Origin of the sequence: Collinsella aerofaciens (genome assembly GCF_009876115.1) — a bacterium.
Taxonomy (GTDB): domain Bacteria; phylum Actinomycetota; class Coriobacteriia; order Coriobacteriales; family Coriobacteriaceae; genus Collinsella; species Collinsella aerofaciens_N.
This window is the reverse complement of sequence record NZ_WWSY01000006.1, coordinates 57,672-115,342: the sequence shown is the minus strand read 5'-3', so window position 1 is coordinate 115,342 and position 57,671 is coordinate 57,672. Positions and strand designations below refer to the sequence as shown.

Genomic DNA, 57,671 nt, shown 5'->3' with positions numbered 1-57,671 from the left:
GAAAGTACTTGCTTGTAGGCGGACTTGCGCGACATTGCGGCTCCTGGATGGACGGTTGGGAATCTACCAGTCTAGCAGGAGCCGGCAGGGGCCGTTCTGTCGAACAAATACTCAAGATTTGGGATAGACGCTACTGATTCATTTGCCTCATATGGAGCTGCGGTGGTTGTGTATGTGGGGCTATTTTGCGTTTCCCTAGATAAAACCCGCCAAAATAAACCTGTCCCTTTTTGGCAGGTTAATCGGGGGACTATTTCACCGCAACTTAGGGCACGGTTAGGGAGTGTGCACCTTAAAGAGTGGTGCCCTTGATTAGAGAGGTCGCGCTCGTCTCTCTAAATGTCTCTCCAAAGAGAAAGCCAGTTAAAGAGATAACATTGGGTAATCTAACAGCGAATTCGATACATCTCTCTAAATGTCTCTCTAAAATAAGGTGCTTATCTCTCTAAAGTTAGAGAGATATACTATACTTTAGAGAGATAAATCTATCGTTTTAGAGAGACGGAATGCCAATGCTGCTGGATGAACCTCTTGGCCTTATCGTCGAGCGCCTTCGCAGGCGAGGGACCGATGACGCATCGGTAGAAGTTAAAGCCTGCACGAATAAATTGAGTGCAGACGTATGGGAGACAGTGAGCGCTTTTGCGAACACTGCGGGTGGGCTCATCATTTTGGGCCTGAACGAAGCCGAAGGATTTGTTCCTTCGGCTAACTTTGCTATCGATAGGGTGCGCGATCAGTTTGTTTCGGGTATCGGAGACGGAGGCTCAGCGGCGGTGGTGACCCATGCGCCGCGGTACGAGCTTGATCGAGGTGAGGTCGACGGGCTCCAGGTGCTTCTGGTGCGCATCTTTGAACTTGAGCTTAAAGCGAAGCCTTGCTATATCGGCGCGCGCGGCGTGCAGAACGGTAGCTACAAGCGCGTGGACGATAAGGATATCAAGATGTCACCCGCTGAGCTATATGAGCTACAGAGTGCGTTGCTTCCGAGCGATGCAGACGGCACGGTGGTTTCGGAGGCAACGGTCGAGGATTTGGATCCAGATGTCGTGCGGTCTATTATCGCAAATCGCCGGCTGCAGACCCCGCGCGTTTTGCGCGGGGCCGATACGCTGGAAAAGCAGCTGGTCAGACTCAATATCACTACAAAGGATGGTGCCGTGAAGCTCGCGGGGCTTCTTTCGGCGGGAATTTACCCCCAGCAGTTCTATCCCAAACTCATGATCGATGTCGCCGTTCATTCCGATGTGGAAAAATCTGCACCCGGGCAGCCCCGGTTTATTGACCGCCAGTTGTGCGATGGCCCGATTCCGGCTTGCATCGAAGATGCCCTCGCCGCGATTGGACGAAACTTGCGCAAAGCGGCGATAGTGCAAGGCACTGGCAGAAGGGATGATTGGGAAGTTCCCCAGGAGGTTTTGCGCGAGGCCTTGGCAAATGCCTGCATCCATCGAGAATATTCACCCATGTTTGTGGGGCAGGCCGTGAGTGTCGATATCTATCCAGACAGAATAGAGATCAAAAACCCCGGCGGGCTTTGGGGCGGAAAGACGGTGGACAATCTTGCGGACGGGGAATCGCGCTGCCGAAACCCAAAGCTCATGAGCCTAATGGGGGCGACGCCGTTAGAGCATGCCGAGGGGGCCGTTGCGGAAAGCCAAGGATCTGGTATCCCGGCTATGATTCGCGAGATGGAGTCTCGTTCGCTTGGCAGGCCGAAATTTATCGTTAAGGCCGATTCGTTTACGGTGCTGCTTTCCCGGCACGGGGCGGAGCTAGCTGAAAACCGCACGTGGATTCAGAGCCATGTGGGCACCGAGCTGACGGATCGCGAGGAAACACTGCTCATGTTTATGCGGGAGCATGGGTGCGTATGCGATGTTCAAAAAATACGAGAGGCCCTAAAGTGGGATTCGGATGACATTCGCCTGATCTGCGGGGACCTTGTGGATAAACATGTCCTGTCAAAATGCGGCAAAGACACGTTTGAAATTATCGATTTGAACAGAGGATCGTCAGCTTCGACGGCGGATAGGATCCTGGAGGCTCTCAGCGCCGAAGTGGATATGACGGCGCGAGAAATAGCGGTTGCATCGGGGGTCAGAATTTCGTCTGTCCGTTACCATCTGCCAAAAATGGCAGATAAAGGACTCATTGAGGTAATGGGTTCATCGACGAGTCGTAACCGCCGATATCGGAAGAAGTAGATGCAGCCGAGTCGCCTCTCTAGTGCCTCTCGAAGTTAGATGGGTGCTAGAGGGGCGACTGCCTCGCGACGTTTCCCCAGATAAAACCTGCCAAAATAAACCTGTCCCTTTTTGGAAGGTCTGCGGGTCCATGCCCGCCAAACGGAGTTGCGGTGGAATAGTTCCTGTTTGGGCCCGATAGGCCGCAAAACAGGAACTATTCCACCGCAACTTATCGGGATACGCTACTGGTTCATGTTGCCGTGGATGTAGGGGGTGACCTCGGGGGAGATGTGGGCGCAGCCCAGCTCGCGCAGCGCGGGCTCGATGGCGGCGGGCAACGGGGTCTTGCCCTCGCCGTCGACGGCGGCACCGCCGAGAGCGGCAATCTTGGCGACATCTGCGGGCGCGGCTTCGATATGCATGCAGCCGCCGACCAAGCGCGCGCGTACCTGCGCCAGGTCGAGATCGTGCAGGTAATCCTCGCAGGCGCGAATCAGGGAGACCTTCTCGCGCGTAAGCTCCTCGCCCGTGGGGACGCGCGTGGCAAGACAGGCTCCCGCCGGCAGGTTCCAAACGGGATAGCCCCATGCGCGCAACAGCTCGCGCTCTTCGTCCTTGGTAAAGCCGACCTCCATAAGAGGGGAGCGTACGCCGAGCTCTTCTGCGGCGCGCATGCCAGGACGGTAGTCACCGCGATCGCTTGCATTGCTGCCATCGATGACGGTGGAAAAGCCGAGCGACTTGGCGTGGTTGACGATGGCGGTAAGGCCGGCCTGCTTACAGTGGTAGCAGCGATTGGCATCGTTGCAGGCTACTTGGGGGAGCTGCAACTGATCGACCGAAAGATTGAGCACAGGGAGCTTAAAATGCGGCTCCTCATTGGCTTGCCCGTCAACGGACCGCTCAAACGAAGCCTGTTCAGGCGTGCCGATGAGCGGCGTGGTGAGGTGAACGAGAAGCGTGCTAGCCGGCATGATGCGGGCGCAGACCGCGGCTAAAAAGCTGCTGTCGACGCCACCGGAAAAGCCGATGGCGACGCGTCCGTATGCCAAAAGCAGCTGTTCGAGCGCTGCGAGTTTGTCCTGAAGCTCCTCTGCAGGTGCGGTGGTGTCTGAAAGCATGAAACGTTCCTTACCAATATGTACTCGGTCGAAAACTATAATCCTACCGAGCTGCTTGTCATAAGATTTCTACCTATGTAATGAAAGCGCAATATGGTATATACGTTATATACAAGTTGCCAAATGCGGTAGAGTTGCGGCAATGCGACAGCGAGAGTCGATGGGGGACCGATATGATCAAGGCTGTTATTTTTGACATGGATGGAACGCTGGTCGATACCGAGCGTCTGGGCATCAAGGCATGGAAAGCGCCCGCTGCTGAGCTGGGGCTCGCGATTGATGACACGCTGATCCATCAGTTTATCGGTCGCACGCTGCCCGATGTCATGGACATCCTTGAGGCGCATTACGGCAGCAGAGAAACCGCTGAGGCGATCTATCGTCGCCACAAGGAGATTCGCGACGAGATGGTCAAGACCGAACTGGAACTTAAGGCCGGTGCCGCCGAGTGCCTGGACGAGCTGCTGGCCGCGGGCTATCACGTGGGCCTTGCGACGTCATCGCGTCATGCCACGGCCGAGCACAACCTTAAGATGGTCGGTCTCTTTGACAAGTTTGAAACGGTGACCTGTGGCGAGGACGTCGTGCACGGCAAGCCCGACCCCGAGATGTATCTGCTCGCCTGCGAGCGCGCGGGCTTTGTCCCCGAGGAATGCGCCGTGGTCGAGGATTCGCGCAACGGCTGCGTCTCGGGCATCACGGCCGGCTGCCACGTCTTTGCCGTCCCCGATATCGTGCCGTTGCCGCAGGACGTGGTGGATGGCTGCGAGGCCGTGCTCGATACGCTGTTCGATCTGACGGCGGCGGTCAAGGCCGTGCGCTAGACTCTGCACCTGAGCCATTTCAATAGCATTTTAAAGATGCGGCCAACCGCTTAGCTGGGTGTCCGCATCTATATCCAAGATCCCGATTGCGCCCGTGGGCGTTGTCTGCCGCTAGCGGTGACGACAGCGGCGCCCGCGCGGAAGCGCTGATACGGCCAGCCCCTCTTATCGGCCAAGACTGCAGTTTTGGCCGATAAGAGGGGCTTTGTGCTTTAAATAATCGAGGCAGCCGCCTTGGCAAGAGGTTGGCGGGGCTTTGGACGTTACGAGTTATTCTGAGTATTTGCTCGCTTGAGCACTGTTGAATATCGCGAAACAGCACCGCCGATATCGCGCTTGGGCACCGGGGCCGACACTGGCCCCGGTGCTTTTTTATTGCTACCGGTCTATCCGCGGCGCTGCCGCATGTTGGCCTCGCCCATGTCGACCCAGACCGCGTTGTGCACGATCCTGTCCATGATGGCGTCGGCATGCACCCCGCCGCCGAGCCTCGGGTGCCAGTCCTTCTTCTTGAACTGGGTGCAGAATACGGTCGAGGCCGTGCCGTACCTCAGCTCCATCAGCTCCAGCAGCATCGACCTGAACTCGGTGTCCGGCCTGTCGAGCAGCCACTCGTCTATCACGAGCAGGCCGAACGCCCCGTACTTGCGGACGAGCTTGCGCTCGCCGCCGGGCCGGTCACGGCTCTCGCGCCAGAGGTCCTCGAGGTCGGGCTGGCGGACGTAGCACGACCTCACCCTCCTGGCGCAGGCGGCCTTCGCGAGCGCGCAGGCCAGGTAGGTCTTGCCCGTGCCGGTGAGGCCCTGGAGAACCACGTTCTCGCCGCGCCCGACGAACCCGCAGGTCGCGAGCTCGGCCACCGCCACCCTGTCGAGGCCGCGGCCCTCGAAGAAGTCGACCGAGCGGACGTCGGCCTCGGAGTACCTGAGGCCGGCCCTCCTCGTCAGGTTGCGGACCTTCTGCGTGATGAAGTCGGAGTGCGCCTCGTCCACCGCCATCTGGACGCGCTCGGCGAACGCCATCCCGGCGCACACGGCCTCGTCCTGGGCGGAGAGGGCGGCGAGCAGCTCGGCCGCCCCCATCTCCCTGAGCTTGCGGGCGGTCTCCGCGTTGACGTCCATGCTCACTCCTCCCCGTAGAAGCCGGCGCCGCGCACGTAGCCGCAGTCCCCGGACGCCTCGCCGGCCGGCGCCCTGTCCTGCCCCGACCTCAGCACGGGCTCGACGTCGCGGTAGCGCGGCGACCTCTTCCCGGTCGCGAGCGCCATCCCGCACGCCCGCTCGAGCCTCGCCGGGGTGTAGCGCCTGGACAGCCTGAGCACGGCGAGCGCGGCGTTGAAGCCCTGCTCGTCGAACTCGTAGCAGGCGAACACCCTGTCCACCAGCTCGGAGCAGGAGGGCCCGACCCTCGAGGCCCAGGCGCGGATGCGCGGCGCGTCCCAGTCCGACCACGCCCTGCCCTCGGGCATGTCCGAGCCGCGCGTGGAGTAGCGGTTCCTCGCGTAGGACGGGAACCTGGGGTGCGTGGCCACGCGCTCGCCGCCGGAGAAGACCTCCACCTTGCCCTCGGTGACGCGCAGGTCGACCGTCGAGCCGACGAGCAGGTGGCTCACCGAGTAGTAGTTGCGGGCGTACGCGACATGGCAGTTGGCCTGGACCTTGCGGCCGTAGACCCACTCGCACACCTCGAAGGGCTCGGCCGGCAGGGGCCTCAGCAGCGGGCGCTCGACCTCCTCGAACACCTCGCGCCTCGAGCCCTCGCGCTTGGCGAACGGCGCGTCGTTGTGCTCCGCGACCCTCCGGGCGACGGCGGCGCGGAGGGCCGCCATGTCGGTGAACACCTCGTCGCGAAGCGCCGCTATCACGTAGGTCGCGGCGGCCCAGACCTCGTTCTCGGCGCTCGGCTTGTCGCGGGGCCTCCTGACCCTCGCCGGGATCACGGCGGAGCCGTAGTGCGCGGCGAGCTCCTCGTAGGCCGCGTTCAGGACCGGCTCCCCGGCCCTGGGGTGGGCGGTGACGCCGGTCCTCAGGTTGTCGGGGACGATGCAGGGCGTCGCGCCTCCCAGGAAGGAGAAGGCGTGCACGTGGCACAGCAGCCATGTATCCTGCTTCATGTCGAGCGTCGGCTCGACGTAGCTGTACCGGCTGAACGGGAGGCAGGCCACGAACAGGTACACCTTCCTGACCTCGCCGGTCGCGGGGTCCACGAGCCGCATCGTGGGCCCCGACCAGTCGACCTCCATGTTCCTGCCCGCCTTGTGCCCGACGCGGCTCACCACGTTGCGCGACACCGTGTACTGGCGGTAGCGCTTGCAGAACCTGTCGTAGGACATCGACGGCGCGCCGGCCTCCGCGCACCCGTCGGCATACTCCGCGTGCAGGAGCTTGAGCGTGACGCCGGTCCTCGCGAGCTCGCGGTGGACGCGTGCCCAGTCGGGGTCGGCGTGCACCGGCCCGGCGTCGCCCCTGCCGGGGAACAGCAGCGCGTAGGCGGCCTCCTCGGACATCCCCTCGACGTCCTCCCAGGAGACGCCCCGCTCCCTCGCGGCCTCCAGCACGTCCTGGACGCTGTGCTTCGAGACGTGGGCGGTGCGGGCGATCGCGTTCTGCGAAAGCCCGTTCACCGACCTCAGCCTCAGGACCTCCCTGGCCCTGATCCTTCTCGCCATGTGGAACCTCCTCGTTCTCTGGACTGCATGGCAGCCCGAGCGTAACGGGGATGCGCGGGAAGGCATTTAATGGCGGTGCCGAACGGCAATATTCGGTCGGGTGGGCGGCGGTGCTGATTCGCAATATAGGTGGTGTCGAAAGGGCCTAGGACTCAAGTTATTCCAAGAGCCAGTCGATTACGTTGCGCTTGCGAACTCCTTCGTAGTTTGCGTCAGCAAATAGCGTGTCGAGCGTAAGAAGCGTCTTGGGATAGTTGTCTCGGGCTTTCTTAAAGGGGGCCAACTCGCGGTTGAGGGTGGTTTCGTCGAGCGTAGTGGCTGAAACCTGAAAATAGGCCGTCTCGTCTGAGCCTAGGGCAACAAAATCGATCTCCCCATCATCGATATCGCCCACGTAGACGTCGTATCCGCGGCGTAGAAGCTCGAGATAGACGACATTTTCGAGAATATGACCGATGTCGCTGCTCTGAGTTTTGACGAGAGCGCCTCTAAGTCCAAGGTCAACGGCGTAGTATTTTCCGTTTGTTGTTAGAAGCTGTCGACCGCGTACGTTGTAGCGCGGCGCTGAATACAGTACGAGACTGTCTGTTAAGCCTTTGAGGTACTTGGCGACGGTCTTCTGATCGGTTTTGTTGCCGTTGGACGAGAGCGTGTCGGAGATTTTTTTAACCGAGGTTCGGCTTCCGATGTTATGGAGTAGGAACTTGGTGATATCGCGCAGGGTCGAGACGTCCGAGACCTTCAAGCGTTCGATAACGTCGCGTATGACTATGGTGTCGTAGAGACTCATAAGGTAATCACGCGCCTGGGGGCCCTGGATACCCGTTTCGGCGATAAAGGGAAAGGAGCCCCGGGTGATGTACTCGTCAAACAGCTGGGTAGGAGCCTTTCCGCCATTGGTTTTTGCCGAGCAAAACTCTTTAAAGGAGAGAGGCAGCATCTTGAGCTCTACGTAGCGACCGGATAGTAAGGTTGCCAGCTCGCTCGAGAGCAGATAGGCGTTGGAACCGGTTATGTAGAGATCGACATTATCCCTGATAAATAGGCTGTCGACGGCTTTTTCGAAGTGCTCGACATGCTGTATCTCGTCCAGAAAAACGTAGTTCATCTTATCGGGGACGAGTCTGGCGGAAACGTAGTCGTAGAGTTCTCTATACGACGTAAGAGACTCGAATTCCAGATCTTCAAAGTTGAGGGATATAACCTGGGCATCTGTGGTTCCATGGTCGCGCAAATGACCACGGTAAATCTCGAATAGCTTCGATTTGCCAGACCTACGCACGCCCGAAACGACCTTGATAACATGCGAGTCTTTCCACGAAATGAGCCAGTCGAGGTACTGTTTGCGGTCAATCAAATCCATAAAGCCTCTCCCTGGGTCTGAAAATATTGGAACAAAATCAATATTTATATAAAATTACAAAAAATATGGAACCGAATCCATTTTATCAAATTAATTCATGAAAATATAGATTGTATTCCATAAATATCCGTAGCTGTAGCCCTGGCTAATGGGTGTGGGGCCGGAAAAAGCGCCGCAGCGGGGCTGATTCCGCTGCGGCGCTTTTTGCTACAGGTAAGCGCCGAGGTTGATGGCGGTGGCTTCGGCGTGGTTGCTCGCCTGGGTGCTGGCGCGTTCGAGGAGGAACGGCCGCACGAGTTCTTGGCGGTTGATGTCCTCGGTGGCCGTGACCGCGGTGACGGGGCGCGCGGCAGAGCCGATGCGGATATGTTTGGTCTTTGTCGGGACCTTGTTCTCGATTTGCTCCATCAGCAGTTGGACACCCTTGCGGCCAATTTCGTAGCCCGGAGGCGCTACCGTGGTCAGTGGGACCGACCCACTCCATGCAAGCGGATTGCCGTCGCATCCGGCCACGCGAATCTGCTCGGGGACGGAGATGCCTTTGTCGACCAATGCCGAGATAACACCCGAGGCCAACACGTCGGTCAGGCCGACGACAAAATCGGGACGTTCGTCGGCAGGGCGCCCGGCAATCTGAGCGCCAATGCTGTAGCCGTCGGCAGCGGTATTCCATTCGCCGGCGTCGATGACTTCGATTTTGATATCGGGGTGCAGGGCAAGGGCCTTGTGAATGCCAAGCACGCGCAGGGTGAGCTGCATGAATGCCGCTCTGCCCACAACGGTGATATGGCGTGCGCCGCGGGCGATGGCGAGCTCGGCGATAATGCGCCCCTGCGCCTCGTTGTCGGCGGCCACGTAGTAACCGGGCTCGGAACAGTGGATGTCCAGATGGACGATCGGCACGGGCATCTTGGTCATGGCGGGGTGCCAGTCGGGGGACGCCATGGGCTGAACCATGACGCCGGACATCTGCGTGCCCATAAAATAGCGCAGGTAATGGTCCTCGAGAATATCGTCGTTATCGGCATTGGCGATGAGCAAGTCATAGCCGTGCTTGCGTGCCTCGTTATGGGCGCCGCTGGCAATTTGGAGCGAGAAGCCGTGGTCGAGACGGGGGAGAACCAGGCCAAAGGACTTGGTGGTGCCGCCCGCGAGCTGACGGGCGCTTTGGTTGGGCAGATAGCCAAGGCGACCGATGGTCTCGTTGATGAGCTTGAGGGTCTCGGGGCGCAGCTTTTCGGGGTGGTTGAGTGCGTTGGAAACCGTGCCCAGCGAAACCCCTGCCTCGCGCGCGACATCGCTGATTTTTACCTTTGCCATAGCGGCCCCTTTGATGCGTTTCAAGTACAAGCCAGATTGTAGCATCGCCCGCCCCTAGGGTGTCAAAACCTTCCAATTAGGGACAGGTTTATTTTGGCAGGTTTTATCTGGGGAAACGCTGGAGACCAAGCCACCACAAAGGTGCCTGTCCCCCTTTGTAGTGGTTTTGATGCGGCTGGGCTGCGCGCTCAACAGTGGAGTGTCTACAATAGAAGCCGTTTTGAACGTAGATTGAAAGGCTTTGGTATGACTCGCTCTGTTTCTCGTCGTGATTTCCTGAGTTTGCTTGCCGGTACAGCAATGGTTGCGGCGAGCGGTTGCGCTGGCAATGGCGCTGACAAGGGCTCTGCCGCTGGTTCTGCTGCGGGTGCGGGCGACGATATCAAAGGCGCCAAGCTCACCTTTGTGGGCGACGATGCCTTCGCGCCCTATCGCTATCTGGAGACGCAGTCGGACGGCAAGCAGAAGGTTGTCGGCCTGGATATTGCCATTGCCGATGAGATGGCCTCGCGCCTGGGCTTTTCTTACGACTTTGAGCCGCAGGACTTTGCCGCCACGCTTGCATCGGTGCAGAGCGATGACAAGGCCTTTACCATGGCGATGAGCTCCAACGAAGAGCGCGAGCAGACGTACGACTTCACGCGCGGCTATTATCAGCCGCTCGTAGGCGTTCTCACACTTGGCGGCGATCCTGTCAAGCGCGTCGAGGACCTTGCTGGCAAGTCCATCGCCTGCACCACCGGCACCGTGCAGAACAAGTTCATCGCCAAGGTTATGCCCGATGCCGATATTCACACGTACGACGGCGGCGACCAGTGCCTGCAAGAGGTGCTCGCCGGGCGCATCGATGCCTACCTGTGCGACGGCGCCGAGGGCCAGTCCATGCGCGATGCGAACGAGGGCCTGGTGCTGGGCCTGCTCGATCGTTCCGAGACGAGTGGTCATGTGGGCGTGTACCGTCTGATGGCCAAGAAGGGTGCCGGCTTTGTCGCGGCGCTTGACGAGTGCATCGGCGAGATGCTCGAGGATGGCACCATCGACGGCTATATCAAGCAGTATGTGGGCGCCGACTTTATGTGGAACGGCGACTATTCCGCTTCCGGCACGTCGACGGTTGCCGGAAAATAGCGATCCGGTGAGGCGCACGCCGAGGGCATGCTGATGAAGTTTGAACTGCTAGAACCATATATACCGATGTTTATGAGCGGCCTGGTCGTGACCTGTCAGGTGACGGCCGCCGCTCTGGTTATAGCGCTTGCCCTGGGCTTTCTCATTGCCGTGCTCAAGGTTTTACCCTGTCGCCCATTGCGTGCGGTGCTCAGCTTCTACACCTCTATCTTTCGCGGCGTTCCGCTTATCGTGCTGCTCTTTTTGGCGTACTTTGCGACGCCGCAGCTCACGGGTTTTAAAATATCGATGTTTGCCGCCGGTGCCATTACGCTGGGGCTTAACGGCTCAGCGACGGTGTCCGAGGCGGTACGCGGTGGTATCGAGGGCGTTGACCGGGGTCAGTACGATGCCGCTCGGGCCATCGGGCTTCGCTATGTTCCCATGATGCGCAAGATCGTTGTTCCGCAGGCGATGCGTTCGATTGCCCCCGCCCTGGTCAACGAAGTGATCACGGTCCTCAAGAGCTCCTCGCTGGTGGCAACCATCGGCCTGATGGACATGATGCGTGCCGCCCAGAGCGTGCAAGCGCTCACCTATCGAGCCTTTGAACCGTTTTTGGTGGTGGCTGTGGTCTACTACGTCATTGTCATGGCGCTCACTGCCCTGGGTAATCGGCTCGAGCGTCATCTGCGCCTCTAGAACCGGTCAAGCCGCCGCAAAGGCGCCTGTCCCCATCGTGATGATTTGGGCATGTGTGCATCGGGTGGTATCTAAGTTGAGATACCACTTCTGGTATATCAGCTTGCGCTTGCGTGAGTACAATACTCGAACGTTATACGTCTCAGCGCCCCCCGTGCGTGGACGTCTTGCAGTCACGCGAACGAAGGGATTTATCCTATGTGCGGAATCGTCGGCTACACCGGATCTGATATTGCAAAGAACATCCTGGTCACAGGCCTTAAGCGCATGGAGTATCGCGGCTATGACTCCTCGGGCGTCGCGCTCGAGGTGGGCGAGGGTGCCGCGGCGCACCTCGACGTCATCCGCCGCGTGGGTAAGGTTGCGGGTCTGGAGAGCGAGCTTTCCAATATCGATAGCGACGCAACCTGCGGTATCGGTCACACCCGTTGGGCCACCCACGGCAAGCCTTCCGTCGTTAATGCTCATCCCCACACCAGCTGCGACGGTCGCGTCGCCATCGTCCACAACGGCATTATCGAGAACTTCGCCGAGCTGCGCGAGGAGCTGGAGGGCCGCGGCCATCACTTTAAGAGCGAGACCGATACGGAGGTCTTCGCGCATCTGATCGAAGAAGCCTATGCCGAGACGCACGACCTGATGGCCTCCGTGCGCGAGGCTTGCACCCACGTGGTAGGCGCCTATGGCTTGGCCGCCGTGTGCACCGACGAGCCCGGCGTGATCGCCGTGGCCCGCAAGGACTCTCCGATTGTGGTCGGCGTGGGCGAGACCGGCTCCTACGTTGCCTCCGACGTGATCGCGCTTATCGATGCCACCCGCGATGTCGTGGTGCTCGAGGACGGTCAGTTTGCCAAGCTCACGCCTGCAGGCGTCGAGTACACCGACGAGGCCGGCAACGTCATCGAGCCCAAGGTCACCCACATCGACTGGGACCTGGACATGGCAGAAAAGGGCGGTTATCCCGACTTTATGCTCAAGGAGATTCACGAGCAGCCTCGCGTCGTGCGCGATACCCTGGTTGGCCGCATGACCCCCGCCGGTGAGCTCGATATCGACGAGCTGGGTCTTTCGCTCGAGGAGCTCAACGACATCGACCGTGTCTACGTGATCGCCTGCGGCACCAGCTATCACGCCGGACTCATCGCCAAGAACCTTATTGAGGGCTGGGCTCGCATTCCCACCGAGGTTGAGGCTGCCAGCGAGTTTCGCTATCGCAACCCCATCATCACGCCGACGACGCTCGTCGTTGCCGTGTCCCAGTCGGGCGAGACGGCCGATACCCTCGCCGCCATTCGCGACGCGCGCATCAAGGGTGCCAAGGTCTTTGGCATCACCAACGTGGTGGGCAGCCCGGTGGCGCGCGAGAGCGACGGCGTCATCTATACCAAGGCCAACAAGGAGATTGCCGTCGCTTCGACCAAGAGCTTCATCGGCCAGGTTGTGAGCCTGACGCTGCTGGCTCTGCTGCTGGCGCAGGTCAAGTACCGTCTGACCACCAAGCAGACGCGTATGATGTTCCGCGAGCTTTCCGATACGGCCGAGCAGATCCAGTGGATTTTGGACACGCAGACCGAGGCCGTGCACGAGGCCGCTCTGCTGTGTAGGGACGCGCAGTCGGCACTGTTCGTGGGCCGCGGTATGGGTGCTGCCATCTCCTACGAGGGCGCACTCAAGCTCAAGGAAGTCAGCTACCTGCACGCCGAGGCGTATGCTGCCGGCGAGATGAAGCACGGCCCCATCGCGCTGATCGATCCGGGCTTCCCCGTCATCGCCGTGGCCACCAAGAGCGCCACCTACGACAAGACCGTGTCGAACCTCATGGAGTGCAAGGCGCGCGGCGCCAAGGTCATCGTCGTTGCTACCGAGGGCGACGAGGAAATCAACAAGATTGCCGACTGCATCATTCGCGTGCCGGCCGTCCGCGACGTGTTCAGCCCCATCACGGCGAGCGTCCCGCTGCAGCTGCTCGCCCGCGAGGTTGCCATCCTGCGCGGCTGCGACGTCGACCAGCCCCGCAACCTGGCAAAGAGCGTTACCGTGGAGTAGTTGGTTCCGCCATTCTGGCGACCAAGGCCCGGCTCCGTTGCAGCGGAGCCGGGCCTTGTTTCATTCAAGACTTTAGTCCGCTGGCCGCGCAGCGGCCAGCTTTAAACCACCCGCTACGCGGGTGGAGACAAACGGCTTTACAAAGCCACCCCTCCGACCGATATTGACGATTGTTCAGGCCGTCAAGAATTCGAGTCGAAGGGGTGGTCGCCATGGCCCAGAAGGCCTACAGCCTTTCCCACACGAAGTGGATGTGCAAGTACCACATCGTGTTCACGCCGAAGTATAGGCGCAAAGTGATCTACAACCAAATCAGGAGCGACATAGGGGAGATCCTCAGGAAGCTGTGCGAGTACAAGGGGATCGAGATAATCGAGGGGCACCTGATGCCCGACCACGTGCACGTGCTGCTGGCGATCCCGCCGAAGTACAGCGTCGCGAGCGTCATGGGCTACCTGAAGGGGAAGAGCTCGCTGATGATATTCGACAGGCACGCCAACCTCAAGTACAAGTTCGGCAACAGGAAGTTCTGGGCGGAGGGCTACTACGTGTCCACCGTCGGCCTGAACGAGGCGACGATCGCCAAGTACATCAGGGAGCAGGAGTCCCACGACATCGCGCTGGACAAGCTGAGCGTGAAGGAGTACGAGGACCCCTTCAAGAGGGGGTGATCCCGCCGGTTCGACCGGCGCGCCACGGGTCAAGATGCACTAGGCCTGGACGAAGTCCGGGCCCGCGCCTTTAGACGCGAGCCCGGGGCCCGTGGGTTATACCCTAAGAGCAAACCACCCTTTTTAAGGGTGGTTCTGATTTGCCCAGATAAAACCTGCCAAAATGAACCTGTCCCTATTTGGCAGGTTAGCGGAGCTTGCTGGTCTCGAAGTACTCGGGGAACTGGTCCAGAACCTCGGTCTGGTTGCGGAACATCATATGCAGGTGCTTGCTGACCAAAAAGCTCGCTTCGATGGGGTCGCGACCGGCGATAGCGCGGCGAATCTGCTTGTGCTCGTTCACGATGTCCTGATTGTCGAGAACCTGCGTGGCGGCGCGCAGCCAGCGGAAGCGCTCCAGGTCGGCATTGGTCTCTTCGAGCCACGACCACACGGTGCTGCGACATGCGATGCTAAAAATCATGTGATGCATGAGGTTGTCGCTCAAAAAGAAGCCGATGCGATCCTCTTCGGCCATGGCCTTTTCCTGCAGCACGATGGCGCGGTCGAGCTGCTCGATGCCGGCCGACGTGGCGCGCGCACAGCACTCCACAATCACCTGCTTTTCCAGATGCTCGCGGATGTAACAGGCACTCTCGGCAAGGGTGAGGTTGATGGGCGAGACGTAGGTACCGCTCTGGGGCACGGTGCGCACCAGGCCTTCCTGCGCCAAACGAACCAAAGCCTCGCGCACAGGGGTGCGCCCCATATCTAGGTCGTCGCAAAGTTGCTTGACGCCCAGCTTTTCGCCCGGCTTGTAGTCCAGGTAGACGATTTTGCGTCGAATGGTGTGGTAGGACTGGTCCTGTAGGCTCGTTTCCTGCTCGCCGACGTGCATCGATTCTTCCATAGCGCCTCGCAACTGTTCTATCAAACTCATATGTCAGTTGTTAATTATGCCGCGAATCAGCTCTCCGCGGTGGGCAATTCGGCTGTTGCCTGAGAACTATTGCGGCATCTTAGTCTGTGTTTGCGCAAGGCTGTGCTCAATGTTGCCGTATCATAAGCCGTCGCAAACGTGAAATAGAAAGAAGGAATCCCATATGCAACTGGCAAATATCGTTCGCGAGCGCTGGAAAGGCGTCTTGTTCTGCCTGATCATTGCCATTCCCGCGACGTTGCTCGGCAAACAAATTGAGGTGGTCGGCGGTCCGGTATTTGCCATCCTCTTTGGCATGGTCCTGGCGCTCGTCTTTCCCAGGAAGCGTCGCGAACAGCTCGCCGCCGGCGTCACCTATACGTCCAAAAAAGTCTTGCAGTACGCGGTTATCCTGCTTGGCTTTGGCATGAACCTCTCCCAGATTCTGTCCAAGGGCGCCCAGTCGCTGCCGATTATCGTGGCGACGATCTCGACCTCGCTTGTCATCGCCTTTGTGCTCTGCCGCGTCATGAACGTACCGGGTAAGATCGCGACGCTTGTGGGTGTGGGTTCGTCGATTTGCGGCGGTTCGGCCATCGCTGCGACCGCGCCCGTCATCGATGCCGACGATCGCGAGATTGCCCAGGCCATTTCGGTCATCTTCCTGTTTAACGTTATCGCGGCGCTCGTGTTTCCGACGCTCGGCGGCATGCTCGGGCTGACCAACGAGGGCTTTGGCCTGTTTGCCGGCACCGCCATCAACGACACCTCGTCGGTAACGGCTGCGGCGAGCGCCTGGGACAGCATGCATCCCGGCGCCAATGTGCTCGAGAGCGCCACAGTGGTCAAGCTCACCAGGACGCTGGCCATTATTCCCATCACGCTGGTCCTCGCATGCTGGCAGATGCATCTGGCACGCAAGGCCGGCGGTGACGCCAAAAGCACGTTCTCGCTTAAACGTGCGTTTCCCATGTTTGTGCTGTTCTTTGTGCTGGCGAGCGTGATCACCACGGTGCTTCAGCTTCCCGCGTCCATCACGGCGCCCATCAAGGAGCTGTCGAAGTTCTTTATTGTGATGGCCATGGCGGCTATTGGTTTTAATACCGATATCGTCGAGCTGGTCAAAAAGGGCGGCAAGCCCATCGCGTTGGGCTTTTGCTGCTGGATTGGCATTGCGTGCATGAGTTTGGGAATGCAGCACGTGCTGGGAATCTGGTAGAGAAGTAGCTTATTCGCGTGCTGGCTGCCGGTGAGCGCAAGCCTTCGGTGGAGCGATAGGAGCTCTTGCGGGTATGGCTTGTCCGCAGGTTTATAAGTCCCGAAGAGCTCTTATCGCCCCGCCAGGATGGCGATGCGGGGCAACACCTATACTCGCAGGACGGCGCTTTCTGCCCTATAGTGTTTGGTGAGCAATATCGTTCAATTTTGAAACACTCGGTCGTGCGACCGTCGGCGGTTGCACGTCGCCGCGGACAGGGGCAAATCATGGATAGCAATGCTAAGCTGAACATCTTGACCGATGCCCTAGCTGCTGCCGGGGCCTCGGCATTGGCAATCGATGCGCGTGGGGACGTCGCGATCTCGACCATGAATGACGCGGCGCTTGAGCGGGATGTGGCGGCTTTTGTCGCTGAGCGTCTCGACCGTATAGGAGACGGCGCGCGTCTGGTTATGGGGCGTGAGGGTACGCGCCTGAGCCTGACCGTTCGCCCCACCGACAAAGAGGGCGGGAGGCTTTGGGTCGTTGTGGTCCGCGAGGTGCGCGGTGCCGCGGCGCATGCGGGCATCGAGTGGCTCAACGCCGACGAAGTTGAGGTCCGCTATGAATCGAGCGCGTACGGCATCGTTGAGGGGGCGGCCTCGGTGGCTGTACCGGTTACCGAGAGCTATGCGCGCGGCGTGCCCCTTATGCTCGAGGGCGAGCTGGGAGCGGGTCAGGTCGAGATTGCCAAGCGCCTCTATCTGGATGGCCCTTTTGTCGATCAGCCCTTTGTTTCCGTCGCGCTCGATGAACTCACCGATCGCGGTTGGCGCCATGTGCTCAAAAGCTCCGAATCGCCGCTGTTCCAAACGGGGCTGACCCTTTGCATTGAGGGCTGGAATGCGGTTGGCCCCCAGCGCCTCCGCGAGCTGGTCTCCACGATGACCGACACCGCGTTGGCGACGCGCTGCCATGTGGTGCTGACGGCGAATGACATGCCGGGCGGCGGCGAAAGTGATCAAGCCGCCTTTGTGACCGAGCGCTTCGCCTGTGCGGTGAGCGTCGCGCCGGCAATCGCCGAGCAGGGAGCCGCGTCGACGAAGGTCGCGCGCTATTTGGAATATCTCGCTGATGCATTTGGGACGGCAGCGCCCACGCTGTCTGCCGCGGCGACGAAGACGCTCGATGCTTACCGCTGGCCGCGCAACTATCTGCAGCTCCGCGAGGTCTCGGAACGACTGTATATATTGGTGGGGACGGGCACGGTGGACCGCGCTGTGGCGGAGGAAGTGTTCGCCCAAGAGGACGTGATTAAGACCGCAACCTTTGGCGCCCCGACGCTTGAAAGTGACCTGTATATCCTGCGACCGCTGGCCGATACCGAGCGAGATATCGCGCATCTGGTTGTAGACCATCTCCACGGCAACCGAACCCGTGCGGCGGAGGTGCTGGGCATAAGCCGTACAACGCTGTGGCGCTTGCTGAAGGACGATGACCGTTGAGCGAGGCGCCCGTGACCGCACGCGACGCGTGTGCTACAGTCCAAAGCGTTATTGTTTCGATTTGGTTACGGCGTGCGAGGGCATATGGCTGAGACTTCAAAACCGAGCCGCAGAAGGCGGAGTGCCGCGCCGGTCAACCGACGCACAACATCGGTGACGTGGGGCAAACACGCCTCGGGGTTTGATGGCTCGTTCAAGCGCACTAAATACGGCTATCCTTCGGCAAGCGCCCGCTTGGCAATGCAGGCAGAGTCCTCGCTGTGGGGCCGCAAACGCGTGGTGGGCTCAAAGCTCAAGCACGACGGAACGCTCGGCTACATCAGCCGCGGGGCGGCTCGCCGCAGCGGGCTCAATCCCGCCGGCTGGCATCGCTACGTGCCGATCGTGGCCGCCGTTGCAGTGATCGTCATCGCGCTCGCTGCGCTCGGATATGCCGGCGGTGGCGCCAACTTGGACGCAATGTTTAAATCGCCCGAGCTCGCGCATGTAGGTACAGAAGTTGTCGAGGGCGCTCAGGCCCAGACGAGCGTCGCGCCCCAGCGCGGTATCGTTGCGGCGGCCTCCACCATCGCCGATGTGCAAAAGGACGAAGACAAGCAAGGCGACGACGTCGATGCGAATCAGACGAGCGAAACGGCAATAACTCCATCGGCGGGATAAGTTGCGAGTGGGGCAGCTAATTTGGGACGGGGCTTTTTTAGCTGCCCAAGACAGTGGCTCATTCGATGTCAGTCGCCAAAAGCGAGCGAGCCGCATTTGCGCCAAGGTGACGTGAAATGAGAGGGCGCTGACCTTCTGGTCGCGCCCTCGAAATTGAACGTCAGATTGGCGTGAATGCGGCCCGCGCAGCGTCAACGAGCCCGCCGTTCGGTAGAATGGCGGAACTAATTACCTTACGTAGACCACGTTGTCGCGGCGGGGTTTGGGCTCGGGCAGCGTGTCCTCGGCATAGCCCAGAATGCAGTGACCGACACCGCGCAGGCTGCCGTCGGCGGGTAGACCCCAACTGGCCAGTAGCTCCAGGCCCTCGGGCGAATCGAAAACCTCGTGGGCGCGATGAATCCAGCACGAATCAACGCCCAGCGCATAGGCAGCGTTGAGCAGGTTGCCCATGGCGAGCGAGCCGTCTTCCAGATGTGTGGGCACGCTGCGGTCAACCAGCACCACCACAACGGTCTTGGCGCCATAGAAGGGGTCGCTGTTGCTGCCCATGACTTGCGCGTTGAGCTGCGAGAGACGCTCGACGGTCGCGGGGTCGGTGACGGCGACAAACGTCACCGGCTGGCGGCCCATGCCGCTCGGTGCATATTGGCCGGCTTCGATAATACGTGCAAGCTTTTCGGCCTCGACGGGACGATCGCTGTAGTTGCGGCAGCTGCGGCGGTGAATGAGTGCTTCGATAGTCTCCATGGTGTCTCCTTGCGGTGGCGTTGCAGATGCCCCGTTCATACCCGTCGGGCTCAAACGATAGACGGTCAATTGCCCGGCCAAAAGGATAGATTCCAATTGGGAAAGTAGGTTTGCATAAAAGTACCTTCAGAATGTGACAAACAAATGGGATGGTTAAACGTTTTATCCCGTCTACCCTGCGGTTTTTTACCACTTGCCTAAATGACGAACGCATAACCTCTGATAAGGGTTTTACTAAAGGAGTACCAACGTTTATCAATGCGCCGTGGTGGCGCCGGGCCAGGAGGTAACATCATGTTCCAGGCTGGAGATGTCGTCGAGACCGATTTCGAAGGATTTCTGAAGCTGCTGCGTTCCAAGACGCGCGCTTTCGTGTCGATCAACGATCACGAGTACTACATCACGCACACCGATGGCTATTGGCGTGTTCAGGATTGCGAGGCCCTCAACGACAAGGGCCACTTTACTGACTGTTCTGAGTTGGTCAACACGGTCTGCGAGGTCGTCGAGCTGCCGTGGATTGCCGGCAAGAGCCTGCATGACAGCTTCTCGGGCGCTACGGTCTATGAGGCCGTCGCCGCTTAACAGGCAATAAAACCCGATTTTCACGTGACCGCTGGCGCCGCCCCCGCGCCGGCGGTCTTTTTCTGCCGATAGGCCATAAAAATGCACGCATTTGCGGAGAGCCTGTTGACGATAGTCAAAACTCGGACTAATCTAGAGACACATAATTGGTCAAAAATCGGACAATTGAATGGTGGGATAGATGAATAGTGCGGTTACGCTGGTCGACTTCGATCGGTTGCTCAATGGACTCGACCATATCTATTCGGAGTTCTCGCGCGCCTGCGGCCTTTCGGACTGCGCCTACTGGATGCTCGTCGACACGAGTGCAGCGGGCGGAAGCGTTGCCGTGAGTCGGCTGACGAGTGAATGGTTCTACAGCAAACAGACCATCAATTCGGCGATTAAAACGCTTAGGGCGCGAGGGCTTGCGACGTTGGAGTTTGCCGAGGGCAGTCGTAAAAACAAGGTTGTACGACTGACCGAAGAAGGCGTGCGGTTTGCCAAGCGCTACGCGTTGCCGGCGCAAAAAGCCGAGCAACAGGCATTCGAGGCGCTCGAGCCGTGGGAACAGTGCGAGATCATGCGCTTGGTCGGTAAGTTCTCCCATGTTCTTAACGAAGAGTGCGAGGCATTTAAACGGCAAGTGGCCGCCGAGAACGAGACTGACGATAAGGGCGAGGGGGACGCATGCGACTCTTAATGAGGTTTATGAGGCCGTACCGCGGTCTGATTGCGGTGACGCTGTTTGCGGTGCTGATAGATAACGTCGGTACGCTGTTGGTTCCCACGATGCTGGCGAACATGGTCAACACCGGTATTACCACGGGTGATGTCGACTATATATTACGCAACGGCCTGTACATGCTTATCGCGACCGGCATGGCCAGCGGCGGCACGGTGCTGGGCTGCTATCTTTCGGCGCGCCTGGCCGCCAACGTGGCCTGCGATATCCGCAATGCCGTGTACGACAAGTCGCTCGAGCTGTCCGCCAGCGACTTTGAGCGCTTTGGCACGGGTTCGATGATCACGCGCTCGCTCAACGACATCAACGTGATTCAGCAAGCTGTCCTTCAGACGATTCAGCTGGTGCTGCCGGTGCCGTTCTTGGCCGTGGCAGGCATCATTTTTGCTTGGTTCATCGATCCCGCCATGGGTACGCTGCTGGGCGTGGTGGTTGCGATCGTGCTGGTGGCGGCGGTCTTTACCGTTGCCAACGCCGCGCCGATCTTTATGCGCCTGCAGAGCTTTATCGACCGCATGAACGTGGTGCTGCGCGAGAACATCGTGGGCGTGCGCGTCATCCGCGCATTTAACAAGGAGCGCCACGAGGAGCAGCGCCTGGACGAGGTGTTTAGCGATTACGCGGCCAATGCCATCAAGGTCAACCACCTGTTTGTGGGTCTCGACAGCTCCAGCTTCTTTTTGATGAATATCGCCGAGGTGGCGGTGCTGTGGGTGGGCGGCAACCGCGTGGGCGTCCACGCCATGCAAATCGGTAGCATCTCGGCCGTGCTGGAGTACGCGATCCTGATCCTGTTCTTTGTGATGACGGCGCAGATGGTGATTCTGACGCTCCCACGCGCCGCCGCATGCCTGAACCGTGCGCAGCAGGTGTTGGAGATTGAGCCGAGCATCGTGGACGGCAAGCGCACGCTGGACACGTGCGCGGCGGAGTCTGTTGACGGTGCCGACGCGGTGGCCGTGTTCGACCACATGTCGTTCCGTTTTGACGATGCCGACGAGGATACCCTGTGCGACCTGAGCTTTGCCTGTCGCCGTAGCCAGACCACGGCGATTGTAGGCTCGACGGGTTCGGGCAAGTCGACGGTGGCCAAGCTCTTGCTTCGCTTCCACGATGCCACGAAGGGCGCCATTCGCCTGAATGGCATCGATCTGCGCGACCTTTCGCAAGACGACATCCGCGGGCGTATCGCCTATGTGCCGCAGAAGGCATGGCTGTTCTCGGGTACGGTGGCGAGCAACCTGCGCTTTGGCAACGAAGACGCGACTGAGGCTGACATGCTCCATGCGCTGGAGGTTGCCCAGAGCACCTTTGTGCTCGACCAGCCCCAGGGGCTCGATACGCCGGTGGCCCAGGGCGGCACGAACTTCTCGGGGGGTCAGCGCCAGCGCCTGGCGATTGCCCGCGCACTCATGAAGCATGCCGATCTATATATCTTCGACGACAGTTTTTCGGCCCTGGACTTTAAGACCGATGCGGCACTGCGCCATGCGCTGCAGGACGAGACGTGCGATGCCGCGGTGCTCATCATCGCCCAGCGCATCTCGACTATTTTGCATGCCGATCAGATCGTGGTGCTCAAAGACGGCGAGATCGTGGGCCTAGGCACGCACGACGAGCTCATGGAAACCTGCGAGGTGTACCGCGCAATCGCGGAATCGCAGATGAAGGGAGGTGAGTAGCATGACCGAGGAGCTCAAGAAGCAGGGCATCGTCGATGGCGCTGCGGTTGTAGAGACAGTCGAGGAGACGGGCGTCGCGCCCGACCTGGACGAAGCCGCCAAGGCGGCGGAGCGCGAGGCTCGCCGCCAAGCGCTCTACGAGGAAAACGAACGTGCCGAGGACGAGCGCGCCCGCGCCGAGGCAGAGCGTATGCGCGACGTGGACGACGAAGACGAGGACGAGACGCCTCGGGATACCTGGGCGACGGTGCGCCGCCTGTGGAGTGAGGCTGCCGGCGACCATTGGCGCTTCTATATCGTGTTCGCGAGCATTGTGTTCTATGTCATCTTTAACACCGCCGCGCCGGCATATAGCGCCCGCGTGATCGATGAGCTGTGGGGCCACATTCAGGTGGCGTTTGCCAACGACACCACTTTCAGCATCACCTGGGAGAACTGCGGCAAGACCATTTTCGTCTACTTTATGATCTGGACTGCCGCTGCCTCGTTCTATGCGCTCCAGAGCTTTTTGATGTCGAGCGTCGCTGAGCGTCTCAATCTGCGCCTGCGCAACCGCATCGCGCAAAAGCTCAACCGTCTGCCGCTCGCCTATTTTGACGCGCATCGTCCCGGCGAGGTCGTCAGCCGCGCGACCAACGACCTGGACAAGATGTCCGAGAGCATGCAGCGCGGATTGCTGCAGCTGCTCGTGTCGATCGGCACGGTTGTTGGTGCTGTGAGCGTGATGTTCGTGTTCAGCGTGCAGCTTACGCTCGTCTTTCTGTTCTTTACGGCACTGTCGCTGCTGGTGACGAAGGTCGTCTCGCGCCGCACACACGATGTGACGGGCGAGCGCCAGGAGTGGGTGTCCAAGATTACGAGTGCGGTCGAGGAAGGCTATTCGGGCCGTCTGGTGATCCGCGCGTTTAACCGCGAACGCCAAAGTTCTGCCGAGGTGCACCAGGCCTCGGGCGAGCTGGCACGCGTGAGTGCCAAGGCCGACTTTATGATCAATGCCGTCGGCCCTGCGGTGCGCTTTATCGGCCGTTTGGCGCAGATCGTGATCGCGCTGGTGGGCTGCAGCATGCTGGTTGCCGGTCACATGACCGTCGGCGTGTTCCAGGCGTTCTTCCAGTTTATCTACGAGGCGTCCGAACCCATGACGCAGCTGTCGTTTACCTTCAACTCGCTGCAGAGCGCGTTGGCGAGTGCGGAGCGCGTGTTCGACCTGCTCGATGAGCCCGAGATGGAGGCCGATCCGCTGCCGGACGAGGCCGCCAAGCTGCCGGGTCGCGTTGAGGGTCGCGTCTCCTTTGAGCACGTGCGCTTTGGTTATTCGCCCGACAAGCCGCTTATGCACGACGTGTCGTTTACCGCCGAGCCGGGCCAGAAGATTGCCGTGGTGGGAACCACGGGCGCGGGCAAGACGACGCTCATCAACCTGCTCATGCGCTTCTACGAGATTGACGGCGGGCGTATTACGCTCGACGGCGTGGATACGAGCCGCATGGACCGCGGCGAGCTACGGCAGCAGTTTGGCATGGTGCTGCAGGACGCCTGGCTGTTCGATGGCACGATTGCCGAAAACATCGCCTACGGCTGTCCCGAGGCGACGCGTGAGGAGATCGTGGCGGCTGCGCGCGCCGCGCAGGTCGACTTCTTTGTGCGCACCATGCCGCAGGGCTATGACACGCGCGTGGCCAACGATGCCGAAAGCATCAGCCAGGGCCAGCGTCAGCTGCTGACCATCGCACGCGTGCTGCTCAATAACCCGGCGATTCTCATCCTGGACGAGGCGACCTCAAGCGTGGATACGCGTACCGAGCTTGCCATCGGTCGTGCCATGGACGCGCTCATGCGCGGGCGCACGAGCTTTGTGATCGCGCACCGCCTGTCGACGATCGTGGACGCCGACCTGATCTTGGTCATGGATCACGGCAACATTATCGAGCAGGGCACGCATAAGGAGCTGCTGGCTGCCGAGGGTGCCTACGCCGACCTCTATCTGAGCCAGTTCGCATAATGTGACAAAGGGACAGTCTCTTTGCCACATCACAAATAAGGCGCGCCGGGGATGAATTCCCTGGCGCGCCTTTGCGTTGATGCCGATGTCGTTTTGTGCCGCTTGCGTTCCTAGCGTTCGTCCACGAGCTTGGCGACGAGGGCCTTGAGCTCGGCCACCTCTCGCTCGAGTTCCTTGACGCGGCGGGCATTCTCGGTGATGCCCTGGCGGTTGAGGGCGGACTGCTCGGCGGCGTCATCGGGCATGTACTCGCGATGCTGCTTGGCGTCGAAACTCTCCTCGAACACACGGCAGCCGTTGCGCTTGATGATGCGTCCCGGCACGCCCACGACGGTGCAGTTGTCGGGGACGTCCTTAACGACGACCGAGTTGCCGCCGATCTTGACGTTGTTGCCGATGCAGATGTTGCCGAGCACCTTGGCGCCCGTGCCCACCGTGACATTGTTGCCCAGGGTGGGGTGACGCTTGCCGGTCTCGTTGCCGGTGCCGCCGAGCGTGACGCCCTGGTAGAGCACACAGTTGTCGCCCACAATGGTGGTCTCGCCGATGACGACGCCCATGGCGTGGTCGATAAAGAAGTGCTTGCCAATCTGCGCGGCAGGGTGAATCTCGACGCCGGTGATGTGGCGGGTGATTTGCGAGAGCACGCGGGCGAGCGAGCGATGACCGTGCTCCCACAGCCAGTGCTCGGGCACGTGGTTCCACTTGGCGTGCAGGCCAGGATAGGAAAGAAAGATGACCAGACCGTTTTGCGCGGCGGGGTCCTGCGCCTGGACGGTCTTGATGTCCTCGCGAATGGTATTGATAAAGCTCACCGGCCGCCCTCCCTTAGCGCCATGGCAATGCGATTCAATAAAGTATAGCGATTCGCTAGGGATTAAAAAGGACAATCTTGGCGGCTTTGCGCTACAAGTGTCAGTTATGCAAACTTGCTGGTAATGGAGTCATGCTTTTGTGGGGTTGCGCACGAGGGGGCACCGCAACCGTATACTGGTCAACTTGGACGTATCCGCGCCCACAACTGAGAGGTTTTACTTCATGGGTTTCATCAATTTTATTGCCGAGCTGCTTAAGGACCCGCGCACCGCGATCGCCAGCTGGATCGCCGCCGGCCCGCTTATGGCCTACGGCTGCGTGTTCCTGATCATCTTTATCGAGACAGGCGTGGTGTTCTTCCCGTTCCTTCCCGGTGATTCGCTGCTGTTCGCCTCGGGTTTCTTTGCCCACAACGGCGGCTTTAACATCGTGGCGCTTCTGGCCACCGCATGGGCCGCTGCCATTTTGGGCGATCAGTGCAACTTTATGATCGGTCACTTCTTTGGCCGCAAGATCATCGCTTCGGGCAAGGTCAAGGCCATGACGCCCGAGCGCATCAAAAAGTCCGAGGACTTCTTGGACAAGTGGGGTCACCTGGCCATCTTCCTGGGTCGCTTCTTCCCGTTTATCCGCACCTTTGTGCCCTTTATCGCTGGCATGGGCGGCATGCACTGGCGCAACTTTGTCGTCTTTAACGTGCTGGGCGGCATTACCTGGTCGACGGTCTTTACGCTGCTGGGCTACTTCTTTGGCGGCATTCCCTTTGTGCAAGAGCACTTTGAGCTGCTGATTATCGGCATCGTTGCCGTGTCGATCATCCCGACCGTGGTCGGTCTGGTTAAGGCCAAGCTGGGTAAATAGAACGCCTAGCTCGAGCCAGCGCGCAGACCGTACAGTTGAGGCCCGTCACCGCTTACGGTGGCGGGCCTTTTTGCTTCGGTCAAATGAAAATACTTTACTTAGTTAAAGAAAAGCGTTTTATCAGACGCGTGCGGGGAGTACAATCTCGTGCATGCGAATCGACGTGCCATCGGCTTTGATGCTGCTCGCGTGTCCCGTCCGGCTCTACGCTCCGGGCGTGCGACGTTGCGACGCGGTCGGCCTCGGTCCTTGCGTGCGGGTTCGCGAGTATGCAACTGTGTATGTAAGGAGCGACATATGACTGTCGAGAAGAAGGATATCGATTGGGGTAGCCTCGGCTTTGGCTACATGAAGACCGATTACAGCTACGAGGCTCATTGGAAGGATGGCGAGTGGGACGAGGGCGGCCTGACCACCGACCACACCCTGCATGTCTCCGAGTGCGGCGGTATCTTCCATTACTGCCAGGAGGTCTTTGAGGGCCTGAAGGCCTACACCGCCGAGGACGGCAGCATCGTCTGCTTCCGTCCCGACATGAACGCTGAGCGTATGTATAACTCTGCCCAGCGCCTCGAGATGCCCCCGTTTCCCAAGGACAAGTTCGTTGAGGCCGTCAAGCAGGTCGTTTCTGCCAACGCCGCCTGGGTTCCGCCCTTCGGTTCCGGCGCGACCCTGTACGTGCGTCCGTTTATGATCGGCTCCGGTGACGTGATCGGCGTGGCTCCCGCTCCTGAGTACACGTTCCGCATTCTCGTGACCCCGGTCGGTCCGTACTTTAAGGGCGGCCTCAAGCCCGTCAAGCTGCGCGTTTCCGAGTATGACCGTGCTGCACCGCACGGCACCGGCAACATCAAGGCCGGCCTGAACTACGCCATGTCCCTTAAGCCCACGATGGAGGCCCATCGCGAGGGCTATGCCGAGAACCTGTATCTCGACTCCGAGTCCCGCACCTATGTCGAGGAGACCGGTGGCGCCAACGTCCTGTTCGTGAAAGAGGATGGCACGCTCGTCGTTCCGCAGTCGCACACCGACTCCATCCTGCCCTCTATCACCCGTCGTTCGCTCGTTCAGGTTGCTCAGGACCTGGGCATGACCGTTGACCAGCGCCCCGTCGAGTGGGCCGAGGTCAAGGCCGGCACCTTTGTGGAGTGCGGCCTGTGCGGCACCGCTGCCGTCATCTCTCCGGTTGGCGAAATCGACAACAAGGTTTACGGCGCCGACGAGACCGTGACCTTCCCGGCTGGATACACCGAGATCGGCCCTGTGATGAAGAAGCTTCGCGAGACCCTGACTGGTATCCAGTCTGGTGCTGTCGAGGACAAGCACAACTGGGTTTACACCGTCGCGTAATTTGTCTTACCTATCCGGGCAGAGAACAAGTTCCCTCCCGGCGCGTCCTCGGACATGCAAGAAGCCCTCGCTGCGCACTTCGTGCGGCGAGGGCTTCTTGCGTCCTGCGGAGTGCGCCGGGAGGGAACTTGTTCTCTGCCCTGCGGGTTCGGCGATGTCACAACGGGCAATGATTAATCTGAATAAAGATGGTGCGCGGCCTTTTAGGCTGCGCTTTTGCTTTGCTTCGCGCCATGTGGGGGCGGTGGCGACGTGCATTTTTGCGAGTATTCTGCAGTCGAAGGTCCCTGCATACCGATCTCGGGCAAAAAATCGGGAGTTCTCGATGTTTTCTACGAATGATGGGCGGGGTTATGGGCTGGCAGCGTTTGATTTGCAGGGATATTCGCGGTCTTTGGCATTTATCGTGGCGCCCGAAGCTCTTGGTTATGTTGAATACTCCTAAAAATGCACGACGCTTAGAGGGGGACCTTCGCGAAAAAGGAAACCGCCCCGTCGAAGTATGCATTCGACGGGGCGGTTTATGCATTTGGCCGATTAAGGATGCGCTGTCAAACTACTAGAACTTGACGGTCGGGGCCTGGCGGGCTGCTTCGGCGGCCTCGAAGCCCTGGCGCTCCTTAAACTGGAAGATGCCGGCAAAGATGACAGCCGGGAACGTCTGAATGGCGTTGTTGTAGCTGAGCACGCAATCGTTGTAGCTCTGGCGTGCATAGCTAATCTTGTTCTCGGTATCCTCGAGCGATGCCTGCAGCTGCGTAAAGTTGGTGTTTGCCTTAAGATCGGGATAGGCCTCGGCTACGGCGAAGAGCTGACGCAGCGCACCGGTCAGCACGTTGTCGGCTTCCATCTTGGCTTCGGGCGTGGTGGCCTTGACGGCGGTGTTACGCGCGCTGATCACGGCGGAGAGCGTCTCCTGCTCGTGCTTGGCGTAGCCCTTGACGGTCTCGACCAGGTTGGGGATCAGGTCGTTGCGACGCTGCAGCTGCGTATCGATGTTCTGCCAGGCGTTATCGATGCGGTTACGCTTGGTGACCATGTTGTTGTAGATGCCGGCGATGGCGCAGGCAATCACAATGACAACAACGATGCCGATGATGACGGGAAGCATGATGTCTCCGTTTCGAATGGCCGCGGCGTCTTCCGCCGGCTGCCGTTGGTGTAACGCTACTAGTATACCCGCAACCTTTGGCGATACCGAACTTTCCGGTAAGCGTTATGTTTCCACCAAGGTGAGGCCATTCGCCAAGGGTGGGCGATACAGGTGTAAGATATGCGACAGATTAGTGAGCGCTGTCTTTTCCTTGAGGAGGGCGATACGTATGGACCTTCGCATCAAGAAAACCTATCGGGCCCTGTTCGAGGCCTTTACTGAGCTGCTCGAAGAGCATCGGTTTGAGGACGTGACGGTTGCCATGCTGTGCGACTGCGCTATGATTCGTCGGACGACGTTCTACAAGCACTTCCGCGACAAAAACGATTACTTTGCCTTCTATATCGATGAACTCATGTCGGGCCTGCCGCAAAAGCGGGCCGATGCGGATGGCGCTGAGGGCGCCGAGGACGTGCGAGCGCTTCGCCACGAAGTGTTCGCCGATGCCATGGATTTGATTTTGGCGCATGAGCAGCTCATGGATAACATTTTGGCGAGCAGTATGTCGGGTATGCTGACCAGCATGATTTGCGACCGCATCGCGCGCTCCATACGCGGGCGCGTGATGAGCGCGCTTGACGAGGACGCGCTCGCGCCCGTATCGCTCGAGACGACGTCTGAGTTTGTCGCCGGCGGCATTATTCGGCTCTTTACCATGTGGTGGGAATCGGGCCACGTACTAGAGCGCCGATCCGAAATCGCCGACGTGGTCGATGCGCTGTTCGAGCGGACCATGACGCCGGTGAGTCACTAAGAGTGGCGGAGAGAGGGGGATTCGAACCCCCGGAACGCTTTCGCGCTCAACGGTTTTCAAGACCGCCGCATTCAACCGCTCTGCCATCTCTCCGTGAGTCGTAATGATAGCATCGTTTTGGATTTGCAACAGGGGAGGCGAACGATGACGAGCGCCGGAATCGATGAGAAGTTCATGCGCGAGGCGCTGGCGGAGGCGCGTGCCGCCGCGGCGGTGGGCGAGGTGCCGATCGGTGCCGTGGTGGTGCGCGCGGGTGAGATTGTCGCGAGGGCGCATAATCGCCGCGAGCTCGACCAGGATCCTTCGGCGCATGCCGAGTTTTCGGCCCTATGCGCCGCCGCGCAGTCGCTCGGTCGTTGGCGCCTTTCCGATTGTACGGTCTACGTGACGCTCGAGCCCTGCTGCATGTGCGCGGGGCTTATGGTGAACGCGCGCGTGGGGCGCTGCGTGTACGGCGCGGCCGATGCTAAAGCGGGCGCTTTGGGGTCGCTATACGACCTCAATGCCGATCCACGCCTGAATCATCGGTTTAATGTGACCGCCGGCGTGCTGGCAGACGGGTGCCGCGCGGTGCTGAGCAGCTATTTTAGTGGGCTGCGTAGCGCCGATGGTGCTGGCTGCGATTGTGGGGCCGATCTTGAGGCACATGCCGCCCACGCCGAGGCGCTTGCGGGTGTTGGGGATCTTGCCGATGAGGCGCTCGACTTTGGCCCCGTGCAGCGCCGGCCCCGCCGCGTGCTGTTGGCGATCGATTCCTTTAAGGGTAGCGTTTCGAGTGCGCAGGCGGAGGCGGCCGTTGCCGAGGGCGTGCGCCGCGTGTGGCCCGATGCCCAAGTAAGCGCGCTGCCGCTGGCGGATGGTGGCGAGGGAACACTCGATGTCGTTGCCACGTGTGGCGGTGAGCTCTCGACCTGCGAGGCTGCAGGCCCCTTGGGCGACCGGGTGTCTGCCCGGATGCTGGTGGACGGCGAGCGCGAATCTGCTGTTATTGAGATGGCCGAGGCGGCGGGTATTGGGTATTCGCCTTGCACGAAATCGGCGGCGCTTGCGGCTTCGACCTATGGCGTGGGTGAGCTGATGCTCCGTGCGGTTTGTGGCGGGGCAAAGACTATCTATATTGGTTTGGGCGGCAGCGCCACCAACGACGGTGGCGCCGGTATGCTGCAGGCGCTGGGCGCGCACGTTGTCGATAAGCGTGGCTGCAATATCGCCCCCGGTCTCGCAGGCCTTGAACACGTGGCGAGTATCGATTTGGCACCAGCGCTTCGGGCGCTGAATGGCGCACGCATCGTCGTGCTGTCCGATGTCGAGAATCCGCTCGTGGGGCGTCGAGGCGCACTGGCGGTGTTTGGTGGGCAGAAGGGTTTGCTGACGGGTGATGCCGAGGCGCTGCGCGGGTACGACAGCTGGATGGTCGGCTACGGTCGCCTGCTCGATACGGCGATTGTCGAGGCACGGGCTCAGGGGTTGTTGCGCGTGCCCGAGGGTGTGCGGACATTTGGCTCGGTGCTCGGTGTGCCCGGTGCCGGCGCCGCCGGCGGCCTGGGCGCCGCGCTGCTAGCGCTCGGTGCGGAGTTGCGCTCGGGCGTGGAGACGGTGCTTGATTTGATTGGGTTTGACGAGCGCGTGCGCGATGCCGACCTGGTTATAACGGGCGAGGGCAATATGGACGAGCAATCCGCTGCCGGTAAGGCGCCGGTGGGCGTGGCCCGTCGTGCCAAGCGCTATGGCAAGCCGGTGGTCGCCGTCGTGGGCGGTCGCGCTGACAACCTGGATGCGGTGTATGGGCAGGGCGTCGACCTGGTTTTGCCGGTCTGCCGCAAGCCCATGGGCCTTGAGCTGGCGCTCGATCCCCAGGAAGCCACAACCAATCTCATCTGCGCCGGCGAAGCGGCCGCCCAAGCCTTCGACCTTGGCCGTATCTAAAAGTAGTCAAAAAGCCCCGTTCCAAATTAGCTACCTTGCCCCATCGGGCGGGAGCGGGTAAGATATATCGAGCGCCTAGCGCGTTCGATGGGTTCGGATGACGACATGTTCCGAATCTGGTCAGGTCCGGAAGGAAGCAGCCATAAGGAGCCTCTGTCGGGCATCCGAATCCATCGAGCGCACGGGCGCTTTTTGGTGCCGCGACATGGCCCGGCCGGCGACGAGGTATTTGGTGTCTCGCTGGTCCTCGGCTGCGCCTGCGGGATCGCTCGACTACCAAATACCTCGTCGCCGGCCGGGCCCCGTCGTCCAAAAATCACCCGCAAAGGCGCTTTTATCTGAACAATTCAATCCCGTGCTTAGTGGAACTCGCTGGCGTTGCCAAAACATCGGCTGCTACGTGCCTTGGGCGCTAGCGACCGTTGCCCTTACATCTGTAACGAGTTGCTTACGCATCTCCAGGGTTCTCCGTACTATCATGAATCAGATTGAATAGAGATGATGATAGGGAGCGCCTATACATGATTGAGCTGCTCAGGCGTTTTGGTGGTAAGTATCGCCGGTATATGGTGATTGGCCCTGCGTGCAAGTTGATCGAAGTGATCTTTGACCTGCTGACGCCGCTGGTGATTGCCCAGATGATCGATAAGGGCATCGGCGCACACGACGTGAACGCCGTTATCCGCTACGGCATGGTGCTCGCCGCCATGGCCGTGATCGGCATCTCGTTTACGCTCGTCTGCCAAAAGATGGCGGCGCTCACCTCGCAGGGCATGGGCACCGACATTCGCGGCGCACTCTACCAGCACATCAACAAGCTGAGCTATGCTGAGCTCGACCGCTTTGGCACGCCGTCGCTCATCACGCGCATTACCAACGACGTTAACCAGGTGCAGCTCGCCGTGGCGCTGGGCGTGCGTATGCTCATCCGCTGGCCTTTCCTGGCGGTGGGCTCCATGATTGCGGCCCTTGCCATCGACCTTAAGCTCGGCATGATCTTTTTGATTTGCACGCCCGCCATCGGCCTGGTGTTTTGGTTTGTCATGGCGCGCTGCATTCCGTATTACAAGCAGCTGCAGGCAAAGCTCGATCGCATCGCGCTCATTTGCCGCGAGGGGCTTTCGGGCGCCCGCGTGGTCCGGGCGTTTGTGCGCGAGGGTCACGAACGTGAGCGTTTTGCCCAGGCGGCCGATGACCAGGCGCGTGTCGCAATCGCGGTGGGCAAGCTCTCGTCGATTCTCAACCCCGTCACGTTTTTGGTGATGAACCTGGGCGTGTGCGCCATCCTGTGGGTGGGCGGCATCCAGGTCAACGTGGGTGAGCTCACGCAGGGCCAGGTCATGGCGTTCGTCAACTACATGACGCAGACCCTGACCTCCATCGTGTATGTCGCCAACCTGGTCGTGGTCTTTACCAAGGCGAGCGCCAGTGCGTCGCGCCTCAACGAGGTACTCAATTGCGAACCGAGCATCACCGACGAGGGCAACCAGCCGGTTGCGCTGCCCGAGCTGAGCGCGATGGGCAACGCTGTTCCGGTCCCCGCGCTGAGCTTGAGCCATGCGAGCTTCTCCTTTGGCGCGGGCGCCGCCAATGCCGTCAATGACGTGACCCTGGAGCTGCCGCTGGGCAAAACGCTCGGCATTATCGGCGGCACGGGCAGCGGTAAGTCGACGCTCGTCTCGCTCATCCCGCGCCTGTACGACACGGGCGCGGGCAGCGTGAGCGTAATGGGTGCCGACGTGCGCGCCTGGCAGCTCGACCAGCTGCGCCACGTGGTCGCGACCGTACCGCAGCGTGCATCGCTCGTGAGCGGCGCGATCCGCAGCAACCTAACCTGGCGCGACGAGTCAGCAACCGATGAGGAGCTGTGGGCGGCGCTCGAAATGGCGCAGGCCAGCGAGTTCGTGCGCAACAAGCCGCAGGGGCTCGACGCTCCGGTCGAGGCGGGCGGCAAAAACTTTAGCGGCGGTCAGCGCCAGCGCCTGACCATTGCACGTGCCCTGGTGGGCTCTCCGCAGGTCCTGATCATGGATGACTCCGCCTCGGCGCTCGACTTTAAGACCGACGCGGCGCTTCGCCACGCCATCCGCGAGCGCAGCGCGCGCGGTGCCGCCGCGGGCGGGCTCCCGCTGACCACGGTGATCGTGAGCCAGCGCGTCTCGACTGTGCGCGATGCCGACATGATTTGCGTGCTCGATCACGGCTCGGTCGCGGGCCTGGGTACGCACGACGAGCTGTACGCAAGCTGCCAACTCTATCGCGAGATTTGCCAGTCGCAGCTTCGTCGCGAGGAGCTTGAGGGTCAGCAGGGGAGCGCGACGCCCGCGTCTGTCCCAAGCCCCGCGTCTGTCCCGGCTGCCCCGGCATCCACTTGCGCAAAGGAGGGCTGCTAAATGAATCCGTATACTTCTTCCGGTTCGGTCGCCACGATGACGGCCAACGTGTCCGGCAACGATAACCTCAACGACTTGGGTGACGGCCCGCGCCAGCCCGGCGATCCCGAGCGCTATCCCGCCAGTGCGGTAACTCGCCGCCTGCTGGGCTACGTCCGTCCGCATCGCATTTCGTTTACGGCGTCGTTTGTGAGTGCCGCCATCTCGGTGATCTTGCAACTCTATACGCCTATCCTCATTGGCGAGGGCATCGACCTCATCGTTGCCGCCGGGCAGGTGGACTTTGACGCGCTGCTGCCGCTCGTTACCAAGCTCGCGATTGTCGTGGTGGGCGCGGCGGCCTTCCAGTGGCTGCAGGGCTACTGCGTCAACCGTCTGTCCTACGAGACGGTGCGCGACATGCGCGTGGAGGCGAGCGACAAACTCAGCCGCATGCCGCTCAGCTTTATCGACAGTCATGCCCATGGCGACCTTATGAGCCGCGTAGTCAACGACGTCGACCAAGTGGGCGACGGCCTGCTGCAGGGCTTTACGCAGCTCTTTACCGGCGTCATCACCATCGTGGGCACGCTCGCGTTTATGCTCTCCATTAACCTGGCCATGACGCTCGTGGTGGTGCTCGTCACGCCGCTTTCCATCTTTGCAGCCGGCGCCATCGCCAAGCTTTCCAACAAGAGCTTTACGGAACAGCAGCGCATCCAAGGCCAGCTTGGCGGTCATATTGAGGAGTACGTGGGCGAGCAAAAGCTCGTGGACGCCTTCGCCTACGGCCCGCACGCTCAACAGCGCTTCGATGTCCTCAACGCCGAGCTCTATACGGCGGGCGAGCGCGCGCAGTTTATGGGTTCGCTTTCTAACCCCGGCACGCGCTTTATCAATAACATCATCTACGCCGTGGTCGCCGTGATCGGCTGCGCGGGCGTGATCACGGGCGTGCCTGCGGCGCTCACGGTGGGCGGCGTGCAGATCTTCCTGTCCTACGCTAACCAGTACACTAAGCCGTTCAACGAGGTCACGAACGTCATCACGCAAATCCAGACCGCGTACGCCTCGGCGCGCCGCATGTTCGCGTTGCTCGATGCGCGCGAGCAGGAGCCCGACGCGGCGGATGCCGTGGAGCTTGCCGCCCCGCAGGGCGAGGTGACCTTTGAACACGTGGACTTTAGCTATGTGCCCGACCGCAAACTGCTGCAGGATATCTGCATCGATGCCAAGCCCGGTACGCGCTTTGCCCTCGTCGGCCCCACGGGCTGTGGCAAGACGACGCTCATCAACCTGCTGCTGCGCTTTTACGATATCGATGCTGGGCGCATCGCGGTCGATGGTCGCTCCTCGCGTGACTACACGCGTGCGAGCCTGCGCCGCGCCTTTGGCATGGTGCTGCAGGACACCTGGCTGTTCGAGGGCACGGTGGCCGAAAACATTGCCTACGGTTGCCCCGATGCCACGCGCGAGCAGATTGTCGAGGCCGCCAAGCGCGCTCATGCGCACAAGTTTATCGTGCAGCTGCCAGGCGGCTACGATACGGTGATCGGCGAGGACGGCGGCACGTTTAGCCAGGGTCAAAAACAGTTGCTGTGCATCGCGCGCGTCATGCTCACCGATCCGGCGATTCTGCTGCTGGACGAGGCAACGTCGAGCATCGATACGCGTACCGAGCTGCAGGTGCAGGCGGCATTCGACGAGCTCATGGCCGGCCGCACGAGCTTTGTCGTGGCACACCGCCTGTCGACGATTCGCAACGCCGATTGCATCCTGGTAATGCGCGATGGCGAGATTATCGAGCGCGGCACGCACGATGAACTGCTCGCGGCAGGCGGCTTCTACGCCGAGCTCTACCGCAGCCAATTCGCCCAGTGAGGAAGCCCGTGGGGCAAATCAATCAATCGACAGACGGTGGTTTACATCTGTCACGTTAGTACTAAGATATTCATCTAATAAATTGCATTAGTGGCTTTAATTTTGGGGGAAACGAGGCAACGTGACTATGACGTGCTCTTTGGTGGTTAACAGCAAGAGCGGTAATACCAGGATGGTTTCGGGCGCGATCAAGCGCGCTCTGCAGGCTGCGGGCGTTGAGTTTGTCCATGCCGCGGCGTTGAGCGACGATGCGGATGCAGATCAGGTTGCGCTCGAGGCGCAGGGCGCCTGCGCGGCCGACACGGTGCTCGTCGGTTTTTGGTGCGACAAGGGCGCGTGCACGCCTTCGGTCGCGGCGTTGCTCTCTGCCTTGCACGGCAAGCGCGTGTTCCTGTTTGGCACCTGCGGCTTTGGGGCCGACCAGAGCTATTACCAGCAGATTGTCGACCGCGTAACTTCCAATCTGGCCGAGGATGCCGAGCTTGCGGGCTGGGCGATGTGCCAGGGCAAGATGGGTCCCGCGGTTAAGCAGCGCTATGAGGCAATGCTCGAACAAGATCCCGACAACGCCCGATTTAAGATGCTGCTCGACAACTGGGTTGCCGCGAAGGACCATCCCACCAAGGAAGATATGGATAACATGGCGGCGGCGGCCAAGAAGGCCGTGCTGGGGGAGTAGCTCCCATCGCTGACGGCGGTCGGTCCATCTTTCTAAATGAAACGTCCTCCCGGGCGTCGGGGCACGAAGTTCCCTGCTCTACAGTCCTGCGCAAGACGAAGGCCACATTAAGTGGCCTTCTTTGCGTGCGGAACTCGCGATGAACTTCGTGCTCCGCCGTCCGGAAGGACGCCTCTTTATTGATGGGAGGCCTGATAGGTCGATGGTTCCGTGCCCGGATGCGTCCAAAGTGGGACGGGCTTTCCGGATGGGCAGGCTTTCGAAAAATGCGTCCCGGAATTTGCCTTTGGAATGGGACGTAGTTTCCCGTTGAGGTGCTTTGCGGAAAGTGCATCCCACAATCAGCCCTCAAAGTGGGACGCCGTTTCCCAATGAGGCTCAAGCGGAAAATGCATCCCGGAATTTGCGCTCAAAGTGGGATGCGGTTTCCGGTTGAGGGTCTAAGGGGAAAGTGCGTCCCAGAATCGACGCTTGAAATGGGATGCAGTTTCCCGATGAGGCACTCGACGGAAAATACATCCCAGAAATGGCCTTTGAGCTGGGATAAGATTTCCGCGGCATCTCGGATTCTCAAAAATGAGACACGCCGTTGGCGAAAATGAGACACGTGATATCGGGCATCGGACGTATCATTTGCAAAAGATGAGTCCACTCCACTCGAATAAAGCGAGGTCCCTCATGTACGTTCCACACCCCCGTATCCGTAGACTGTCGAAAATCCCGCTTGTTGGGACGGCGGCGCTTGCTGCGTTGATCGCCACGAGCGTCGCCTGCTTCACGGCCACGCCCCAGGTTGCCCAGGCGGCAGACGCGCCCGCAATCACCGATATGACCGAGCAGGATTATCAAGCCCTGGGTCTGGGCACGAGCGAGGACATTCCGGCCGATACCGTTGGCCCCTATTCCACTGATACCCCCACGACGTTTGCCACGCGCAGCGAGGTCTATATGGCAGCTAACGGTAGCCATGGCAATCGCTACACTCTGCGCGACAAGCTCGAGAACGTCGAGCGCGGTGACATTGGCGGCAGCAGCAAACTCACCGATGGCTATGGAAGTGTGTGGGGCGCCGCAAAGTTCTGGCAAAACGTCAACAACTTCGATACGAACAGCGATCTCTACAAGCATAGCGACTACGGTGGCGGCACCTGGTCGTACCTAAGCAACAATGAGTCCTCAACAGTACTCGCCAACGACAACAACGGTTTCTCGGGCATTCACGCCACGAGTGTTGAGTTCTGCAGCGACGCCAGCACGGGCAAAAAGAGCCGCGTTGCCGAGCTCCGTGCCTACGGCGACAGTTCCTCCACGACGATTGACGGCAAGTCATACGCCGGAAAGGTTGAGCTGGTCCTCTACTCGTTTAGCAACGGGCGTACGCGCACTCTCGACACACACCTGCCGGTGACGGTCAACACTAATATGATGTACGAAGGCCGTTTTAAGTACCTGGATGCCGGTTACCTGCAAGAGCACGACGCCGTCTTTGATGTCGAGGCGGGCGATGTCGATGGCGACGGCGTCGACGAGCTTTTTGTCTACGCGGGCTGCTATGTCGACGAGAACGGCGTGCGCAAGGCTGTAGTCGACATGTATGACTTGGAGGGCGGCAACTGGAAGCAAAGCGTCGTCAAGATCGATGCCGGTAACGCCGCGGACTACACCACGCACAACAAGGGCGGGAACGACTCCTGGACGCAGCTTCAGTCAGCTCCTGTCGTTTCGCTAGCGGCCGGCGACCTCGATCGCGATTTTTGCGATGACCTCGCCATCGTGGTCTCGGCACCCTACGGCAAGAAGAATATTGATAAGTCGACGCATTGCGAGCTGTTTTCGTGGGATGCATCCAAGGGTGCGCTCGTCCATGTCGATGCTCTGGGCGACGCGGGCGCAATCTCCCTCTCCGCGAACGGCAAGACCATGGTCGCTGCGAATGCGACGTTCGGCACGTTTGCCGCCTACGATGAAGAAGGAAAGAAGACGGGTGAAACCGTCACGGGCCTTATTCTTGCGGGCTATGACTGGCAACGCAGCGCTTTTGATTACGGCGCTTCTGACGGCAGCAAGGGGCTGTACGGCGCGCTGTACCGCTACGCGTATTTTGACTCGGAGTCTGGCGAGTTCAAGCTTTCCGATTGCAAGGAATACAGAGACGGGCTCCTCGCCTCCTATGGGCTGATGCATGTGCCCAACAGCGCATGGAAGGATAGCGCTCAGGATAAGCGCTATCCGTGCACCTTGGCGCCTATTGCCCTTGCCACTGCCAACCTTGACGGCCTGTCCGAGCAGCTGGCGGTCGACGAGGTGCTCGTGGGCGGCGATGTGTTCCGCGACTTTGCCTGCAACACGGCACAGAGCGGGGCTCAGGGCTTGGGGTCCATGGTCGGAACCATGAGCATGAGCGGTCAGCAATACAACAGCAGCAACAAGCATGACCACAAGGGTATAGAGCAGGTGTGGATCAGCGACGTCAAGGCGGGCAGCGTCTCGGGTTCGGACCGCTATAACGAGAGCTTTATCGCTGTGGTGGGCAAGCACCGCGACGAGGACCTGCGCAAGAACGATGACTACTATTGGATGACCGCCTCGCATTTTTCGCTCGACGAGAACGGAAAGGTGCGCCGCGGCGAGGAGCAGGTGATTAGCGAGAGCAACCGTCGCGGCACTACCTACGGCACATTTATCTCGCTCGCGCTGCCCGATGTCGACAACGACAGCGTCAAGATCACGTACAAGGACCGCTACAAGGTCTATACCAACCCGCGCGTGCTTGCCGTGCTGCAGGATGCGCCCTATGTTGAGGATCTGGAGCAGGCATACGGCTATCTGGTGTTGGGCGGCACGTCATACGGAGAGGAAAAGGGCACGGGGACATCCCAGGGCTATACCATTGGCGCCGAGTTGGGCGTTGCCGTCGAGGTGCAGACCGGTCCGCCCCTGGTCGCGATGAATGCTTCAGTCGATTTTGCCGCCGAGGGATGCTATGACTACCGGAGCGAGCGCACGGTCAGCGCAAGCGTAAGCTATGAGTCGCATGCCGGCGAGGGTGACAAGGCCGTGCTCTACACGATTCCGATGGTCTATTACGAGTATGAGATCGAAAATGAGGAAACTGGTGGCAAGGGCGTGATGGCGGCGCCCGTGTCGCTCGGCGCGCAGACCTCGGTCGTTAATGTCGAGGCCTATGACCGCATTGCCAAACAGCACAATATGACGCCGCTCAGCTACTTTTTGACCAACCGGTCGGGAGAACCCGGAACCTATCAAACGACGCTCAACGGCGAGACTCCCGTTGGGGATTCCTTTGGCCTGGGCAAGCCTGGCGTAACGCGCGCCTACACGCACGATGGGTTTAACGGCGCCGTCGCGCAGTCGGGGGCGAGCATTGAGCAGACCATCGAAGTCGAGGAGGGCAAGGAGCAGGAGCTCGAGCTCGGCTTGACGCTGAACGGCAGCGTTGTCATGGGCGCGAAGCTCGCAAAGCACGAGTTGTTTGGCGGCCTGTGCTTTGGTGCCAACGCAGGCTTTACTACGGGTAACTCCTCGAGTGAATCGACCGAATACGGCGGCACCGTCGACAACCTGCCCGAGGCCGCGCAGGGCAAGTACGGTTTTGTGTGGCGTCTGGGCGTCAACGCGGTGGATGTCGACAAGTTCGAGGCAGACTCGGGCGACAAGCTCGGCACCAAGGACACCGACCAGTTCTGGATCGTGGGCTATGACGTTAAGGACGTCGAGATGCCCGACGCGCCGGCCGTGACGGGCTTTACGGCAAACGCCGTCGATTCGACCAGCGTTACGTTTAGCTGGGACGATGTACTCGCAAACAAGAGTGGCTTTAGCTACGGCGTGGGCATGCTGCAGAGCAATGCGGCGGATGCGGTCGTCAATAGCTGGAAGATTGCCGACAACACGCAGACCTCGCTCAAGTGGGATGGGCTGCAGCCCAATACGGAGTATCGATTCGCCATCGCCGCCGTTAAGAATGGATCCACGACCGAAACAGGTATTCGCTCGGCAATCATCACGGTCAAGACCATGCCCGATGGCGTGACGATGACCGTGAGCGGACCTGCGGCGGATACAGCGGAGAGGTCGGCCCTCGAGTATGTCTCTTCGGTCGAGTGCGCGGAGGGAGACAAGCTGACGCTCTCGGCGATTGGCCATGTGACGCAGCGCAATGCCGACGGAAGTGAAACGGAGCTGGCACCGTCGTATACCTGGTACCGCAAGGGCCGTGGCGAGACTGAGTTCCAGCTCGTCGGTGCCGATGGCAACCTCGCGGCTGGAACGGCCTCAAAGCTCGAGATTGACCTGACCGCAGACGATGACGGTGCGCAGTATTACTGCCACGTGGGATACAACGACGTGGGCCTCGACACCGGCACGACGCTCGTGAATATCGAGGCCGAGGAGACGGCGCCCACAACGGTGAACGCCACCCCGATCCGCACGCGCCGCCTGTTCTCACAGGCAAGTGCGGGCGCCAAGAAGTTCCTGGACCATACGCTGGTAAACACCGCCGGCCCAACCGATTCCGAAGGCTCAAAGGACCCCGAGACTCCTGAGACCCCGACGAACCCGGACAAGCCCAAGTCCGACAACGGAGCTAAGACCGACACCAAGGTCAAGACTACGACCACAGCGAAGAACCTCGCAAACACCGGCGACCAAACATTCGCCCTAGTCGCCACCGCAGCAGCGGCGGGAGCGACGCTCGTAGTGATAGCCCTCATCATGCTGATCAAGCGCCGCAAGACCCACTAGTAGCCAGTCGAACATATCGACAACCCAAAAACCCGGGTAGCCAAAAAACAGGCCACCCGGGTTTTCTGTTGAGTGGAGACTCCGCAAGCGGAAACTGCATCCCACAATTAGCGCCCGGAACGGGACACATTTTCCGTCAAGCCCTCATCCGGAAAATCCATCCCAGTTTGAGCGCCCAGACCGGGACGCACTTTCCCAAAGGGTCCTCAATGGGAAACTGCGTCCCATAATTAGGCCGAGAAATGGGATGAACTTTCCCAATGAGAGCCAACCGGAAACCACGTCTCAGAATCAGCCCCCAAAGTGGGACGCACTTTCCCAACGAGCCTCAACCGGAAAATACATCCCGGAATCCAGCTGAATAGTGGGACACACTTTCCCAATCGGGTCCCAAGCGGAAACTGCATCCCATTCCAGACAAGAATTCCGGGACACACTTTCCGCAAACAAAGAAGGCCACATAACGTGGCCTTCGTCTTGCGCAGGACTGTCCGAGCAGGGAACCTTATATGCCTCCGCCCGGACAGACGTTTCAGTTATGAACTCGCAGCTGGTCGCTACTTGATCTTGGTCGTACCCGGTGCCAGGTTGGGGTCGGTCTCGTTGGCCTCGGTCTGGAAGTGCTCCGTATAGACGTTCTTGCCGTCGCGGAACATCTCGTAGTACTGCATCTTGGCGTAATCCTCGCGCGCCTTGGTGGCGGCTGCTGCGGCGGCGTCGTCACCGGTGACGTTGGAGGAGAGCGCCCAGCGCAGGCTGGCGTCCTCATAGCCCACCGAGTTGATGGCGGGCAGCGACTCGCGCAGCGTCATGTGCGCTTTCTGGTAGTCGGTCAGCGGGGCGCCGATCAGCTGCATAAGCTGCGTGGACAGGTAGTTGGTGGACAAGTCGTCGACCTCGCTCGTCTGGTCGCAGCCGGCAACGTCGTAGTTGGCCCAGATGATGTAGTCGGTCTGCCACAAACGCTCCTGGTGGGTGGCGTCGTCCTCGCCGGTAAACCACTTGTCATTGAACTTGGACGGGAAGAACGGCTGGTGGTCGCCCCAGAACACCACGACAACCTTGCGGTCGAGCTTGCTCAGGGCGTTGAGGAAGTAGCGAAGCGCCTGGTCGGACTGCTCAATGCACGAGACATACTCGTCGACATCGGAGAGCGTGCCGTCCTCGACGGTCTTGGTGTCCAGGTCAGTCGTGTCGATGTTGAGATGCATCTGCTTGTCGACCGGCAGCAGACCCGTATCGTAGCCCGAGTGGTTCTGCATGGTCACGTCGAAGATAAACTGAGGATCGGCGTTCTGGTCGAGCAGCTCCAGAATCTTGTCGTAGGTCGCCTGGTCGGTCACCATGCCGCGCAGGGTGTCGGCTCCCTGGAAATCGTTGATGGACAGGAACTGGTCAAAGCCAAAGTCCTTGTAGACGTTCTCGCGGTTCCAGTTGGTCGCGTGGTTGGGGTGCATGGCCGTGGTGGAATAGCCGAGCGATTTGAACTGCTCTGCCAGGTTCCCGGTCGTCTCCATGTTGTAGATGGTGTAGGGGTACACGCCCGAGCCCAGGTTGGCCATGGAGTTGCCGGTCATAAACTCAAACTCGGTATTGGCTGTGCCGCCGCCGTAGGCGCTCACGTAGAGCTTGCCGCGGCTGAGGCAGTTGGACAGGTTCTTAAAGTACTGCGGGCCCTCGTAGCCGGCACGCATGTTCTGGTAGATCGACAGATCCGAGAACGTCTCGTTCATGATGGCGATGACCGTGGGCTTCTCACTGTCGAACTGCTCCTTTGCGGCGGTGCGCTCGTCACTCTTGGCGGCATCGGACTTGTCGTAGGCCTTGGCGTACTTTTTGAGCGTGGCCTTGGCGTCATCGACAGAATAGTCGGCGGGTTTGGGCGGCTTGATGGACTGTGCCGCGCTAATAAAGGCAGGCAGGTAGCCCTCGCGCCAGTAGCTCTCGAGCGGACGCCAGGTGTAGACGGTGATGCCGAGGGTATTGTAGTAGTCGATGAGCGTGACATGCGCGGTCACGCCGCCCAGGCACAGCACCGCCACGAGCAGGTTGGTGAGCAGCATGCGCTTGGCGTTGGCGGCGCCCTTCTGACGGTGCGGCGCGACCAGGCCGGCGTACTCGCACAGCAGCATGGCGATGGCGGTAAAGCCCATGGATAGCACGCAGAACAGCGAGATCGAGAAGGTGTAGCCGGTGCCGGCGACTGCGGCGGCGGTGGAGATGGCCGAAAGGTCGCCCGGCTGGATGGGCATGGATTTAAACGTGATGACAAAGAACTCGGCAATGCCCAGGACAAAGAGGGCAAAGGCCAGGACCGCGGGAGCTGCGCCGTGGCGCTGGAACAGGAAGAACAGGCCGGTCATGAGCACGGTGATGATGGCCCACTCGAGCAGGATGCATAGGGGGTAGACCCAGGTAAAGTCGTGGTTGGACGAGACCTCCATGCCCAGCAGCGCAAAAACGCCGGCGAGCAGCAGGCACAGGACGGCGGCGACGAGCGGTTTGCCCACAAAGGCGCCGCGCAGGCGGGCGAGCTTGCCGGTGGGGGCGGGGGCGTCGGGCTTGGCGAACGCAAAGACGCGCGGGGCGATGCGGTCGCGGGCGATGCTGGCCCAAGCGCAACCGGTGAGAATGGCATTGGTCAGGATGAGCATCACAAAGGCGAGCGGCTCGTTTTGCGCGACGAGACCAATAGCGCCCCAGACGGTCAAAAAGAGCTGGAACAGACCGAAGGCGACGCTCCAGGCGAAGGCGCCCTTGGTGACGGTGCCCGACTGTGCGCGAATGGCCTTTGCCTCGCGCAAGACAAGGTAGACGGTCGCCGCAAGACCGACGAGCGAGATGGCGGCAGCGAACATGCTGAGACTCCTCACAAACTAAAACCTACGAAAGCGGGGGTTTACCCGATTGTTACCAAGATATGCGCTGCAATTGGAGGCTGCGCACAACAACCAGCCATATTAACGCGCACGTGTGGCGGTGTGGCGCAATGTAGTGGCGACCTGCGCGATAATGGACGGGAATTACACGGAAACGTAAAGGCTTCTTAAAGAAATGGCGAGGGCAGGGCGATGAGCGAGCAGGTTTGCAAGGCGGACATGGACGGCGACGGAGCGGCGGTCGATATATGCGGCTATCCGGTCGAGACTACGGGCAATCCGGTGCTGGACATCTTGGAGCATCGCTCGTCCACGCGCGCTTTTGCGCGCGATGACAGTGACCGTCCCGTGGCGGTGACCGACGAGCAGCGGGCGGCGATTCTGCATGCGGCGAGTCGCGCGCCGTCGGCGGGCGCCATGATGATGTATTCCATCGTGAGCATTCGCGAGCAGGCTACGCTGGACCGTCTGGCCGACCTGTGCGATCACCAGCCCATGATCGCCAAGGCGCCCTGGGCACTTATATTTGTGGTCGATTATGCCAAGTGGATTGATCTGTTTGAGCACGTGGGCTGCTTTGAGCCCGAGTTTGTCGAGCGCACGGGCAAGGCGCCCCGCCGCGCGCCGGGTTTGGGCGACTTTGCCATCGCGGCCCAGGACGCCGTGATCGCTGCGCAAAACGCCGTGGTTGCCGCCGAGGCCCTGGGGCTGGGGAGCTGCTACATCGGTGATATCGTCGAGAATGCCGAGGAAGTCGCCGAGCTGCTCGATCTGCCGCCCTATACCATGCCGCTGTCGATGCTCATCATCGGCACGCCCCGTAAGGAGCGCCCGGCCATTGCGCATCCCGTGGTGAACCTGGTACACGAGGAGCGCTACTGCCGTGCGGATGCCGCGACCATGGACGCGCAGGTGGCCGAGATGGACACGATGTTTCGCCCGCATGCCCGCGAGGTGGGCGAGCGCGTGGTGGATATCTACACCCGCAAGCACACGAGCCCCTTTATGGCCGAGATGAGCCGCTCCATGGAGTGGTGGTTCAAAAACTGGCTCGGAAAATGACGAATGTGACAAAGGGACAGTCCCTTTGTCACATTCCATATCGCGCGATGGCATAAAGGCCGTATAAATGTTTATCTAGCTGGGAAAACGGTGCATTAAAACATGGGCCGATTGCCTATAATCCCTTCGAACATTAAAGTTGGGAGGAAACCGGCTTATGGAACAAAAGGTCAAGGAGGCAGCCTCGCACGCTGCGATTCCTGTGAGCATCTCGGCGATGCTCGTCACGCTGGGCGTGGTGTACGGCGATATCGGCACCAGCCCTATGTATGTAACCAAGGCGCTCGTTGCCGGCAACGGCGGCATCGGAAGCGTGACGGAGGAGTTCGTGCTCGGCGCGCTCTCCCTTGTCGTGTGGACGGTCACGCTGCTGACCACCATCAAGTATGTGCTCATCTCGCTGCGCGCCGATAACCATGGTGAGGGCGGCATCTTTGCCCTGTACAGCCTGGTCAAGCGCTGCGGCAAGTGGCTTATCATCCCCGCCATGCTGGGTGGCGCCGCACTGCTCGCCGACGGCATCCTGACGCCGGCCGTTACCGTTACCACGGCCATCGAGGGCCTGCGCACCATCCCAGCGGTCCATGCCGTGCTGGGCGATGACCAGGGCCGCGTCGTCGCCATCACGCTCGCCATCATCATCGTGCTCTTCTTGGTACAGCGCATCGGTACGGCCAAGATCGGTCACGCCTTTGGCCCCATCATGACGCTGTGGTTCCTGTTCCTGGGCGGCACGGGTCTGTTCTTTGTCTTTCAGCACCCCGCCGTGCTGCTGTGCCTCAACCCGGTGCGCGGCATCGCCTTTTTGCTGAGCCCCAACAACCACGCGGGCATCATGATTCTGGGCAGCTGCTTCCTCGCCACCACCGGTGCCGAGGCGCTCTACTCCGACATGGGCCATGTGGGTCGCGGCAACATTTACGCCACCTGGCCGTTCGTTAAGTGCTGCTTGCTGCTGTCCTATATGGGCCAGGGCGCTTGGCTTATCAACAACGCTGCCAACCCCGAGCTCATGGGCATTGCCGACCTTAACCCGTTCTACCAGATGCTCGCCCCGGGCTTGCGCCCGTTTGCCGTCGGCCTTTCCACCGTCGCGGCCATCATTGCCTCGCAGGCGCTCATTACCGGCGCGTTTTCGCTGGTGTCCGAGGCCAGTCGCCTGGACCTCATGCCGCACATGCAGGTCTTCTACCCTGCCGAGACCAAGGGCCAGCTCTACATCCCCATGGTCAACAACGTCATGCTCGTGGGCTGCGTCATCGTGGTGCTGCTGTTCCAGAACTCGGCGCATATGGAAGCCGCCTACGGCCTTGCCATTACGCTGACTATGATGTGCACCACGCTGCTGCTCTTCTTCTACCTGCACGAGGAGCGCAAGCTCAAGGTTGCTCCGTGGATCTTCGCGGCCTTCTTCCTTTTGCTCGAAGGCTTCTTCTTCGTGAGCTCACTCACCAAGTTCTTCCACGGCGGCTACTTCACCATCCTCATGGCTGCACTCATCATGGGCATTATGGTGTGCTGGTACAACGGCACGGCGGTCGAGCAGCGCCAGTTTACGCTGCTGCCGCTGCGTAGCTACCTGCCGCAGCTCAAGCGCCTGCGCGACGACGATCGCTACGAGCGCATGAGCGACAACATCGTGTACCTGACCAAGGACACCCATACCGACTACATCGACCGTGATATCGTCTACTCGATCTTGGACAAGCATCCCAAGCGCGCTCGCGCCTGGTGGTTCGTGAATGTCGAGACCATGGACGAGCCGCATACCTTTGCCTATTCGGTCGAGACGTTTGGCACCGACTACGTGTTCCGCGTGCATCTGTACCTGGGCTACAAGATCAACCAGCGCGTCAATGCCTACCTGCGTCAGGTCGTTCAGGATCTGGCTGCCACCGGCGAGCTGCCGGCGCAGACGCATGACTACTCGGTCTACAAGGATCCGGGCAACATCGGCACGTTCAAGTTCGTCATGATCCGTAAGCTGCTGGCGCCCGAAAGCGACGTGGAGCCGAGCGAGCGTACGGCCATTACGCTCAAGTACATCATCCGCCGCGCCGCCGGCACGCCTGCGCGCTGGTACGGCCTGGAGAACTCCAACGTGAGCTTTGAGTACGTGCCGCTGTTCACCAAGTTTAAGGCTGTGAGCAAGATGCAGCGCCTGGCCCCCAACGAGCGCCCGTAGTCGACGGAGACTACACGGAGTTGATTATCGATGGGCAAAACTAGAGCCGGGGAGGTAAACATGGATGCAAGGACACTTGACGTCCGCGAGGCGGGTATCGACGCCGCCGAAGATCGGTTCTTTACGAATCGGGCCAACATGGACATGGTCGATCGCGTGATTTCGATCGTGGCATTGGTATTTGGAGCGGTGTGCGTGTGCGCCCTGCTCGCGCACGTGCTGTTTGTCTAACGACTGTCGGTCGTAGAAGGCTTTACACTTAGAACCACCACAAGGGAAAACCACCACAAAGGTGCCTGTCCCCTTTGTGGTGGTTTTTGTTTTTGAGAGAGGGGCGGGGCGCTGATGGACGTCCGTACGGACGGCGATTTTGCCGATAGCTTTTGGTGGCGGCGCACAACGCTGACGCGCCGCACTCCTCTGTATGACGCCTGCGTATCGGTGGGGCTGCTGGTCGCGGCGACGATTGTGGGCGCGCTGCTCGACCATCCGGGTCTCGCGCCGAGCATCATGATCGTCTATGTGTTCGCCGTGCAGCTGTGCGCATTCTTTACCTGGAGCCGCCTGTATTGCCTGCTGAGTTCGGCTGCCGCTGTGGCGCTCTACAACTTCTTGTTTGTCGACCCGCGCTACTCGCTGTCGTTTATCGACCGCGTCTATCCCGGCATGTTCTTCATCATGTTCGTGGTCTCGCTCGTGTCGAGCTCGATTGCGTTGGCCCTGCGCCGCGCCTTGGCACAGGCTGCCGCCAGCGACCGTCGCACGCATATGGTGCTCGAGACCAACCGCATGTTGCAGCGGTGTGCCGATCAGCAGCAGATTGTGCATGCCATGGCAACGCAGCTGGCGCGTCTTTCGGGCTGTCCGGTCGTGTGGTACAGCGCCGACGCCGAAGACGATGACTTGCTGCCGCGTACGACGTACACGGCCGTGGGCGATGCCGCGCCGCTTCACGAACTGGCGCCCCAGATGCCGCCGCGGCTCTCGGCGTCTGCCTATGTGGGAACGCCGCTCGATGCCACCTATGGCGGCTCGGCGTTTTATGGCATCTACCTGACGGTTCGCACGGGCGACGGATTCGTGCGCTCGGGCGACCCCGCCTCGGTTGTGGGCGTGCTGGCTATCGTTGCCGAGCCCAACGTGCTGACGCACGAGGAGCGGACACTTGCCGATGCCATCGTGAGCGAAGGCGAGCTGGCACTCGATCGCGCCCGCGCCATGGAGGCCCGCGAAGAGGCGGCGGTGCTTGCCAAAAACGAGCAGTTGCGCGCCAACCTGCTGCGCTCCATTTCGCACGATCTGCGTACGCCGCTTACCAGCATTTCGGGCAATGCCGACGTACTGCTCGACCAGGGCTCGACCGGCACCGCCGAGCTCGACGACCAGACGCGCCGCGGCATGCTCCTGTCCATTCGCTCGGACGCGCAATGGCTCAACGCCACCGTCGAGAACCTGCTTGCCATCACCAAGCTCGAGGGCGGCGGAATGCATCTGTCGACTACGCTCGAGCTCATGGACGATATCGTCGAGGAGGCGCTGCGCCACGTAAGTCCGGCCGTGCGCGAGCACGACCTTAAGGTGGTGGCGTGCGATGAGCCGGCGCTCGTTAACGTCGACGCGCGTCTGATGGTACAGCTCGTGGTGAATCTGGTGAACAACGCCATCACGTATACGCCCGCGGGTTCGCATATCGTGATTTCGATTGGCGTCGACGATGGGCACGTGACGTGCTCGGTGGCCGATGACGGGCCGGGCATTGCGCCCGAGGACCGCGAGCGAATCTTTGAATCGTTCTACACCGCCAACCACGGTCTTGCCGACAGCCATCGCAGCGTGGGCTTGGGTCTTTCGCTCTGCCGCTCCATTGCGTTGGCGCATGGCGGTAGCATAGAGGTTGCCGCGGCGGACCCGCAGGGCTCGGTCTTTACGATTGAGCTTCCCGTCGCCGATGTTTCGTTTGATAAGGAGTAGCGCCGTGCCGAACTCTGCCGTAAAACCGCTCATCTTGGTCGTTGAGGACGATCCTGCCGTTCGCAACCTTATCGTTGCCGCGCTCGAGGCGCACGGCCTGCGTCATATGGCTGTGGAGACCGCCCATGCCGCCATCGCCGCCGCCTCGTCGCAGGCACCGAGCATTGTGCTGCTCGATCTGGGCCTACCCGATATGGATGGCGTCAAGGTGGTGGAGTCGGTGCGCGCATGGTCGGGCATGCCGATCATTGTGGTCTCGGCGCGCAGCGAAGACGCGGACAAGATCCGCGCACTCGATGCCGGTGCCGACGACTACCTGACCAAGCCGTTTTCGGTCGAAGAGCTGCTCGCGCGCATTCGCACGACGCTCAGGCGCCTTTCGTATGCGCAAACGGGCGGTGTTGCCTCCGAGGGCTCGTTCGATACCGGTGAGCTGCATATCGATTTTGACGCCGGCATCGCCACGATGGATGGCGAGGAGCTGCACCTGACGCCGATCGAGTACAAGTTGCTCTGCTTGCTGGCACACAACGCCGACAAGGTGCTGACGCACCAGTTTATATTGCACGAGATTTGGGGTACGGCGACCAAGAGCGATCTGGCGAGCCTGCGCGTCTTTATGGGCACGTTGCGTAAGAAGATCGAGTCCGACCCCGCGCATCCGCGCTATATCCAAACGCACGTGGGCATTGGCTACCGCCTAGTCATCCAAGGCTAGATCGCCAACCACCATCCCAATATGAGTTGCGGTGAAATACGGTCTAAATTTGCCTAATTCCAGGCAAAACAGTCCGTATTCCACCGCAACTTTGTTATTTGCCCTTGGGCTTGCTGGCGTAGAACTTCTTCTTTTTGGGCTTGCCGGCGGGGGAGGGTTTGCCGGCAAAGTTGGACTTGCCGTTGCCGGCCTGCGCGTGCGCGGGTACTGTCACACGGGGCTTGCGGGCCTCGGGGTTGCGCAGTTCCTCGACGCGCTCGGCAATTTCCTCGGCGCTAAAGCCGACCTCGGCCATGGCGTCCTCGATGGGCAGGCGGCGCACGATATAGCAGTGGTGCACCTTCTGGTTGCGTGCGAAGTCCTCGGGGATGGTCTGCGCCGTAATGTCCTCCAACACCACGCCCGCGCGGGCGAGCTTGCGCGTCTCGGGGCGGAAGCCACGCAGGTTGCAGCTAAAGATGGCATGGCCGCCCTGCGCGAGCAGGCGCGATACGCCGGCCAACAGCTCAACATGGTCGCGCTGAACATCCCAGGTGCGACGGCCCATCTTGGACGAGTTCGAGAACGTGGGCGGGTCGACAAAGATCAGGTCCCAGCGGTTGCGCGTCTGGCGCTGGTCACGAATCCAGGCGAGCACGTCGTCGCGCACAAAGTGATGCTGCGGTCCCACAAAGCCGTTTTGGCGCATGTTGCGCTCGGCCCAGTCCAGATAGGTGTTGGAGAGGTCGACCGTCACGGTCTCCTCTACGCCGCCGTCTGCCGCGTAGCAGGTGGCGGTGCCGGTATAGGCGAACAGGTTGAGGAAGCGGCGCGCCTGTTTGGCGTGTTCGCGCACCAGGTTGCGGGTGACGCGGTGGTCCAGGAAGATGCCCACATCCAGATAGTCGTCAAAGTTGACGGCAAAGGTAAGGCCGCCCTCCTCGATGAGCGGTAGACGACGGCGTGCGATATTGGCGCGCTCGCCCGATCCACCCTTGCCGGCACCCTGCTTGCCGTACTGCGAGCCGCCGCGCGAACGCATGCGGGCCTTGGCGTGCACATGCTCGGCGGGAACATCTAGGATGCGCGGCGCGATGGTCAAGATGTCGAGCATGCGGGCCTGGGCAAGCGCGGGGTCGATGGTCTTGGGCGCGGCGTATTCGGCGATGACGAGCCAGCGGCCCGGCGTCTGCGGACAGCCCTCGTACAGGTCGATGGCGGCGGAGTAATCGGGCAGGTCGGCATCGTAGACGCGGTAGCAACTCACGCCCTCGCGCTTTGCCCACTTGCGCCGCAGGCGGGCATTCTTGCGCAGGCGGTTGGCGAACTGCTCCGACTCGGGGATGAGCACGGGCAGCGGCTTGCCGTCGCCCAGGTCGAGCATGGCGGCAGGCTCGGGCATGGTGGGGGCGGTCCTGCCTTCATCATTGGCATTGTCGGCATCTGCAGTCTCGCCTGCGGCATCTGCGCTGGTCGCAGCCTCAAACGCTGCGGCGGCGTGGTCGAGCGAAGGCCAGACTTCGACGGTCGCCTCCTCGTTGTTGGGCATGACGGCGATCGAGCGCTCGGGCTCGGCGTGGAGCGCGCGGGCCAGCAATCCGTCGCGGGTGAGCGCGGCGACCGGCGCCGCGGCAAGCTCGGGCGCGCGGCGCAGCTCACCGACCAGCGTCATGGCGTCATGCATGAGCGAAAGCGGTGTCTCGGTCGTATCCGCGACCACGGCGGCACCGGCGACGGCGCCCGCATGGTCCAGCACGGTGGCGGACTTGGCGGCGCAAAAATCGACAAAACGCTTGTAGCCGGCGCACTTGACCATACGCTCGGCAGTCTTGCGGGCGGCGGGGTCAACATCCGCGGCCACGATGCGCGCCTGGCGCTCGCGTGCCGTCGTCTCGCGCTCGCGTGCCTCGGCAAGCAGCTGCTCCCACAGGGCGGCGTCGTGCAGCTGCCAGCCCTCAAAGCCCCAGTGCTCGCGGGCGGCTCCCGGAGCGCGGTCGGTTAGGATATTCACTGCCTCCAGCAGCAGGCCGCCGCCGGCGCACGAGGCGTCGACCAGCGTGGGAAGGGCCTCGTTCTCGTAATCGTCGGCCGTTAGCTCGTGCTCGCACAGCGCAGTCCAGCCGACCTGCGTCAGCACCAGGGCGGCGTAGTCGGGGCGCAGCACGTGAGCGCCCTCGTTGGCGCGGGTCGCGGCGGACGGCAGGCGCTTGAACAGCGGGTCGCCCGAAAGGTCCAAGCTGATGCTCGCACGGCGCTGACGCAGCGAAAGCAGCAGGTGAACATCGGGGTCGGCGGCATCGACATCGGCACGACGGCCCGTGGTCTCGGCCAAGCGGTCGCACAGCGCGTCCTTGGCGCGCAGGGCCGAGAAGCGCGTGTTGCGCAGCTGCTCGGTCACGCCGCGGGCGGTGATGGCGATGGTGGCGCCGGGGCGGACGATGGTCTCCCAAGCGATGTCGTAAACGCCGTCGTACAGCTCGTCGGCATCCTGCGCCTCAAAGCGTCCAAGCACCACAAACACGCGGCTGGCCAGGCGCGACCACAGACAGGCGCGGTAGCCTTCTTCGAGCTCGCCCTCAAACGTAGCGCGGCCTTTCAGGCGGCGGACATGCGAAAGCCCGAGCCACTTGAGCTCGTCGGCGAGTGCGGATTCAAAGCCCTCGGGGCAGCTTGCATAAAATTCCATGGGTGACCTCTCTGGTTGCGTCGCTCCATTATATGATGGATGCTTCGTTTGCCATCGCCCTCGAAAGGAACCCATATGATTGATGCGTGCTCCGATTCCGCTGTATTGTTTTTTGACGTGGACGGCACGCTGACGTCGTTCGACCCCGACAACATGACCGACAAGGACTTTTCGGCGGTTCGCCCTTCGCAGACGGTCGTCGAGGCGTTTCATCGTCTGCGCGACGCAGGGCACAAGGCGTTTATCTGCACGGGTCGCCCCTTGTGGCTGATTGCGGACAGCCTGCGCGCGCTCGACCCTGCGGGTGTCGTGGCCATGGCGGGCGCCACGCTCGAGGTCGAGGGGCGTGTGGTGCACGAGGATTGCATTGACGAGGGTATTGTCGAGGAGCTTGCGCGTCGCATTGTTGCGGCAGGGTTCGAGGCCTTTTTCGAGGCCAATGCTGCGACCTTTGCGCTGGAGCCTGCGGGCGTTGAGCAGTCGTCTTTGATCGGCACTGCTGCGGTGCACAGCGCCGAGGAAATGCGCATCGACGGTCGTCTGCGCGTGGGCAAGGTGTGCCTTAACGCGCCCGGCTTGGCTCGCGTGGCCAACGACGATGGCTTTATCGACCGCAACTTTGAGCTGTGCAATACCGGCGGCCAGAATCGCGAGCTGAGCCCCAAGGGTATTGACAAAGGCGTGGGTGTGGCGCGAGCGCTGGAGTATCTGGGCCGCGAGGGAAATGCGCGCACCTTTGGCTTCGGCGATTCGGGCAACGACCTGGGCATGCTCGCTGCCGTCGAGACGGCTGTGGCCATGGGCAACGCCATGCCCGAGGTCAAGGCGGTCGCCGACTACGTGACCGACGATGTCGCACACGATGGCACCGTCACAGCGATGCAGCATTTTGGGTTGATTTAATAAATGGCCGGGTCGCCCACAGTGGGGGCGACCCGGCCATTTGAGCTATTTTGCAATATAGAGCTTGGGATGACTGCGACTGCTCTCGATCGCCGCCGTCATGATGCCCTCGTCGTCTCCATCAACGATGATGCCGTCGAGGTCATCGATCTGCGCGGACTGATAAAAACTGGTCTTGTTGAATTTTCCCTGGTCAACCATCATGTAGCCCTGGTTTGAGTTGGTAAGGTACATATGCTTGATCATGGCCGAGAAGTCGTGCTCGACGGTAAAACCGTGGTCGGGGTGGAATCCGTCGGCACTGACAAACGCCTTGTCGGCATGTAGTTTGCTCATGCAGTCGAGCGTTAGTGCGCCCGCGAGATAGAGGTGGCCCTTGCGTACGGAGCCGCCCAGCAGCACTACCGAAGCATTGGGGAGATTGAAGCTGGCGTAGTTCGCGATTGCAAGATCGCCGGTGATAATGGTGATCTCACGCTTGTCCATGAGGGCCTTAGCGAAGTAAAAGCCTGTGGTGCCGATATCAATTACCAGAACATCGCCATCATCAACAAGAGTTGCTGCGGTTGCGGCGATGGCTTCCTTGGCCTCGACTTGGACATTGATGCGCTCCTCGGGATACGAGATTGCGTTGGAGCGAGAAAGCGATACCGCTCCGCCGCGTACGCGACGCAGCTTGCCTTCGGATTCCAGCGAGATGAGGTCGTGTCGTGCGGTGACTTCCGAAACCGAAAAACGGCGAACGATGTCGGATACCGAGATATTTGGCTTTTCGGCCAGCCAATTCATGATAAATCGCTGACGCTCGGCCGGTGAAAGGTCTGAAGTAGATGCCATATGCCGCTCCTTTTGAACAAAAGGTAAAAAGATGCGCCTTTCGTAATCGAAATATAACGTATCGATATGAAAAGAACAAGGCAAATTCGAATGAATCAAAAGAACGGAATGGCATGTCATAAATGCATGCGTAGCAGATAGTTCGCACGTAAACGGGCTATAAAGAGTCTCATTCCGAAGGTGCCGCCCAAAAGAAGTACGTTCACGCCCGATATTCGACCGTTCACGGAAAGTTGACAATTGAGCTTTCGATAGCTTTTGAAATGGTTTATAAAAGAAAACCGAAAAGCTTTTGAAACAAAGAAGAAGGCTTTCGATAGCAATAGTGTTAGATGAGAAAGGACCGAACATGGCGATCAAGGTGTTTGCCGACGGCGCTAACCTCGAGGGTATGCTTGACATGCATGACAATGGCAACGTTCAGGGCTTCACGACCAATCCTTCCCTTATGAAGGCCGGCGGCGTGACCGACTACCGCGCTTTTGCCAAGACGGTTCTTGAGCACATTACTGATGTGTCGGTCTCTTTTGAGGTATTCGCCGACGACGAGGCGGGTATGGAAGCCGAGGCTCGCGAGATCGCAACCTGGGCAGACAACGTCTACGTTAAGATCCCGGCGCTCAACACCAAGGGTGAGTCCACTGCCGCGCTGGTCAAGCGCCTTTCAAACGATGGCATCAAGGTGAATGTCACCACTATCTTCACGCCCGAGCAGGTCGACGAGTTTGTCGATGCCGTCTCTGCCGAGACCCCCTCTATTCTGTCCATCTTTGCCGGTCGCATTGCCGATACCGGCGTCGATCCGCTGCCCCTCATGGCGGAGTCCGTAAAGAAGGCTGCCGTTAAGCCTGCTGCCGAGGTTCTCTGGGCGTCTACGCGCGAGGTTCTCAATATCTTCCAGGCGGAGTCCGTTGGATGCCAGATCATTACGGTCCCCAATGCCCTTCTTGCCAAGCGCAAGAATTTCGGGAAAGATTTGCTTGAGTACTCGCTTGATACGGTCAAGGGCTTTGCCCGCGACATTCAGGCGCTTGGTTTTCATATTCTGCCCGAGGAGTAGGGGACGAGCATGCTGACCGATCTTCTTAAGCCCGAGCTTGTTGCCTGCCACGTCGAGGCCTCCGACTGGGAGGAAGCGATCAGGGCATGCGGTAAGTTGCTCGTAGACGCTGGCAAATGCGACCAGAGCTATGTTGACGCCATGATTTCATCGGTTCACAAATTCGGCCCCTATATGGTCTTGGAAGAGGGCATCGCCATGCCCCACGCTCAGGCAGATGGCAATGTGAGTGAAGCGGGGATCTGTATCGTCACGCTTGACCCTGCCATTGCGTTTGGACACGAGGATTTCGATCCAGTTCACGTGCTCGTGGGTATTTGCGCACCCGACCCCAAGGCTCATCTTGGCTGCTTGGCGGAGCTTTCGCAGATGTTCGAGGACGAGGACTGCGTTGCCAAGCTCAGCGCATGCGATACGCCCGAGCAGGTTTTGGAGACCATGCGTTCATTCTTTTAGGCCTTAATGGCACGGCGATGCGTCGCCGCTTTTGGATAGACGGAAAACCGTCACGTGTAGGAGAGGAAGGTTGCCATGCATATCATCACCGTATGCGGAAACGGCATCGGGTCCAGCCTGATGCTCGCTGGCAAAGTCGAGGAGCTTTGCGAGGAGGAGGGCATCAAGGCCGACGTTGAGTCTATGGACCTGAACGGTGCTTCTTCCGCAAATCCGGATCTGTTCATCACCGTTAAAGAACTCGCCCCCGAGCTCCACGGCAACGTTGTGATCGTTCGCAGCTATGTGAACAAGAAGAAGATCCGCGAAGACGCCCTCGAGGCAATCAAGGCGGCCGCCGCTAACGCCTAAAGCGGCACAAAAAAGGGCGGTTCCCTGTGGAAGAGGGAAACGCGCCCACGTTAGAGAGAAAGGAAGCGCAGATGCAAGCCATCCTTCCCATACTTGAGTTTATCCAATCGATTCTGACCAAGCCAGCGTGGATTATGGGTCTATTTGCCTTTGTGGGCCTTGTCGCGCTTAAGCGTCCTGCCCACAAGGTGATGACGGGCACCCTGAAGCCCATTCTTGGTTACATCATGCTGTCCGCCGGCGCCGCTGTTGTTCAGGAGAACCTTGCTCCGCTGGGTACCTTCATCGAGACCGGTTTCCACATCACCGGCGTCGTGCCCAACAACGAGGTCGTTGTTTCGATGGCTCAGAGCGTCCTCGGCGTTCAGACCATGATGATCCTGATTCTCGGCTATGTCGTGAACATTATCATTGCCCGCTTTACCAAGTTTAAGTACATCTTCCTGACGGGCCATCACAGCATGTTTATGGCCTGCCTGCTGTCTGCCGTTCTGCAGGCATCTGGCTTCCAGGATGTCCAGCTTGTCATCGTGGGCGGCATGTTCCTGGGCCTCGTGAGCGCTATGCTTCCCGCCGTTGGTCAGCGTTTCACCGAGAAGGTTACCGATGGCGATGAAATCGCCATGGGCCACTTCGGTTCACTCGCCTATTACATCTCCGCTGCAGTCGGTACGCTTTTTGCTAAGGACGCCGAGGAGAACAGCACCGAGAAGATCGAGGTTCCCGAGAAGTTCGCCTTCCTGCGCGACACTACCATCTCCACGGCTCTTACCATGGCCTTCTTCTACCTGGTTACCGCTTTCGCCGCTTACATCGCAGATCCTGCGGTCGTTACCAAGACCGCTGGCGGCGACAACGTGATTGTCTATGCCCTGACCTGTGCCCTGTCCTTTGCCGTTGGTGTCACCATCGTCTATAACGGCGTTCGTATGATCCTTGCCGACCTGGTCCCGGCTTTCCAGGGCATCTCCAACAAGCTGATCCCCGGTGCCATCCCCGCCGTCGACTGCGCCGTCTTCTTCCCCTATGCTCCCACCGCCGTCATCCTCGGCTTTGTCGCATCCTTCATCGGTGGCGTGGTCGGTATGTTCATCGTGGGCGCTACCCTGGGCATCTTCATCATCCCGGGCATGGTTCCCCACTTCTTCTGCGGTGCTACCGCAGGCATCTACGGCAATGCTACCGGCGGTCGCAAGGGCGCAGCTCTTGGCGCTTTCGTCAACGGCCTGCTCATCACCTTCGCCCCGGCCCTGCTCCTGCCCGTTCTTGACGTCTTTGGCTTCAAGAACACTACGTTCGGCGACTTCGATTTCTCCGTCATTGGTATTACGCTTGGCCGCGCTGCCGAGGCCTTCGGTACCACCGGTGTCTACGCGATTCTTGCTGTCCTTCTGATCGTCGCCTTCGTCCCCAACTTCATCCACACCAAGGGTGCTGTGATTAACCACGTTGAGGAAGAGTAATCCAGGCATACGTTAAGCCCTAATCGGGCGGAGCTCCGATAACCGGCTCCTACACGGAAGCGGTGGCGTCTCAAATGAGGCGTCACCGCTTTTGTTTTGGAGTGGTTGTGAAAACGTACCGGTGAAGCGCTGTCTCTGCGCCGCGAACGGAATCAACCGCGATGATCAGCAAAAACGTTTTGCCGCTGGGGTGTCGATATAAAAATGGTAAAACTGCAAAACCGTTCGCCGAGAAGATGAAAACCCGCAGCTCACGCCTTGATAAACGTAGGTAAAGTGTTTAGCAGTTTATCGCCCATGTGCAAGCGAAAGGAATCAGGCAGATGGCAATCAAGGTGTTCGCTGACGGTGCAAACCTCGAGGGCATGCTCGACATGTACGAGAACGGCAACGTTCAGGGTTTCACGACCAACCCGTCCCTTATGAAGAAGGGCGGCGTGACGGATTACCGCGCGTTTGCCAAGGAGGTCCTGGCCCACATCACCGATGTGTCCGTCTCGTTTGAGGTCTTTGCCGACGACGTCGAGACCATGGAGGTCGAGGCCTG

Annotated in this window: 45 protein-coding genes, 1 tRNA gene and 1 other RNA gene (2 of these 47 cut by a window edge); 33 read left to right on the top strand and 14 right to left on the bottom strand. The window is 60.3% G+C overall.

Annotation, left to right across the window (positions count from 1 at the left end; translation table 11 throughout):
* Nucleotides 1–35, bottom strand: partial view of a DNA/RNA non-specific endonuclease gene (locus GT571_RS05030; protein WP_022093948.1) — the 5' end (the start) only. It extends 949 nt beyond the left edge of the window; 35 of the gene's 984 nt are visible here — the first part of the coding sequence; the start codon lies at nucleotides 33–35; the stop codon falls past the left edge of the window.
* A gap of 477 nt (nucleotides 36–512) precedes the next feature.
* Here GT571_RS05030 and GT571_RS05025 point away from each other — a divergent pair, with 477 nt between their 5' ends.
* Nucleotides 513–2,207, top strand: a complete 1,695-nt coding sequence (locus GT571_RS05025; protein ID WP_161145456.1) for an ATP-binding protein — start codon at nucleotides 513–515, stop codon at nucleotides 2,205–2,207.
* 224 nt (nucleotides 2,208–2,431) lie between these two features.
* On the opposite strand, the gene larE is transcribed toward GT571_RS05025, so the two are convergent.
* Nucleotides 2,432–3,310, bottom strand: coding sequence for an ATP-dependent sacrificial sulfur transferase LarE (gene larE / locus GT571_RS05020; protein WP_161145457.1), 879 nt, complete (start codon nucleotides 3,308–3,310; stop codon nucleotides 2,432–2,434).
* A gap of 173 nt (nucleotides 3,311–3,483) precedes the next feature.
* Between larE and GT571_RS05015 the strand changes: the two genes are divergently transcribed.
* Nucleotides 3,484–4,134: an HAD family hydrolase gene (locus GT571_RS05015; RefSeq protein ID WP_161145458.1), complete on the top strand. Its 651-nt coding sequence runs from the start codon at nucleotides 3,484–3,486 to the stop codon at nucleotides 4,132–4,134.
* 386 nt (nucleotides 4,135–4,520) lie between these two features.
* Here the strand turns inward: GT571_RS05015 and GT571_RS05010 are convergent, their stop codons facing one another.
* From GT571_RS05010 to GT571_RS04995, 4 genes are all read right to left on the bottom strand, one after another.
* Nucleotides 4,521–5,255 carry an ATP-binding protein gene (locus tag GT571_RS05010; protein ID WP_161145571.1) on the bottom strand — a complete coding sequence of 245 codons (735 nt, stop codon included), beginning with the start codon at nucleotides 5,253–5,255 and terminating at the stop codon, nucleotides 4,521–4,523.
* Between the two features lie 2 nt (nucleotides 5,256–5,257).
* Nucleotides 5,258–6,802 carry an IS21 family transposase gene (istA, locus tag GT571_RS05005; protein WP_161145570.1) on the bottom strand — a complete coding sequence of 515 codons (1,545 nt, stop codon included), beginning with the start codon at nucleotides 6,800–6,802 and terminating at the stop codon, nucleotides 5,258–5,260.
* Between the two features lie 157 nt (nucleotides 6,803–6,959).
* The gene (locus tag GT571_RS05000) at nucleotides 6,960–8,165 is read right to left on the bottom strand and encodes an ATP-binding protein (protein ID WP_161145558.1); all 1,206 of its coding nucleotides are present in this window, start codon (nucleotides 8,163–8,165) and stop codon (nucleotides 6,960–6,962) included.
* A 207-nt stretch (nucleotides 8,166–8,372) separates the two neighbouring features.
* Entirely contained in the window at nucleotides 8,373–9,485 is a 1,113-nt protein-coding gene (locus tag GT571_RS04995) for a LacI family DNA-binding transcriptional regulator (RefSeq protein ID WP_161145557.1), read from the bottom strand.
* Between the two features lie 246 nt (nucleotides 9,486–9,731).
* Here GT571_RS04995 and GT571_RS04990 point away from each other — a divergent pair, with 246 nt between their 5' ends.
* The 4 genes from GT571_RS04990 (at nucleotide 9,732) to tnpA (ending at nucleotide 14,011) form a co-directional block, all read left to right on the top strand.
* Nucleotides 9,732–10,613 (top strand): substrate-binding periplasmic protein, encoded by an 882-nt coding sequence (locus tag GT571_RS04990; protein WP_161145556.1) that lies wholly within the window; start codon nucleotides 9,732–9,734, stop codon nucleotides 10,611–10,613.
* 33 nt (nucleotides 10,614–10,646) lie between these two features.
* Entirely contained in the window at nucleotides 10,647–11,294 is a 648-nt protein-coding gene (locus GT571_RS04985) for an amino acid ABC transporter permease (protein ID WP_161145555.1), read from the top strand.
* Between the two features lie 198 nt (nucleotides 11,295–11,492).
* Nucleotides 11,493–13,340, top strand: coding sequence for a glutamine--fructose-6-phosphate transaminase (isomerizing) (gene glmS, locus GT571_RS04980; RefSeq protein WP_161145554.1), 1,848 nt, complete (start codon nucleotides 11,493–11,495; stop codon nucleotides 13,338–13,340).
* Nucleotides 13,341–13,552: 212 nt separating this feature from the next.
* Entirely contained in the window at nucleotides 13,553–14,011 is a 459-nt protein-coding gene (gene tnpA / locus GT571_RS04975) for an IS200/IS605 family transposase (protein WP_055287554.1), read from the top strand.
* Nucleotides 14,012–14,198: 187 nt separating this feature from the next.
* Here tnpA and GT571_RS04970 read toward each other — a convergent pair whose 3' ends face one another.
* Nucleotides 14,199–14,900, bottom strand: a complete 702-nt coding sequence (locus GT571_RS04970) for a GntR family transcriptional regulator (protein ID WP_050766156.1) — start codon at nucleotides 14,898–14,900, stop codon at nucleotides 14,199–14,201.
* 193 nt (nucleotides 14,901–15,093) lie between these two features.
* Between GT571_RS04970 and GT571_RS04965 the strand changes: the two genes are divergently transcribed.
* From GT571_RS04965 to GT571_RS04955, 3 genes are all read left to right on the top strand, one after another.
* On the top strand, nucleotides 15,094–16,128 hold the full coding sequence (locus GT571_RS04965; protein ID WP_161145214.1) for a YeiH family protein: 1,035 nt from the start codon (nucleotides 15,094–15,096) through the stop codon (nucleotides 16,126–16,128).
* Between the two features lie 266 nt (nucleotides 16,129–16,394).
* Nucleotides 16,395–17,612, top strand: a complete 1,218-nt coding sequence (locus GT571_RS04960) for a helix-turn-helix domain-containing protein (RefSeq protein ID WP_161145213.1) — start codon at nucleotides 16,395–16,397, stop codon at nucleotides 17,610–17,612.
* 84 nt (nucleotides 17,613–17,696) lie between these two features.
* On the top strand, nucleotides 17,697–18,272 hold the full coding sequence (locus GT571_RS04955; RefSeq protein WP_022094368.1) for a hypothetical protein: 576 nt from the start codon (nucleotides 17,697–17,699) through the stop codon (nucleotides 18,270–18,272).
* A 228-nt stretch (nucleotides 18,273–18,500) separates the two neighbouring features.
* On the opposite strand, the gene GT571_RS04950 is transcribed toward GT571_RS04955, so the two are convergent.
* Nucleotides 18,501–19,022, bottom strand: a complete 522-nt coding sequence (locus GT571_RS04950) for a nitroreductase family protein (protein WP_138375058.1) — start codon at nucleotides 19,020–19,022, stop codon at nucleotides 18,501–18,503.
* 294 nt (nucleotides 19,023–19,316) lie between these two features.
* Here GT571_RS04950 and GT571_RS04945 point away from each other — a divergent pair, with 294 nt between their 5' ends.
* The 4 genes from GT571_RS04945 to GT571_RS04930 all read left to right on the top strand — a co-directional run bounded on the left by GT571_RS04945 (nucleotide 19,317) and on the right by GT571_RS04930 (nucleotide 24,015).
* The gene (locus tag GT571_RS04945) at nucleotides 19,317–19,607 is read left to right on the top strand and encodes a hypothetical protein (RefSeq protein ID WP_006235631.1); all 291 of its coding nucleotides are present in this window, start codon (nucleotides 19,317–19,319) and stop codon (nucleotides 19,605–19,607) included.
* Between the two features lie 181 nt (nucleotides 19,608–19,788).
* Complete coding sequence (locus GT571_RS04940) at nucleotides 19,789–20,289, top strand: MarR family winged helix-turn-helix transcriptional regulator (protein WP_022094370.1); 501 nt, start codon at nucleotides 19,789–19,791, stop codon at nucleotides 20,287–20,289.
* On the top strand, nucleotides 20,277–22,013 hold the full coding sequence (locus tag GT571_RS04935) for an ABC transporter ATP-binding protein (protein WP_171021540.1): 1,737 nt from the start codon (nucleotides 20,277–20,279) through the stop codon (nucleotides 22,011–22,013). The genes GT571_RS04940 and GT571_RS04935 overlap by 13 nt, the downstream gene beginning before the upstream one ends.
* Nucleotide 22,014: 1 nt before the next feature.
* Entirely contained in the window at nucleotides 22,015–24,015 is a 2,001-nt protein-coding gene (locus GT571_RS04930; RefSeq protein WP_204986360.1) for an ABC transporter ATP-binding protein, read from the top strand.
* Between the two features lie 110 nt (nucleotides 24,016–24,125).
* On the opposite strand, the gene cysE is transcribed toward GT571_RS04930, so the two are convergent.
* The gene (gene cysE / locus GT571_RS04925; protein ID WP_138375362.1) at nucleotides 24,126–24,830 is read right to left on the bottom strand and encodes a serine O-acetyltransferase; all 705 of its coding nucleotides are present in this window, start codon (nucleotides 24,828–24,830) and stop codon (nucleotides 24,126–24,128) included.
* Nucleotides 24,831–25,053: 223 nt separating this feature from the next.
* Between cysE and GT571_RS04920 the strand changes: the two genes are divergently transcribed.
* Nucleotides 25,054–25,692 (top strand): DedA family protein, encoded by a 639-nt coding sequence (locus tag GT571_RS04920; protein ID WP_138113555.1) that lies wholly within the window; start codon nucleotides 25,054–25,056, stop codon nucleotides 25,690–25,692.
* Between the two features lie 297 nt (nucleotides 25,693–25,989).
* Complete coding sequence (locus tag GT571_RS04915) at nucleotides 25,990–27,042, top strand: branched-chain amino acid aminotransferase (protein WP_035138743.1); 1,053 nt, start codon at nucleotides 25,990–25,992, stop codon at nucleotides 27,040–27,042.
* 559 nt (nucleotides 27,043–27,601) lie between these two features.
* Here GT571_RS04915 and GT571_RS04910 read toward each other — a convergent pair.
* On the bottom strand, nucleotides 27,602–28,153 hold the full coding sequence (locus GT571_RS04910; RefSeq protein WP_171021549.1) for a LemA family protein: 552 nt from the start codon (nucleotides 28,151–28,153) through the stop codon (nucleotides 27,602–27,604).
* A 211-nt stretch (nucleotides 28,154–28,364) separates the two neighbouring features.
* On the opposite strand from GT571_RS04910, the gene GT571_RS04905 reads away from it, so the two are divergent.
* Nucleotides 28,365–28,949, top strand: coding sequence for a TetR/AcrR family transcriptional regulator (locus tag GT571_RS04905; protein WP_161155878.1), 585 nt, complete (start codon nucleotides 28,365–28,367; stop codon nucleotides 28,947–28,949).
* Between the two features lie 3 nt (nucleotides 28,950–28,952).
* On the opposite strand, the gene GT571_RS04900 is transcribed toward GT571_RS04905, so the two are convergent.
* Nucleotides 28,953–29,042, bottom strand: a tRNA-Ser gene (locus tag GT571_RS04900).
* Between the two features lie 51 nt (nucleotides 29,043–29,093).
* Here GT571_RS04900 and tadA point away from each other — a divergent pair.
* The 6 genes from tadA to GT571_RS04870 all read left to right on the top strand — a co-directional run bounded on the left by tadA (nucleotide 29,094) and on the right by GT571_RS04870 (nucleotide 40,574).
* Nucleotides 29,094–30,875, top strand: a complete 1,782-nt coding sequence (tadA, locus tag GT571_RS04895) for a tRNA adenosine(34) deaminase TadA (RefSeq protein ID WP_161155876.1) — start codon at nucleotides 29,094–29,096, stop codon at nucleotides 30,873–30,875.
* A gap of 84 nt (nucleotides 30,876–30,959) precedes the next feature.
* Nucleotides 30,960–31,055, top strand: an RNA gene (gene ffs / locus GT571_RS04890) — signal recognition particle sRNA small type.
* 341 nt (nucleotides 31,056–31,396) lie between these two features.
* The gene (locus GT571_RS04885) at nucleotides 31,397–33,268 is read left to right on the top strand and encodes an ABC transporter ATP-binding protein (RefSeq protein WP_161155874.1); all 1,872 of its coding nucleotides are present in this window, start codon (nucleotides 31,397–31,399) and stop codon (nucleotides 33,266–33,268) included.
* On the top strand, nucleotides 33,269–35,128 hold the full coding sequence (locus tag GT571_RS04880; RefSeq protein WP_161155872.1) for an ABC transporter ATP-binding protein: 1,860 nt from the start codon (nucleotides 33,269–33,271) through the stop codon (nucleotides 35,126–35,128). It begins immediately after the preceding gene.
* Between the two features lie 127 nt (nucleotides 35,129–35,255).
* Nucleotides 35,256–35,807, top strand: a complete 552-nt coding sequence (bilS, locus tag GT571_RS04875) for a flavodoxin family protein BilS (protein ID WP_117807060.1) — start codon at nucleotides 35,256–35,258, stop codon at nucleotides 35,805–35,807.
* Nucleotides 35,808–36,485: 678 nt separating this feature from the next.
* Nucleotides 36,486–40,574 carry a fibronectin type III domain-containing protein gene (locus GT571_RS04870; protein ID WP_161155870.1) on the top strand — a complete coding sequence of 1,363 codons (4,089 nt, stop codon included), beginning with the start codon at nucleotides 36,486–36,488 and terminating at the stop codon, nucleotides 40,572–40,574.
* Between the two features lie 557 nt (nucleotides 40,575–41,131).
* Here the strand turns inward: GT571_RS04870 and GT571_RS04865 are convergent.
* Complete coding sequence (locus GT571_RS04865; protein WP_161155868.1) at nucleotides 41,132–43,432, bottom strand: LTA synthase family protein; 2,301 nt, start codon at nucleotides 43,430–43,432, stop codon at nucleotides 41,132–41,134.
* A 213-nt stretch (nucleotides 43,433–43,645) separates the two neighbouring features.
* Here GT571_RS04865 and GT571_RS04860 point away from each other — a divergent pair, with 213 nt between their 5' ends.
* The 5 genes from GT571_RS04860 to GT571_RS04840 all read left to right on the top strand — a co-directional run bounded on the left by GT571_RS04860 (nucleotide 43,646) and on the right by GT571_RS04840 (nucleotide 49,389).
* A complete protein-coding gene (locus GT571_RS04860; protein WP_161155866.1) occupies nucleotides 43,646–44,515 on the top strand; it encodes a nitroreductase family protein in 870 nt (289 codons plus the stop codon).
* A 157-nt stretch (nucleotides 44,516–44,672) separates the two neighbouring features.
* Complete coding sequence (locus tag GT571_RS04855) at nucleotides 44,673–46,700, top strand: KUP/HAK/KT family potassium transporter (RefSeq protein WP_161155864.1); 2,028 nt, start codon at nucleotides 44,673–44,675, stop codon at nucleotides 46,698–46,700.
* A gap of 60 nt (nucleotides 46,701–46,760) precedes the next feature.
* Nucleotides 46,761–46,931, top strand: coding sequence for a hypothetical protein (locus GT571_RS04850; protein ID WP_161155861.1), 171 nt, complete (start codon nucleotides 46,761–46,763; stop codon nucleotides 46,929–46,931).
* Nucleotides 46,932–47,045: 114 nt separating this feature from the next.
* Nucleotides 47,046–48,671 (top strand): sensor histidine kinase, encoded by a 1,626-nt coding sequence (locus GT571_RS04845; RefSeq protein WP_161155859.1) that lies wholly within the window; start codon nucleotides 47,046–47,048, stop codon nucleotides 48,669–48,671.
* Between the two features lie 4 nt (nucleotides 48,672–48,675).
* Nucleotides 48,676–49,389, top strand: a complete 714-nt coding sequence (locus GT571_RS04840) for a response regulator (RefSeq protein WP_195919844.1) — start codon at nucleotides 48,676–48,678, stop codon at nucleotides 49,387–49,389.
* Between the two features lie 94 nt (nucleotides 49,390–49,483).
* Here the strand turns inward: GT571_RS04840 and rlmKL are convergent, their stop codons facing one another.
* Nucleotides 49,484–52,054: a bifunctional 23S rRNA (guanine(2069)-N(7))-methyltransferase RlmK/23S rRNA (guanine(2445)-N(2))-methyltransferase RlmL gene (rlmKL, locus tag GT571_RS04835; protein WP_161155857.1), complete on the bottom strand. Its 2,571-nt coding sequence runs from the start codon at nucleotides 52,052–52,054 to the stop codon at nucleotides 49,484–49,486.
* 75 nt (nucleotides 52,055–52,129) lie between these two features.
* Here rlmKL and GT571_RS04830 point away from each other — a divergent pair, with 75 nt between their 5' ends.
* On the top strand, nucleotides 52,130–52,957 hold the full coding sequence (locus tag GT571_RS04830; RefSeq protein ID WP_161155855.1) for an HAD-IIB family hydrolase: 828 nt from the start codon (nucleotides 52,130–52,132) through the stop codon (nucleotides 52,955–52,957).
* A 45-nt stretch (nucleotides 52,958–53,002) separates the two neighbouring features.
* On the opposite strand, the gene GT571_RS04825 is transcribed toward GT571_RS04830, so the two are convergent.
* A complete protein-coding gene (locus GT571_RS04825; protein ID WP_158548938.1) occupies nucleotides 53,003–53,794 on the bottom strand; it encodes a DeoR/GlpR family DNA-binding transcription regulator in 792 nt (263 codons plus the stop codon).
* Between the two features lie 349 nt (nucleotides 53,795–54,143).
* Between GT571_RS04825 and GT571_RS04820 the strand changes: the two genes are divergently transcribed.
* The 5 genes from GT571_RS04820 to GT571_RS04800 form a co-directional block, all read left to right on the top strand.
* Nucleotides 54,144–54,854, top strand: coding sequence for a transaldolase (locus GT571_RS04820; RefSeq protein WP_161155853.1), 711 nt, complete (start codon nucleotides 54,144–54,146; stop codon nucleotides 54,852–54,854).
* 9 nt (nucleotides 54,855–54,863) lie between these two features.
* Entirely contained in the window at nucleotides 54,864–55,310 is a 447-nt protein-coding gene (locus GT571_RS04815) for a PTS sugar transporter subunit IIA (protein ID WP_089573145.1), read from the top strand.
* Nucleotides 55,311–55,385: 75 nt separating this feature from the next.
* Nucleotides 55,386–55,661 (top strand): PTS sugar transporter subunit IIB, encoded by a 276-nt coding sequence (locus GT571_RS04810; protein WP_022094539.1) that lies wholly within the window; start codon nucleotides 55,386–55,388, stop codon nucleotides 55,659–55,661.
* 71 nt (nucleotides 55,662–55,732) lie between these two features.
* Nucleotides 55,733–57,124: a PTS ascorbate transporter subunit IIC gene (locus GT571_RS04805; protein ID WP_117635569.1), complete on the top strand. Its 1,392-nt coding sequence runs from the start codon at nucleotides 55,733–55,735 to the stop codon at nucleotides 57,122–57,124.
* 323 nt (nucleotides 57,125–57,447) lie between these two features.
* Nucleotides 57,448–57,671 carry the 5' end (the start) of a transaldolase gene (locus tag GT571_RS04800; RefSeq protein ID WP_192934642.1) on the top strand. 481 nt of this gene lie beyond the right edge of the window, so only the first 224 of its 705 coding nucleotides appear in the window; its start codon is at nucleotides 57,448–57,450; its stop codon lies off the right edge, out of view.

Bases quoted from the DNA above. Each gene is read 5' to 3' on its own strand.
- GT571_RS04850 (WP_161155861.1), top strand. From the start codon at position 46,761: ATGGATGCAAGGACACTTGACGTCCGCGAGGCGGGTATCGACGCCGCC.
- GT571_RS04805 (WP_117635569.1), top strand. From the start codon at position 55,733: ATGCAAGCCATCCTTCCCATACTTGAGTTTATCCAATCGATTCTGACC.
- GT571_RS04825 (WP_158548938.1), bottom strand. From the start codon at position 53,794: ATGGCATCTACTTCAGACCTTTCACCGGCCGAGCGTCAGCGATTTATC.
- GT571_RS04830 (WP_161155855.1), top strand. From the start codon at position 52,130: ATGATTGATGCGTGCTCCGATTCCGCTGTATTGTTTTTTGACGTGGAC.
- tnpA (WP_055287554.1), top strand. From the start codon at position 13,553: ATGGCCCAGAAGGCCTACAGCCTTTCCCACACGAAGTGGATGTGCAAG.
- GT571_RS04905 (WP_161155878.1), top strand. From the start codon at position 28,365: ATGGACCTTCGCATCAAGAAAACCTATCGGGCCCTGTTCGAGGCCTTT.
- GT571_RS04915 (WP_035138743.1), top strand. From the start codon at position 25,990: ATGACTGTCGAGAAGAAGGATATCGATTGGGGTAGCCTCGGCTTTGGC.
- GT571_RS04865 (WP_161155868.1), bottom strand. From the start codon at position 43,432: ATGTTCGCTGCCGCCATCTCGCTCGTCGGTCTTGCGGCGACCGTCTAC.
- GT571_RS04930 (WP_204986360.1), top strand. From the start codon at position 22,015: ATGACCGAGGAGCTCAAGAAGCAGGGCATCGTCGATGGCGCTGCGGTT.
- GT571_RS05010 (WP_161145571.1), bottom strand. From the start codon at position 5,255: ATGGACGTCAACGCGGAGACCGCCCGCAAGCTCAGGGAGATGGGGGCG.
- GT571_RS04910 (WP_171021549.1), bottom strand. From the start codon at position 28,153: ATGCTTCCCGTCATCATCGGCATCGTTGTTGTCATTGTGATTGCCTGC.
- GT571_RS04920 (WP_138113555.1), top strand. From the start codon at position 25,054: ATGGGTTTCATCAATTTTATTGCCGAGCTGCTTAAGGACCCGCGCACC.
- GT571_RS04860 (WP_161155866.1), top strand. From the start codon at position 43,646: ATGAGCGAGCAGGTTTGCAAGGCGGACATGGACGGCGACGGAGCGGCG.
- GT571_RS04815 (WP_089573145.1), top strand. From the start codon at position 54,864: ATGCTGACCGATCTTCTTAAGCCCGAGCTTGTTGCCTGCCACGTCGAG.
- rlmKL (WP_161155857.1), bottom strand. From the start codon at position 52,054: ATGGAATTTTATGCAAGCTGCCCCGAGGGCTTTGAATCCGCACTCGCC.
- GT571_RS04970 (WP_050766156.1), bottom strand. From the start codon at position 14,900: ATGGAAGAATCGATGCACGTCGGCGAGCAGGAAACGAGCCTACAGGAC.
- GT571_RS04885 (WP_161155874.1), top strand. From the start codon at position 31,397: ATGATTGAGCTGCTCAGGCGTTTTGGTGGTAAGTATCGCCGGTATATG.
- GT571_RS05025 (WP_161145456.1), top strand. From the start codon at position 513: ATGCTGCTGGATGAACCTCTTGGCCTTATCGTCGAGCGCCTTCGCAGG.
- GT571_RS04995 (WP_161145557.1), bottom strand. From the start codon at position 9,485: ATGGCAAAGGTAAAAATCAGCGATGTCGCGCGCGAGGCAGGGGTTTCG.
- GT571_RS05015 (WP_161145458.1), top strand. From the start codon at position 3,484: ATGATCAAGGCTGTTATTTTTGACATGGATGGAACGCTGGTCGATACC.
- GT571_RS04810 (WP_022094539.1), top strand. From the start codon at position 55,386: ATGCATATCATCACCGTATGCGGAAACGGCATCGGGTCCAGCCTGATG.
- GT571_RS04960 (WP_161145213.1), top strand. From the start codon at position 16,395: ATGGATAGCAATGCTAAGCTGAACATCTTGACCGATGCCCTAGCTGCT.
- GT571_RS04950 (WP_138375058.1), bottom strand. From the start codon at position 19,022: ATGGAGACTATCGAAGCACTCATTCACCGCCGCAGCTGCCGCAACTAC.
- larE (WP_161145457.1), bottom strand. From the start codon at position 3,310: ATGCTTTCAGACACCACCGCACCTGCAGAGGAGCTTCAGGACAAACTC.
- GT571_RS05000 (WP_161145558.1), bottom strand. From the start codon at position 8,165: ATGGATTTGATTGACCGCAAACAGTACCTCGACTGGCTCATTTCGTGG.
- GT571_RS04880 (WP_161155872.1), top strand. From the start codon at position 33,269: ATGAATCCGTATACTTCTTCCGGTTCGGTCGCCACGATGACGGCCAAC.
- GT571_RS04855 (WP_161155864.1), top strand. From the start codon at position 44,673: ATGGAACAAAAGGTCAAGGAGGCAGCCTCGCACGCTGCGATTCCTGTG.
- glmS (WP_161145554.1), top strand. From the start codon at position 11,493: ATGTGCGGAATCGTCGGCTACACCGGATCTGATATTGCAAAGAACATC.
- GT571_RS04945 (WP_006235631.1), top strand. From the start codon at position 19,317: ATGTTCCAGGCTGGAGATGTCGTCGAGACCGATTTCGAAGGATTTCTG.
- GT571_RS04935 (WP_171021540.1), top strand. From the start codon at position 20,277: ATGCGACTCTTAATGAGGTTTATGAGGCCGTACCGCGGTCTGATTGCG.
- GT571_RS04820 (WP_161155853.1), top strand. From the start codon at position 54,144: ATGGCGATCAAGGTGTTTGCCGACGGCGCTAACCTCGAGGGTATGCTT.
- GT571_RS04965 (WP_161145214.1), top strand. From the start codon at position 15,094: ATGCAACTGGCAAATATCGTTCGCGAGCGCTGGAAAGGCGTCTTGTTC.
- istA (WP_161145570.1), bottom strand. From the start codon at position 6,802: ATGGCGAGAAGGATCAGGGCCAGGGAGGTCCTGAGGCTGAGGTCGGTG.
- GT571_RS04870 (WP_161155870.1), top strand. From the start codon at position 36,486: ATGTACGTTCCACACCCCCGTATCCGTAGACTGTCGAAAATCCCGCTT.
- bilS (WP_117807060.1), top strand. From the start codon at position 35,256: ATGACGTGCTCTTTGGTGGTTAACAGCAAGAGCGGTAATACCAGGATG.
- tadA (WP_161155876.1), top strand. From the start codon at position 29,094: ATGACGAGCGCCGGAATCGATGAGAAGTTCATGCGCGAGGCGCTGGCG.
- GT571_RS04985 (WP_161145555.1), top strand. From the start codon at position 10,647: ATGAAGTTTGAACTGCTAGAACCATATATACCGATGTTTATGAGCGGC.
- GT571_RS04845 (WP_161155859.1), top strand. From the start codon at position 47,046: ATGGACGTCCGTACGGACGGCGATTTTGCCGATAGCTTTTGGTGGCGG.
- GT571_RS04955 (WP_022094368.1), top strand. From the start codon at position 17,697: ATGGCTGAGACTTCAAAACCGAGCCGCAGAAGGCGGAGTGCCGCGCCG.
- GT571_RS04940 (WP_022094370.1), top strand. From the start codon at position 19,789: ATGAATAGTGCGGTTACGCTGGTCGACTTCGATCGGTTGCTCAATGGA.
- GT571_RS04990 (WP_161145556.1), top strand. From the start codon at position 9,732: ATGACTCGCTCTGTTTCTCGTCGTGATTTCCTGAGTTTGCTTGCCGGT.